The following is a 57671-nucleotide window of genomic DNA, read 5'->3' as shown; positions in this document are numbered from 1 at the left end:
AGGAATAGGAACCTATGTATTTACCTTTATTGGAATGATAGGTATATTAGCAACGATTTACAGTATGAAGAAAGGAAAAAAGAGAAATGAGAAACATGTTTAAAAAATTAGGAACATTTGCACTTACACTTATGGTAATGTTTTCTATGGTAACAAGTGTATTTGCAGCAAGCACAGGAAAAATTACGATTCACACAGGGAAACACGATGTTACTAGCGTAACATTTGATATTTATAAGATGATGAATGCGACTGTAACAGCAGATGAAAAATCAGCAGCTTATACAATTGCAGATGATTTTAAAGATTTCTTTAATGCAAATGCTACTCAAAGTACACCTGCTACTGATGATGAAGCATATAACTACATTAAAAATAATGTAAAAAGTGAAGAATTTCAAAACAAAGTAAAAGAATATGTTAAAACTAAAAGTTTAACACCAGCTGAAACTTTAACTGGTGAAGCTAGTAAGAAAGAATATACTACAAAAGATTTAGATGCAGGATATTATGTTATTATCCCAAGTAATGAAGCATTTACGCCAATGTTCACTACAGTTTCAAAAGCAAGCCAAGATGTATATTTAAAAGGAAAAGAACCTGGTGTAGATAAAACTATTGATGGAAATAATTGGACTTCTGCACAAGTCGGAGATACTATTCGATTCAAAGTTGAGTCTATGGTTCCAAACATGACAGGATTTGATAAATATACTTTTAAATTAACAGATACTATGAGTTCAGGATTAACAGTAACAAAAGAAACATTAAATGAAAAAGTTACAATCGGTAATAAACAACTTACAGACACTGAGTATACAGTAACAGTTAAAGGACAAGAAATTACTATCGAAATTAATGACTTTATTAAATATAAAGATCAAGCAAATGAAGCTATCGTATTTGAATATGATGCAGTGTTAAATGAAAACGCAGTTACTGCCGGTAAAGAAACCAATACAGCAAATGTTGAATATGGGAATGATCCTGATCATTTAACTCAGGGAACTCCAGATAAAGTAATTGTAAGAACACATAATTTGACTATTACAAAGAAAAATGGAGATGGAACTGAAACATTAGCAGGAGCAGAATTCAAATTATATAGAGGAACTGATACAAATGGTGATCCAATTGAATTTGTTGATTTAGGAAATGGTGAATATAGAGTTGCTACTGATACAGATAAAGCAGATAATCAATTAACTAAAACATCTACATTAGTATCACCAACTAACGGTAAAATTATTGTTAAGGGATTAGATGATGGAAAATATACATTAGTGGAAACAAAAGCACCAGATGGATATAACATCTTAAAAGATCCTACAACTATCACAATTGGAGCATCTTCTAATAATGATGGAACTGATGTTACAGTAACTGGTAACGATGTAACAGTAAAAAACAACAAAGGTTCTTTATTACCTGAAACTGGTGGTATGGGTACAGTGTTATTTACAGTAGTAGGTACTGCTGGAATCTTAGCAGTGTTATATTCATTTATGAAATCAAATAAAAAGAATAAATTAAATGAAAATAAATAGTTAATCTCTATGAACATAAAAAAAAGAATTTTTGATGGAATAAGAATTGTAGTATTATTGTTTTTCATTGGGGTTTTACTTTATCCAACAATTAGTGATTATTTATCAAGAATTCATAGTTCTCAAGTGATTCAGTCATATGAAAAATCAGTGATTGGTTTAGACCAAGAAACAAAAGATACAATGCTTAAAGATGCACAAACATACAATTCCTCTTTGATAGGAAAAGAGGAATTGTATGATCCATTTATGAGTATTGAAAAAGTAGATAAATATTACATGAGTTTATTAAATTCTAATGGTGATGGAGTTATGGGATATATTCAAATTCCTAGAATTGACGTTAAATTACCAATCTACCACACTACTTCAGAGAAAGTTTTACAAAAGGGTGTAGGGCATCTTCAAGGAACATCATTACCAATAGGTGGAAAGAGCACGCATGCTGCTTTGTCAGGGCATAGGGGTTTGCCTAGTTCCAATCTATTTACTGATTTAGATTTGTTAGAAATTGGAGATATTTTCTATATGGAAGTGTTAGGAAATACGAGTGCTTATAAAATTGATCAAATCAAGATAGTCTTACCAACTGAAACAAAAGATCTTGAAATTGTAGATGGTAAAGATTATGTCACATTGATTACTTGTACACCTTATTCAGTAAACACGCATCGATTGCTTGTAAGAGGAATAAGGATTGATTATCAAAAAGCAATTGAAGAACAAGCCAATGAAGTTGATAATGGAATTCATGTACCTTTTGAAATTCAAATTCTTTTAATTGGATTTACAGTTTTAATGTTAATATTTTTGTTATTGAAGGTAAGGAGGAAAAATCATGAAGTGGTTAGCAAATAAGAATCATTTAAAAATCATAATCATTTGTATGCTATTTATCTTTTTGCCTACCAAAACAGTTTTAGCGAAAGAAAATACAGGATCAATTTCTCTGTATGCTCATTATCTTGACGATGGTAAAATCGTCGAATTTGTTGATATGCCATTTCAAATTGTTAAAGTCGCAGATATTGTTAATGGACAATTTGTAAATGTGGGAGATTTTAAAGACTTCAAGAATATTTCTACAAATATGAATGCATCACAAATGAAAGAAATGAGTTATGCATTACAAGCGTATATGAAAGGTAAAAATATTTCATTTACTGATGAAAAAAATACTAACAAAAATGGAATTGTTCAATTTTTTGATCTAGATTTAGGTTTATATTTAGTATCTCAAAAAGAAAGAGATGATATTAAATATTACTCGGAACCTTTTTTAATCTCTATACCTATGATTGAAGATAGTAATGAAATATTTAATGTCTATTCTAAGCCAAAATTTATTGAAAAAGATGAAAATGAAATCCCTACCTCCCCTACTATTCCTGATAGTTCAGTAGAAACAGGGGATAACACAAATGTAATACTATGGATAGTATTGTTATTAGTTTCAGGATTAGCTTTATTAAGTGTTACAAGAAAACAAAGAAAATAACTCAATAGTTTTAATTAAGGGTAGTTGCTTTAAATAATAGCATTACCCTTTTTATATATGAAAAACTGAAATATATGGAGATATTTTATAAAGAAATTTTTTGATAATAGATGAAGTATAGAAAAATGTTTAAAGATATACCATGATTAGACATAGTATATCCCATAAATCTATTTCTAATTATTTAAGAGCTAAAATATTTTAGCCTTAAATAACGAATTCATAACTATAAGGGAGAGAAAAGTTATGAAACATAATCGTGATCCTCCTATTTCTTATTTTTATTTTTTAAATATGAGGAGGAAATAGCGATGAAAAATTATAAATATGATTACAATAAAAATAGTTTTAAAACTTATGGCAATAAGGAACATAGACAGTATTACATAAAAGTGAATAAAGAGTATGTTGAAGTAAGTGAGGAGGTGTTTAAAACTATTAGAAGTAGTTATGATCAAATTCGACATATGCATCATATGGAAGTAGCTAAATCAGTCTTGTATTTTGAAGATATTGATTTAGCTACTTTTTTTGTATATAAGAAGGAAATCGAACTCCTAGACAAAATTATTATACACGACTTGTATGTGAAAATATTACATGAAATATCAATGTTAAATGAACCAAATAAAACAATAGCAAATCTTATTTTTATTGAAAATATGTCAATAAGAAATGTTGCAAAGGTACTAGGAGTAAAAAACTCAACTATTATTTATCATAAAAAGCAAATTCAACAAATAATTCAAAAAAAGATAAAAAAGTTTCTACCACTTGATAAGTAACTTTCACATATATGGGTGAAAAGAACTTTTCGGGAGGCAATGATTATGCAAAAGAAAATTAAAATCTTGATTTATTGTAGAATAGGAGAACAATTATCGAGAAACTTATTAGATTATTTAGTAGATCAACTAAAAGTTTCTGTAATTCAAAATCATATGGATATTATTGGTGTAATAAAAAAAATCTCTACTGAAAAATGGTTAAATTCATTTGAAATGAGAAGATTGATAATTTCTCTAGTAAAAAAAGAAATCACTGTTATTTTTGTAAATTATTCTAGTAGAATTTCAATGTTTCCAGCTACTTATGATGAATTTGAAATGTATTGTCATGTTCATGATGTACTTGTTTCATTATTTATGATATGAAACCGGAAATTAGGTGTCGTAGCCCTCCCTACTCCAAATTGTTTTACCTTTTTAGTAAATGGAGGATTATCATATGGGTTATGATTATAAAAAAGAATATATACGATGGAAAGAATGGAAAGATAGAGAAGAAAAAATTTTAAGACAACATCATTTCAATGAACAAAAAATAGAAGAATTACATGAATTTGACTTAGAACAGTTTAATGCCGAGCGAAGATTTAGACGAAATCAAAATGTTACAAAAGATATTTTCTTTTATATGCAACCAGTGCATGACAAAAAAGAATCTTATTCGATAGAAGATTTATTGGATCAAATTGAAAATGAAACATTATTTGAGTATTTAAAATACACAGATTCAATTGTATTAGATATTATTATCTTAAAGCAGCATGGATATAATGTTCGGGAAATTTCTCAAATTTTAGGTCTTTCTATGAGTTCTATCTATCGAAAAATAAAAAAAATAAAAGAACTTTTAAAAATGTGAGAAAAAAAGACGTTTTCGTGGCATATATAGTGAACCCACTTAAAAAGTAGGATTCACTGATCCTTGAAAACAAAATAACAGCTATTAGATACGTTCCTAGTAAATGAGCCTTTCAGTCAATACGCCATGACCAGTGATATGCGAGCGAATAAAATTGAACTGTAAAAACATCTAGCAAATGTTCGGCAATGAAATTTATTAGGTATAATGATACTCCTGTACTGCAGTTGTGTGAGATACCACACGATGGTGAAATTCCAGTGAAAGCAATGCTACTGCTTGTCTAATAGTATCCTTAATGTTTTCAGGTATTCAGGGAAAAATGGAAAACAACGATTCATATGATAAATAACCAGATTCTATTTTGAGTCTGGTTTTACATAGGAGGTAATTTGAATGAAGATCAAAAGAGGACAAATCTATCTAGTTGATTTAAGTAATGGCTTTGGCTCTGAACAAGGTGGTGTAAGACCGGTTCTTGTTGTACAAAACAATAAAGGAAATAAATATAGTCCTACGATTATTGTTGCTTGTTTGACAAGCAAAGTGTATGAAAAGCATCACTTACCTACTCATTATAGTATTCCTACGACGGTTGGATTAAAGTATCCGTCTATTGTAATGATGGAACAGATCAAAGTCATTGATAAAAGCAGAATTATCAAATATATAGGAAGTGTAACGCCCAGATTTATGAAATTATTAGATAACCGAATTTTAATTAGTTTAGGTATGAAGCATAACTATCATAAAAACAACTAATGTCAAGTATGTAAAATCGCTATTGAATTGAAAATCGCACATTTGTTTTACTCATTTATTAAAGATAAGATGGAGAGGAGATAATAAAGATGAAACCTATTTTATATGAAAAGAAAACCTACACCGTTCAAGAAATTATGAAAATCTTAGGTGTTGGAAAAAATGCCGCTTATCAATTAGTAGCAGAAAACAAATTCAAATCCGTAAGAATTGGCTCATCTATTAGAATCTCAAAAGAGTCATTTGATAAGTGGCTCAATGAAAATCTTTAATATTAGGAGGATAATTCAATGGCGATTATTACAAAACGAAGAAAAGCATATTCTGTGGTTTATCAAAAAGTTGATGAGAATGGCGTAACAAAGCAAATATGGGAAACTTATTATGACTATTCATCAGCACTTGTTAGAAAAAGAGAAATTGAAAACGAAGGTATTCATATAAAGATGAATATCAAACCTAACACGACAATACTTAACTTTTTAGTTCAATATGCGACTAAGATTGGACGCAATCAATGGAGCAGTTCAAGGTATGAAAGCAATATGGGAGTGATCAACAATTATATATCTCAAGTTGTTGGAAGTAAGAAAATCAAAGATATAAAACCTAATTTTGCTATCAAAACAATGAATCAATTAGAGAAAACTCCTGCAATCGGAAAAAGGAATCAAATAAAAACGGAATATATCCCTAACAGTATGTTACGTTCCTGCTATATGCTATTAAAAACATCATTTGATTATCTAGTATCAGAACAGTTGATTGAAAACAATCCATTTCATGAGCAAGTTGCACCTAAATATCATAAAAATAAACCATATAAAGAATGGAATTTAGAATTTGTTCAACATTTATTTGAATCGGTTGATGATATGCGATTATTTATTTTCTTGCATATTATGTTTTCTACCGGTTTAGATATAAGAGAAATCGGTGGATTATCGTGGCATGATATTCATATTAGCGATGAGTTGATTGCTCAAGATCAATGTTACCTTTGTTCCAATAAAATATTAGACCGTTTAAATAAAAACACAGTTCAAATGATGAATCCTCAAAGAATTATCAAACAATTTGAATGTGCTGGATTTACACAAACCAATACAAGTTTAATCTTGTTTTATAAAGATGTTCCTCAAAAGACCGTACATATTCATAAACAAGTTGCGTTATTGTTAAGAATATGGAAAGAAAGACAAAAAGAATTCATGGTTGAAGAAAATCCTTATGCATTGTTAATTACACTGATTAACGGAAAACCTTGTGATGATCGTAATATGACAAAGCTGTATCACAAGACTTGTGCAGAGGCAAACCTTAAAGAACTTACACTCACAAAGTTTAAGTCTTTTTCTAAAAAGGAAAGTCAAAATCAAGGCATGAGTAATGCAGATTATTTCTATGCAACATTAAAACATGAATTATCACTTCCAAAACCAAAAATATCAACAACTCATGTCATTCAATTAAATCAAAAAAGTATCAATAGTAAGATTCAAGCAGTCTTGCCACAACAAAAAAATGAAGATATGAATTTGCTAATACAACAAATCAAGGATAATCCTGAATTAAAAATGAAATTGATTGCTAAACTCAAAGCGGAACTTTAGTGTTTCGCTTTTTGCGTTTTTAGAAAATCGCACATTCGCTTTTATTTTTAATTTTGCTTAGAATTGTCCTGTAAACAAGGAAAGGAGAGAAAATTATGGCATCAATACAAAAGAGAAATAAAAAATATGCAGTTGTTTACACTTATGAAGATAGTCAAGGTAATAGAAAACAGAAATGGGAAGCATTTGATTCTTATAATGAAGCAAGAATGAGAAAATCAGAAGTAGAAAGCCAAAAAGATAAAAACATCTTTATACCACCTAGTTCTCAGACAATGAATGAATTTTTAGATTTATTTATTGATTTATATGGTGTAAAGAAATGGTCAATGAGTACCTATGAAAAAACAGTGAGAGATTTTGACAATTATGTTCGTCCAATTTTAGGAAACATGGCACTACAAGACATCACACCTTTAGTGATTGAAAAGTATTATCGTGATTTACAAAACATGGATAGTGCAGTAAATAAAATTCATAAGACAAAACGAAAAGTTACAACAGGCACAATCAAAACTATCAATAAGCATTTAAAATGTGCTTTTGGAATGGCAGTAAAATGGGATCTAATCGCAAAAAATCCATTCTTATCCGTAGAACCGCCTAAGCATGTTTATAAGAAACGAGAAATATGGACTTCAGATATGATTATTCAAGCATTAGAGCATTGTACAGATCCTAAGCTAGCGATTGCAATTCATTTATCGTTTGCCTGTTCTTTGCGTTTAGGAGAAGTATTAGGATTAAGATGGAAAGATGTAGCCATCAGTGATAATGATATTGCCAATGACGATGCACATATCTTTGTTACTTGTGAATTAGAACAAGTATCTACAAACGCATTAAAAGTTTTAAATGATAAAGATGTTATCTTTACATTTCCACCACGTTCACCTCATAGATCATATCAAACAGCCACTGTTTTAAAGAAACCAAAGACAGAAAGCAGCATTCGTAAAATATGGCTACCAAAAACATTAGCACTTATGCTTCGTGATTGGAAAGAAGAACAAGAAAAATACAAAGAATACTTTGGTTGTGAATATACCGATTATGATCTTGTAGTTTGTTTTGAGGACGGTAGACAATGTTCACATAGTGTAATACGAAGTCAACTAAAAGAAGTTACAAAAGCAGCAGGACTTCCTAGCGTTGTATTTCACTCTTTTCGACATTCTAGTACCACTTATAAGTTAAAACTCAATCATGGTGATATAAAAGCCACACAAGGTGATACAGGTCATTCTCAAGCAGATATGATAACAGAAGTATATAGTCATATCCTAGATGAAGATCGTAAGGTAAATGCTCAAAAATTCGATGAAACATTTTATAAAAATTCAGGAGTTGGAGTTGATCAACAAACAGTAAAACCTCAAGAAGTTGATGTTGATTCGCTTGTCAATGCATTGAAGTCAAATCCAGACCTTATGTCGCAACTGATTGATGCATTGAAATAGTTTACAATTATAACAGTTTCGTCATTTAATATTTTCAATTATGTTATATACTATTTACTGAATATGTAAGTGCCCGTAGCTCAATTGGATAGAGTATTTGATTCCGATTCAAAAGGTTGCAGGTTCAAGTCCTGTCGGGTACGCCAGTAAATAAAAAAAACACTTATTTTAAAGAGATCGTTTTCTCAAATAAAATGAGTGTTTTCTTTTATGAAAAATGAGCACTTAAAATCAAATTAGCAAAACACCTATTTTCATTAGCAAAAATAAGGGCGAAAAAGTTCGACTCACATTAAAAAAGCAATCAGCGATAAAACTGATTGACTATAAAATAGATAGAGCAAAGCCTTAAAAGGTATGAGTTTATCACTTCAAAATCTATTTTTTGAAAACTCAAGAAAACGCCCTATTTATCGACAAAATTGGCGTCCTCGAATGGACTCGAACCATCACTCTACTGCTTAGGAGTAGACCCGATACGATGAAACCAGGTGCAACACAGTGCAAGAAAATCCTTGGAAATACAAGGTTTTTCACTGTTTCAAATCCTATCTGGTATCACGCTTCATAAGCATTTTCATAGGGATTTTACACCGTCCGATTGGCTCGAAATTAGCAAGGCTTTCGATTTTTGGTGGACGTTGCAAGTGCAAGCAAATTCCTCTATGTAACCTCTCGTTATACGAAATGATAGGAAATCCTATTCATTCCCGTGCAGGGGTGATGGTGTTTTGGATACCTATTTAAGTCTGTTTAATATATCATTTCAAAACGAATTTTTCAACCAGAATTATCAAGAATTTCAAAGGTTTTTTCAGACTCAATGATTCTATGTAATTTAGACCCGCCGAAGCAGGTCTTTTTTTATTTCAGCATAATCTCTCTATCCTCAGCGCCGAGCATATAAGCACCTTTGGCAAAAGCATCCCTTGCCAGAAGCTCTGCTACATCAACCCTATCGAACAGCATCCATATTTCTTTCTCTTTCGGAGTCAGTTCATGGCTATGGTCAAACAAATGCTCAAGTCCCAATCCTTCAAGCAATGCCGACTTTGCTGCTTTGTATTCCTCAGCTCTGCCAACATATTCGTCGTTCCTTTCCTTGGAAAATGCCTCGATATTGTCAGCTCTCAGATGCTCGTAATACTCGTCCATAAAGATTCTATCCATACTCGTTGACCTCCATAACAAAAAAATAAGGGCAGACCCTTTTACAGCTATTGTAGCTATGTAAAAGGATCTGCCCTTGCAGTTACTATAATGTTTTTGCCAGCGACTTCAGGAGTGCTGCCATTTCCGGATTTTGCAGAAGCTTCAGAAGAAGTTCTTTATCATCAGCGGAGCTTTCCGTTGCGGCTGGTTGAACCGGCTCAGGCGTTGCCTGTCTGCCTGAGTAGAACGCAGCTTCCATTCTTTCAGCGTTCAGTCTGCGGTCATCGTCGATGATATGGGAGTAAACATCCGCTACCATCTTGACCTGTGCATGACCGGAATCGCCTTGAACGGATTTCATATCGCCGCCGTTCAGCTTCAGCTTGTAAGTGATACTGGAATGTCGGAGACTATGGAAAACCACTTTCGGCAGTCCCTTCTCCTCAATCAGCTTATTGAAAGCACGGTTGATAACCTGCCCCTCAATCGGCTTGCCATTGGAAGAACAGAAAACCAGATTGAAGTCTACGAACTCGTCACCGAAAAGGTCTTTCAGTTCTTCGATGTCAGCCTTTCGCTGTACCAACATTTCCGCTACGGTTTTCGGTAAGAACACCTTGCGGACACTTGTTTTGGTCTTAGGAGTTTTGAGAACCAATGCGGTATGCGTACTGGCGAAGGTCGGCGGGAACTTGAACATGATGTCCTTACCGTCCAGATCTGCCATCGCTTCACGATTTACTCTCTGCAACTCCTTTTCAACGAAGATGCTTGCCTGACCAAGTTCAATACTGGTAGGGGAAATGTCAATACAGTCCCAGGTAAGCCCCAGAAGCTCGCCCATTCGCAGGGAACAGGAGAAGGCAAGGTTAATAGCCAGACGAAGAATATCATCGTCACAGGCTTCCAAAGCCTTCTGGAGCACTTCTGCTGTCCAGATGTCCCTGGTCTTGTGTTCTTCTTTCGGCAGCGTAGCGTGCTCCACAGGGTTTCTGGTCATCAATTCCCACTTGACCGCCTGATTGAAAGCATTTCGCAATGTCTTGTGAACCTCTCGGACAGTATGCGGAGTCAGATATTCTGTACGGGCTTTTACATACTTAGAAGAAACCGCTTTGACAGAAAGCAAATCTCGGTAATACTTGTCCATGATTCTCGGCGTGACATCCTCCAGCTTCATATCACCGATGAGGGGACGAATATAGTTTGCAATCAGGCTCTTTCTGCTTTCATAGGTAGACATCGCCCAGGTGTTCACACCATAGATTGACATATACTCATCCAAAAGATCATTGATGGTTTTAGCAGAAGGGGGAATAAAGGTTCCGGACTCCTGCTCATATTCAACCTGCAACTTCCTTTTCTTTGCTTCGGCATTCGTTTCAAAGGTTTCCCACTTCTGACGCTTGTTGCCGTTCTCATCGGTGTATGTATAAACCACAGAATACTTCTTTTTTCTCTTAACGATAGATGCCATGTAATCAGCTCCTTTCCTGTCTATCTTCCGCTAACTGGTAGCGGGTCTGATTGTGATACCATTTTTCAAAGCTCTCTTTGGTAGCTCGCTTATACCTGCCAACCTTGATAAGCTCAAAATCTTCATTGGCAACGATATAGTAAATGGTCTGACGATGTACCCCAAGCATTCTTGCCATTTCCGGCAGACCGTAGGTGGATGCCATAATATCTGCATCCAGTTCCTGATCCTCTACCGTGCGGTAATCGGTTTGAGAATCATACCATCTTTCAAAGCTCTCCTTTGTCACTCTGCGCTTGCCCAGGACATCGACCACATCAAAATGCCCTTTGGCAACCAGTTCGTAAGCAGTCGCTTCTTTCAGCCCAAGGCGCTGTCCAAGCTCCTCCATTGAATATGTAGTTTTCTTCAGTTCCTCGCCGGGAGGGGTTCCATCGACCTTCTGGTATTTGAACTGATTGGCATACCATTCTTCAAAGCTGTCGATCATCACCCTCATGGTGTTGCCGACAAGAATGGTTTTGAAGTAATTCTTCTTAATGAGCCAGTATGACTCCGTTTTACCAAGACCGAGCATCCTGCCCATTTCCGGAACAGACATACTCGTGCGTTTTCTCATTTCCGTCATCGTACAACCTCCTATGTAAAAAATGTAGCCATGTGTTTCTTGTCATGGCTACATTTTATCGAACTCTCAATATGTTTTGAAGTTTGTCGCCGGGTTGTACGACACCCTTGACAAATCTTACATTTGATGATCCAACCACTCATCAAAACTCTTTTTGGAGACTCTGATACTGCCACCGATGCGGACGCTATGGAAAACTTTCTTTTTCACAAGGTTGTATGCGCTGGTTCTGCTGATGCCCAGAATATCCTGAATCTCATCAACCGTATAGGTTCTCTTATCAAACTGAACTGCGTTAGTAGCCATCGCTTCTTCGGTGCGCTGATTCATGGCAGCGATTCTTTCTTCAAACATTTATGTTCACTCCTTCGCTCTCTTTGCTTTATGTTTTGGGGAACGCTTTTTCAGCTGTTCCATTGCCAGGCTGACGGATAAGGCTTTCTCAATCGCTACCATTTCACGGGGCGTTACCTTACCTAAGTAATTATCAATCCTGCTTTTATCAATGGTACGAATCTGTTCCAGCTGAACAACAGACGCTTCTTTGAATGCAGGATTGTCGTAAATAACAAAGTGCGTCGGCATATTCGCTTTCTTATGGATTCTGGTGGTGACCGTTGCCACAATCAATGTGGGAGCGTGTTTATTACCGGTAGCGTTCTGAATGACGATAACCGGACGGATGCCGCCTTGTTCTGACCCAACTACCGGGTCCAGATTGGCGCAATAAATATCACCACGGCAATATACCCAATTTTCTTTCATCATGTGCCATGACCTCCTTTCGTTGGGTATGTAATAACTGACTGCCCGAAAGGAATCAGGCAGTCAGTCCAAAAGTCTATGTGTCCCATATTTGCCACGCACCCCTGGGAAAGAGGGCTTACGCCCTCAGGGAATCACCGAACGACTGATTGCGAATCAGTTCCATAGGAATCTAACCTCTGCCGGGTTCTCCGCCAGCTCCGTAGAGAAGTATCTTTAATCCTGTTGCTTTCATGGCCGTATTGGGAGCAACCCAATATTTACAAGCCAGTATTGATCGCTGGCATCGGGAGAGAGACAACTGCTTAATTTATAGAAGAAAGTCGTTCTGTTTCTCTGTCCGATACGTCACGGCGTACTGCTGATGTGGCTGATGCTCTCGCACCGGCAACAGGAACGTATTCGATGACTGTGTATTCAGTTTTCAAGGATCAAGCAGCCGATTTTCTTTGGCTGTATCTAAATTGTACCTGTTCCTCATGTGAGTTTTTATTGCCTCGTAGGTATAGTTTTGAGGTTATTCACGTCCTAAAAATATGTAATCAAGGGTTGTTTCAAAGCACACAACCAGTTCGATTGCCAAATCAATAGAGATACCTCTGTTGCCGGTTTCAATTCGTGCAATGGTGTTTGCGGCAACACCTAACTGCTCCGCAAGCTGTTCCTGTGTAAGTCCATGTTTCTTTCTCAATGCTTTAATTCTTTTTCCGCTTTCAACCAAGTCGTAATACATTTTCGTTCCTCCGTGTTTTTGAATTTGTGAAGTTGCAAAATCAAAAACAGCGGGAGGAGATCGTGCCCGGTTCTCAATGCCCTTTGCCATCTGCCTGTCCTCCTTGCAGGCATAAAAAAAGAGCCGGAGTAAATTGCTCCAAGCTCTCGTTCATGCCTTTGTGTTAAAATGAAGGAAGATAGGCAGGTATAAAAAAAGCCCCGTACCCATTACAGGCACGAGGCGTAACTCTCTCTATTCAATTTTATGCCGCTATCTCCCAGCATAGCCATTCTAACACTGGACAAGTCGGACTTTCAGTAGGGAAACCGTCGTATTTTCATCGGATTTTAGTCGGACTAAAATCCCGTCTTAGCACTCACAATAACACAATGCTTCTTCCTCCCTGGCACTTTCCAGAAAATCTTTCAATTTAGGAATGGCTGTTCCCCAAAGTGACAGACCAAATAACAGTATCGCTTCTTTCTTTCGGTCATAGTAGGTGCTGCGTTCCATATTCAGAACTTCCAGCATTTCTGATTCCCTGTACTTGAAGCGGTTGAGATATGCCTTTGAGATAATCTCACAGTACAGAGCGCCTTTATCCGGATATTCTCTGATTTTCAACATTGCCATATCTACCAGTTCAATGATCCACTTTGTCTCGAACAAGCTGCGAATGCGTTCTTCAAATCGTTCTCTCGCTTCATCCGGAGCAAAGTTCTCCAGATAAATCAATGCACCATCTAAGCTGTCACCGTAAGTACAAATAAGGGTATCACATACATCATTCGCACGATCAATGGTAGACCAGCACACCTCTCGATATATGGATAAAATCAGCTTTGCTCTTTCATACAGAACCTTCTCGTCAATGTTCTGCATCCGGCAAAGCATTCGAATATTGCTTAATACCTGTGTATTATATCTGCTCATTCAGAATCTCCTTTCAGCCTAATCCATAAAATAAGAATTCCTTTCTAACTCCTGTCACTTGGCTAAAGGGAAACAAATACCATGGGACAAGAATGACTATAACTTCCGATATTTGATTAAAATAACAGAAGTGAAATCGGAAGTTCTTGACTTTATAAAAGTTCCGATATATAATTAAGTGGAACTAATACTTCTGCTTTGATTCTCATTATAGCATTTTCCAGAAGTTTGTCAACAAATAATCGGAAGTTACGAATAAATATTTTTTGAAAGGAAGGACAGTACCATGACATTTGGAGAAAAAATTAAAGAAGCTCGTTTGGCTATGAACCTATCTCAAACGGAGCTTGCCCAGATGACCGGCATTTCCGAAAGATCCCTTTACACCTATGAGCAGCTCGGAACACTCCCCAGAAAAAGCAACATCAGAAAACTTGCTGAAGCGCTGCATATCTCTGTGTCCTATCTTTTGGACGAATCTGAAACGGATAGCCAGAGCCATATAGATCAGGATATGTTTATTTTAGAGGCAAAGGAAAACTTCGGTTCAAAGGGAGCAAAAGAAGCTCAGGAAGTGTTGGGTCGTGTAAATTCTCTGTTTGCCGGTGGAGAATTGGACGAGGACGCAAAAGATGTATTCTTCCAGGCGATTATGTCAGTTTATATGGACTCTAAGAAAACAGCACGGGAAAAGTACACTCCGAAGAAATACAGAAAGCATAAAGATAAAGAGTAAAATCCTCAAGCACAGAATATGTTTTCTGTGTGCGATTCGGAGGTGAAGCAAATGAAAACGGCAGAGCATATCATCGAAACTGTCGATAAGCTTGTGCGAAAATATCATACCAGAGACCCTTACGAGTTGTGTCAGCTGTTAGGTATCAAAATCCATTATTACGATTTACAGAAGAAATTGAAGGGCTTCTTCTATTACCAGTCCAGACAGAAGAATATCGTGATAGATCACAATGTGAACGGTATCCTGGAACGTATCTTAGTCGCACATGAATTAGGACACGCTGTCCTGCACACGAAAATTGCCATGATGCACGGCTTTCAAGAAATGGAAGTTTTTGATGATAGATCAATCGAAGAAAATGAAGCAAACTTCTTTGCGGCGGAGCTTCTGTTAGAAGATGGGGAAGTTCTGGAATGCCTTTCGGAACACACATTTTTTGAAACGGCTAAAATGCTCTATGTACCGGCAGCATTATTAGACTACAAATTCAGCCTGCTCCACGAAAAAGGAGATCTGGTAAATTCGATGTATATTCGTAAAGCAGATTTCCTAAAAGAAGATCTTCATGCCTACGATAACGACATTGGTTATGGCGATATATGAATATCAGTTTTTTATTTTCTTACAGAAAAAGTCCACCAGTATGATGTGCAGTGCATCATAACTGGTGGACTTTTTAGTTGTCATCAGGAAATTGTTCGGATTAAGCAAAAATATCATGTCCGCCAACAGGCAGAAGCATAAGGTGCTTATTTCAGGTATTCCTCAAAGAACGCTTTCAGCTTTTCAAACGGAATGATGTTCATCTTATCGTAAAGGTCGGTGTGGTTTGCACCGGGGATAATGAGCAATTCCTTGTTGTCGCCGGTCAGCTTGCTGTACGCCGTCTCACTGAAATAGCGGGAGTGCGCTTTTTCTCCGTGTACCAGCAGCACGGCGGAGCAAATCTCGCTACTGTATTGCAAGATAGGCATATTCAGGAAGGGAAGCGAGGATGTCACATTCCAACCGCCGTTGGAGTTTAGGCTGCGGGGATGATAGCCACGTGGCGTTTTGTAGTAGGCGTAATAGTCCTTTACAAACTGCGGCGCATCCTCCGGCAGCGGATCAATTACGCCACCCGCCAGCGCATAGGCACCGTTTTTATAGTCCTCGGTGCGCTGCGTGTTCAGCGCTTTTCGCTTTTCAAAACGTGCCTGCTCAGAATCCTCACTGTCAAAGTAGCCGTTGGCATTCACACGGGTCATGTCGTACATGGTCATAGCAGCGGTCGCTTTGATGCGGGTATCAATGGCAGCAGCGTTGATTGCCATGCCGCCCCAACCGCAGATACCGATGATACCGATACGCTCGGAGTCCACATTCTCCTGTACGGAGAGGAAGTCCACTGCCGCACAGAAGTCCTCGGTGTTGATGTCCGGCGATGCGACATAGCGGGGCATACCGCCGCTCTCTCCGGTGTAAGACGGGTCGAAGGCAATCGTCAAGAAGCCAAGCTCCGCCATTTTCTGCGCATACAGACCGGAGGACTGCTCCTTTACCGCACCGAACGGACCGCTGACGGCAATAGCGGGAAGCTTGCCTACCACACTCTTTGGCGTGTACATATCCGCCGCCAGTGTGATGCCGTAGCGGTTATGGAAAGTCACTTTTTTGTGATCAACCTTGTCGCTTTTCGGGAACACCTTGTCCCATTCTTGTGTTAAACTTAATTTTTCCATGATGGTAATATCTCCTTAGTTCTCATCTAAAATTTCAATTTTATCAAGCCAGTCTGTAACTGCTGTTAATGCTTCTTTCTGCGAATTTTGTGCCACAGAACCTCTCATTTCTAATCCATCCAAAACATCTGCACCTGTGCAGATTTCAGCAATGCTGCTGTCGGTGGAAGAAAGACCACTGCCTTCGTGGGTACAGAACGGAATGATTGTCTTTCCCGAAAAATCATAACTCTCAAGGAATGTGTAGACTGCCATCGGCATGTCGCTCCACCAAATCGGGTAACCGAGAAAGACAACATCATAATCTTCCATGTTTTCCACGGTAGCTGACAGTTCAGGACGGGCATCTTCTTCCTGCTCCTGCTTTGCGGTTTCTGTACAAGCTTCGTATTCATCGGGATATGGCACAACGGTGCTGATTTCGAATAGGTCAGCATCGACCTGTTCTTCAATCATATCTGCTATTATGTGCGTGTTTCCTTTTTCAATATGCCCGACACCATAATTCTCACCAGTACGGGAAAAGTATGCTACTAAAACTTTCATATTCTCTGTATCTCCATTCTCATCTTGTTGTGTGCTGCTACTTTCTTCTGAAACGGTATACCCGGTAGTTTCTGTTGTTTCGGCATTCTGACTGCTATTGCAGGCGAATAACGCAAAACACATGAAAAGTATGAGTAACAACGATAAAGCTTTTTTCATAATCCATGTTATCCTTTCAAGGTTATTGTGGTTTCAGAGAACCATAGTAATAGCTTGCCGTTGCACCGCCATCAATCAGAAAAGTAGAGCCGGTAATGAATGCTCCCTTATCGCTCATCAAAAGTTCTGCCACATTTGCCACCTCATCGGCTGTACCGGGGCGACCGGCAGGACATTTTGCAAACATATTTTTATAAAAGTCTCCTCGAATGCCGTTAAACTCATCAATCGCAAGGGGCGTCACAATGATACCGGGGGCAATGGCATTGAGCCTCGCTCCACGCTTGCCCCATTCTACAGATTGAGCCATGACACGCTTTTCATTACAACGCTTTGCCATCTGATAAGCATGGAGCGTGTCACGAATATTTCCCGGCTGCAAGATATCCAGTGACAAAAGTTCTTCCGTTGGGGTCGTAGCAAGCTGTTCATCTTGCTGTGCGGTCAATGCAGGCATTCTCCAACCGGACTGACTGGAAATCGTCACACCAACACCACCGCTTGCAATCACTTTGCCCACTTCTTCCAACAAGACAGCCGTTCCATATAAATCGACCTTCAAAATAGCTTCAATGGGTGCTTGGCTGGGCGAAACACCTGCCGCATTTACAAGCATGGTGATCTCCCCATATTCCTGCCCTCTGGCAATCATGGACTGTATGGAAGCCCTATCGGAAAGGTCGGTTTCCACAGGAAAAGCGTCAAATCCAGCGTTGTTCAGAATAGCCGCAATGTTTTCTGCATTCTCCGTCTTTTTGTCGCCTACAATAATCTTCATTCCGGTGCCGACACGGCGGGCAATCGCCATTCCGATCTGTCCAGCACCGACTAATAGCATAACTTTTTTCATAATGTTTCTCCTTTCGTTGCTTGAATGTAGTCAGTATCATTGACTTCTTCCAGCCACTCATTAGAGGCTTCCTCTCCGGGAACTTCTACCGCCAGATGAGAGAACCAGCTATCCGGCGCTGCACCGTGCCAGTGCTTTACGCCAACAGGAATATTTACCACACTGCCGGGGCGCAGTTCCTGTGCCGGTTTGCCCCATTCCTGATAGTAACCTCGTCCGGCCACGCAAACAAGAATCTGACCGCCACCATTTCTGGCATGATGAATGTGCCAGTTGTTACGGCAGCCGGGTTCAAAGGTCACATTGTAAATGCCGACCTGTTCTTTGGAAACAGGTGCAAGGAAGCTCTTGCCGTTAAAATACTGGGCAAAACCATCGTTGGGATTTCCAATAGGGAATACCATAGAAGCAGCGTGTTTTGCCATTGCGTCATTGTCGATTCCTTCACTCCACACTTCCTTTGCCATACGGAACGCCGCCCATGCTTTCGACCAGCCTGCATAAAAAGCGGCATGGGTCAAAATCTCTGCAATTTCTTTCCGGGTAATCCCGTTTTTCTTTGCATTTTCCAGATGGAACCGGAAAGCCGAATCGGTTAGCCCTTGTGCCATCAGAGTAGTGATGGTCACAAGAGAACGGTCACGCAGAGAAAGTTGATTTTCTCTGCTCCAAATATCGCCAAATAATACATCATCGTTCAGTTCGGCAAACTTGGGAGCGAATGTTCCCAATTCATTTCTTCCTGCGGTTTGTTTTTCTGCCATAGCTCACACCTCCTTGCCCATCTGATAGGCTTGCTCCAGTACAGCATGACCTGCGATTTCTCCCACGCCGTTTACGCCGCCTGCAAACACTGTGCCAGCCAGCGCACAGCGGGGGAAGCAGTCTACCCAGCCCTGCACGGCTTTCTCTGTACCCGCAAAGGTTTCCGGTGCGTCCTCTGCCGCCGCTGCAAGCAGATAGGCTTTCGTAAAGGCGTAGTCCGTATCGAACAGTGGGTTGGCACGGTCCAGCATAGTCTTGAGCTGACCGCTGACGCAGTAATAGTAGACGGGTGTTGCGAACACCAGCACATTGGCATCATGCATTTTGGCGGCAATTTCTACGGCATCGTCTTGGATGACGCAGTGCCCCAACTTCAGGCAGGCAAGACAGCCCTTGCAGAAGCCAACCTGCTTTTCTCGCAGATACACAGTTTCTACCTGATGGCCCGCCTCCCGTGCGCCCTTGGCAAACGCTGCCGCCAGCGTTTCGGAGTTGCCGCCCTTACGGGGACTTGAGGAAATGATTAGTACCTTTTTATTCATCGTAGAACACTCCTTGCATTTTTATATTCTTTGTGTTATTCTCATAGTAGCACCTAAACCTAACTTTAGGTCAAGATATTTTTTGAAAATTTTTGGAGGGAAATTTATGTATTCAATTGGACAGGTGGCAGAGATGTTCGGATTGCCCATCTCTACGCTGCGCTATTATGATAAACAGGGACTTTTTCCGAACATGGAACGGGTATCCGGCATCCGCAAGTTTAGTGAGGCGGAGATTGAAGCGCTCCGGGTCATTGAATGTCTGAAAAAGGCTGGCATGGAGATCAAGGATATTCGGCAGTTCATGGATTGGTGCGTAGAAGGACCGGCCACCTACCCGCAGCGAAAGGCAATGTTTGAGGCGCAACGGGTGCACATGGAAGCAGAGCTTGAGCAGATGAACCGGACGCTGGATATGCTGAAATTCAAATGCTGGTACTATGAGCAGGCAATCAAAGACGGCAGTGAGGACAGACTAAAGTCACTGATTCCTGACCGCTTGCCGGAGGAAATCCGAAAAGCATATGAAAATGCGCATCGCTAAATTCAATGATTTCAACTGGCTGTACGTTCCCAGTGCTACCAAAGTCCAAAAAGAGCCCACAAGACGACACTTTCGTATCGTCCGTGGACTCTTTTAGCGTTTAGTCAAATAGATTCATCATCCGGAAGGTCAAAATCAGCATCCGTACATTTTCTGATAATGTGTTTTGTTTTGTCCATCGGCAAAGGCACATCTTCCTCCGTAAAGTATTCTTTCTTTACGACTTCGACTACTGCTTCGTGATTATCTTTGCCAGCAGGAACGATCACGAAATCGCCCACCTGAATAGAATCGTCATCCGAAATATAATAGTAGCTCTTGCACCCATCTTCAAACTCTACGCTGCAATAGATAATATCATCGTCACAGCGCCGTACCTTCCCATACACAGATGGGTTCATAATTTCACCCCACCCATAGAAAGACATAAATTCAAAGACGGACTCCATAAACTCCGCCCAATCGTCCGGAAGCCCCTTTTTATCGTAGGTTCCTTGAATGAGCTTTTCATTGCCCTTTTGAGAAATAACCTTAATGGTGTAGTCTATGGTTTCAAGCGGGTCAACCACTACATTCTCCGGGTTTCCTTCTATATGGTCAAAGATGCTTTCTACATCCATATCTTCAAGAAGGCTTTCAACCCCGCCCTCAACTTTGTATTTTCTGCTTACAGAACACCCAGAACCGATATTCTGAATGTGTTCAATACTTTCGCTCTCTCTATCCACAATTAAAGACTCTGTATAATCCCAGACAGCGTATTCTGCGTGTTCTGAAGTAGGAACTTTTGGCTTGATCTTTGTGATACGATGATAGTTTACTTCGATTCGATTCACCATATCAGGCTTATTATTCCCATCAAAGGCATACAAATCAGGCAATTTCAAGCTGTCACGCAGCAGATCTGACAGGTCAATTCCGTCCACTTCAAAAGACGAGCATAACGAACCGCTGAACTTATAGACCTTTCCTGCGGTATTGGTCAGCTCCATATTCCAGTTTCCAATATCAGTTGCAAAAACTTCATCGTACCCATTGCTGAAATACTCTGCAAACGCAGAAAAGATTTTGTCGGAAGCCGCTTTATCAATTTTCAGATTCTGACTGTGGGCTTTTTCGTATCGACCATCTCTGCGCTGTCCGAAAATATACGAAGAAAACCACACCTGTCCTTTTGAATTAAGGGTTATGTGTTGCTCAACTTCTTCATCCGGTTCCGGGCAAGGGCCATAACCAAGCCGGTTTGAAACAATGTGAATCTTTCTAAGTTCTCCTTTGAACAGGAAGGGATTCTCGCCAGAAAGCAGGGCAAGGCGGCTCAATGCCAGAATAAACCACGAACGATTTTCGGGCTTCAAGATGTCTGCGGCATCGTATGCCCAATGATTAAAATATCGCCATTGGGAATAGATTGCCGATCCAAGCAGTTTGATGTCTGTGACCTCGTCAATGATACGATTTAGCGCATCACAGCTGCTTGCTGCATTGCCATATTCTTCTGAAAAGGCATGGCCGCAATCCATCTGGAATCCCAATGCCTGACAATCATCAGCCAGGTAATGGTCAACCAGCTCTATGTAGCTGATTTTCTGATCCTTAAATTTCTCAATCCACTTTGTGGCGAATAAGTGTACTTGCTCTAAATACTCCATTGCGACCTCCTTCCGAATCGAATTAAAACTCCTCCCAAGTCCGACCGTTCAGATCATTTGCGATTACATCGGTGTTAGGCATTGTTTTATATCCGAACATATCAGCAAGATTGAAGAACTTGCTTTTTTGAATCGGGTTCTTACTGCTTTTTCTAAAGTCCATCGGGTAGAACTTTTCAACGATGAAATATCTATGGCTAATCGTCCGAAGGTTATAGCCATAATTATCTGCACGACGGATTGCCTCGTTGATGCGTTCAATCTCATCTGCGGTAGGTTCAGCTCCGCTTTCGGCACGATAAGTCATACTGCCGTTATTTTCAACTGCGATGATGGTCTTTTTCAGCTTACCAATGGCACGGATACTCTTGTCCTTATACAAGCCGATATATCCATGTTCTGAGAAGTTGCGGGATTCCTGGTCATAGAACAAATCCAAATCCATATTATCCTGAAAAGTTGTACCGGCTACGATTGCTCTCATCCATTTATAGCCATCCGGTATCAGCTTTTCATCAAAACAATACTTCTTGAAATCGTCTAAAACGGCAATGATTTCCGTATCTCTGTCGTCAACAATATCCTCCATAGCGTCCACAAGCTGCTCGAAGGTCAAATTGACGTGCTTGATCGGGTGGATAAGCCGGGTTGCATTTTCACTGTTATACTTTTTTAGTTCAACCGCCAGTTCATCAAACAGTTGCGGTTTCATCGGCTTGGGGTCAAGTGTGAGCAAAACCTTTATATCCTCAGCGCCAAACTGCTCCAGATGATTTACAAGCTGCTGTTTATAAAACTGATTGTAGAGCTTTGTTTCCACCACTATTTTGAAGCTCTTTTGGCTGATAACCGCATCCGGAACGCTATCGTCACCAACGACCTGCAAATCAAAGGTGATTTCCGGGCTTTCGTCCTCTCCAAGAATAAGACTATTCAGCATAGAAAAAAACTTATCAGCGTTATAGTTATACAAGCGAGAGAGCATCAGCATGGTGTTTGAGGTATCCACATTCTCTTTGGAGTGGTATCTCTGAAAATAATGTATCTGCATATCGCACCTCCTAAAACCCATCTACCGTTTCGTCTGCGTTACCGGGTCAGTTGATAACTCAATTCCAGCAAGGGCTTGATTTCATCTGCCGAGACTGTACCATCGAGAAGAATGCTGATCCAATTCTCTTTGTTCATGTGGTAGGCGGGGAAGAATCCCTCTTTCATACGCAGTGAACCTATCATCATCGGATCGCACTTGATGTTCAGGACATCAACCGTTTTATCTTCTTGCAATCCCAGCTTTTTTGCATTGACTTCAACCACCAACGCAAACCACTTTTTATTGTTCTTATGGCGCAAAACACAATTCCAGTCATTCCACGGGTAATCCGGTTCTGCTCCATAGATTTCTTTTGCCCATTCAAATAGTTCTTTTCGTTCCATTGTTTCCATCCCTATATGATAAGGCGATACACCATAGATTAGGCTTCCATCACGTTATCTGTCCAAAGCTCGCACTGTGTCATTACGGTCTGAACAGCATCATCCATACCCTCCGGTGGGTATTTGTGTTTCTTCAACAGTCGTTTAATGAGAGTACGCATTTTGGCACGGGCAGACTCTTTGCGCTGCCAGTCAATCGTTTTATTCTTACGAAGTGTATCTGCCAATTCTTTTGTAATCGCAATCAGTTCTTCATTTTCGTAAAAATCCTTGATTGCTTGCGGTTTCGTAAGTGCATCGTAGAATGCCAACTCATCAGCTGTAAGACCAAGCTGTTCGCCCTCTTTGTGGGCATCTGCCAGCTGTTTTGCGAGTTTCAGCATTTCTGCAATGACTTCTTCATTGGTGAGCATACCATTCAGATATGCGTTGATCGCTCGCTGCATGATCTCACTGAACTTTTCGGACTTAACCACATTCGTTCTACGGTAAATAGATACCTGTTCCGCTATCAGTTTTTTCAGCAGCTCGATTGCCAGGTTCTTCTCTTTCATTTTGCTGATTTCCTCAAGGAACTTCGGATCAAACAAAGAGAATTCCTCTTGCATATCAGAGAACAGGTTAATAACACCCTCGCTCTTGATGCTCTGCTTCAAAAGCTCATTGATACGAGCGTTCATTTCAGGCAGAGAGATCTTCTTGCCGGTTCCCGCATTGGTCAGCCGCAGCACCAGGACACGCACCGACTCAAAGAACGCCGCTTCAAAGCGATCAGCTTCACACACCAGAGAAGAACAAAGAGAAAGAGCCTGATGAAGCATGAGGGCTTCCTTGATAAAGGTGTCTTTTTCTTCTTCCTTTTCACGGGCGATGATATAGTTTACCGCACCGCTGATGGTCTTTGCTCTTTCCAGATCGGTTCCGGTAGTGAACTTGGTGTAATCAAATCCATGGAACATATCACGGCAGACACCGAGCTTTTCGATAAACTTCGGATAAGCGACTTTGGCAACATCCGTATCACCATAGTTTTTCTTATCACGGGTGGTGTAGTCATTCATTGCCTGTTTTAATGCGGTAGCAATGCCTACATAGTCAACGACCAGACCGCCTTCCTTGTCACGGAACACACGATTGACACGGGCGATTGCCTGCATCAGATTGTATCCGCTCATCGGCTTATACACATACATAGTAGCCAGGGACGGAACATCAAATCCGGTCAACCACATATCAACGACAATGGCAATCTTCATCGGACTGTTATTGTCCTTGAATTTTTTCGCCAGCTCGTCCTTGTGCCGCTTATTGCCGATAATATCATGCCATTCTTCAGGGTCGTTGTTTCCGCCGGTCATAACAATACCGACTTTTTCCGTCCAGTCAGGGCGCAACTCCAGAATCCGCTTATAGATCTTCATTGCAATCGGGCGGGAATATGCCACGATCATCGCTTTGCCTGTAAGCAGACCTTCCCGGTAATTCTCGTAATGGTCAAGAATATCACAGACCAGAGAATTGATAGTATTATCGTTGCCCAATACGGCTTCCATCTGTCCGAGAGTTTTCTTGCTCTTTTCAATAACTTCCGGATCAGCATTATGTGCCATGATTTCATACTCTGTATCAATCATGTGCAGCGTAGCTTCATCCAGATTGAGCTTAATGACACGGCTTTCGTAATAGACCGGGCGGGTTGCGCCATCTTCGACAGCCTGCGTCATATCATAAATGTCGATGTAATCACCGAACACCTCACGGGTGCTGCGGTCTTTCGAGGAAATCGGAGTTCCGGTGAAGCCAATGTATGTAGCATTCGGCAAGCTGTTTCGGATAATGCGGGCAGTACCAACAACACGCTTGGCGATTTCTTCACCGTCCTCATTCTTGGTCATCTTAATCTTTTCGGTTAAACCATACTGTCCACGGTGGGCTTCGTCTGCCATAACAATGATATTTCTGCGTTCAGAAAGGGCTTCGTGAGATTCCTCGAACTTCTGCATGGTCGTAAAGATAATACCGTTTGCCTGACGACCGGCAAGGAGGTCACGCAGATTTTCACGGCTCTGAGCGTGCATCGGGTCTTGGCGCAAGAAATCCTTGCACTTTGCAAACTGTCCGAAAAGCTGATCGTCCAGATCGTTTCTATCGGTCAGCACAACAATCGTTGGGCTATCCAATGCTTCCTGGAGCAAGTGGGCATAGAACACCATCGACAGTGACTTACCGCTGCCTTGCGTATGCCAGAACACACCACCCTTACCATCGGTAACGGTAGCTCGTTTGGTTGATTCGATTGCTTTTCTTACGGCAAAATACTGATGATAACCCGCCAGTATTTTGAAGGAGTTCACACCTTCGTTGGAAAAACAGATGAAGTTCTTTATCAGGTCAAGCAGGCGTTCCTTTTGGAACATTCCCTCAAAGAAGGTATCAAACTGTGCGTACTGCGTGTTCTCGTAGCTTCCGTCCACCGTTTTCCATTCCATGAAACGATCTTCGCCGGAAGTAATTGTACCGGCTTTGGAGGTCATTTGGTCACTCATAACGCAGATGGCGTTATAGATGAACATAGAGGGGATTTCCTTCATGTAATTGCGGAGCTGCCGATATGCAGCAGAAGCATCGGTTTCTTCTCTGGACGGAGATTTCAGTTCCACAATAACAACCGGGATACCATTCAGGAAAAGCAGAATATCCGGGCGTTTGTTGCTGTTTTCAATGAAAGTCCATTGATTTGCTACGATAAAGGAGTTGTTGTCAGGATTCTTGTAGTCAACAAGATAGACGATGGAGGAGCGTTCCTCGCCTTTCTCAAAATAGCGAACAGGAATACCGTTTTGCAGGTAGTCCATAAAGACAGCGTTTTTCTGCACCAATTCGCCGTTTTCAAAGTTCTTCAGCTTAAAAAGCGCATCACTAATAGCGTCCTCCGGCAGGGAACGGTTCAAACGATAGAGGGAAGCAACAAGTTCTTCCTCATACAGAGGATTGCGGAAATCCCTCTCTATGTCGGGGCCATACAGGTAACTGTACCCCATATTCCGGAATAATTCGATCACGGAGTTTTCATAGTCCGCTTCGGTATATAATCTTGCCATATGCTTTCGCCCCCTATATCAATGCAAGCTGTTTTCTCAGTTGCTTATCATTCTTTTCTTGTGACACTGTGTCATACGACACCTTGAGTTTACCTAATGCATCATACAGTCTGTCCCGATATTCTTCTTCTGAAAACATTTTCGATAACACTTCTGAAGTATGAGGATATTTTTCATTTTCTTCCTTCATTTTTCTAATAATAATCTCATACTGATACATTACAGCCAATGCATTTTCGTAATCTCTCAGGAAATTGCCATAAAGCGACGCAACATTGCCTTTGAAAATAAATTCAAATTCCATTGCCATATTTCTAAGTTCTTCTCGTTTTTTCAAAAGCTCCTTGTGAAATGGCTGTTCTAAGGGATGCTCGATGGCTTCTGCTTGCCCCTCCATATATGTATTGTTTGTAAGCCATACAAAAACAAGGTCATTAGCAAACTGAGGTTCTGCTTTTCTTTTCTCTGAAAGGAAAACGTAGTTTTCTTTGCAAAGGGAAATAATGCTATTTGCCATCATATATGCTTTCAATCGGCGTTCAAACAGTTGCTGTTTATTACTTAGTCGTATTTGGTGGACTGATACACCTATCGCAACGACAGCTGCAACGGATGTCATCACGGTACACCAAAAATTCCAATCTCTAAGCATAGAGGTTCCTCCCTTCTACAAATTTCAAACGAAAATTTAGAGCAGCAAGCCCGTGCCGTATTTCAGGCATGGTTCATTGATTATGAGCCGTTCGGTGGTGCGGCTCCTTCAGATTGGCGTCCATCCACATTGGGACAAATAGCAGAACTGAAAACTGATAGCTGGTCACCAGCCAAAAATCCTGATGTCATGGTTGAGCATTACAGTATCCCTGCATTTGATGAGCAACACTACCCGGTATTTGAGATCGCAGCTGGAATCAAGAGTAACAAGTACATTCTCAATTCAAATTCAGTGATGATTTCCAAACTGAATCCTGATACCAAGCGTATATGGAGACCGTTGTGTCTTTCGGCTCATTCCGTTTGCTCTACGGAATTCATTGTTTATGAGGCAAAGAAACAAGACCAGCGAGATTATATTTACTCGATTCTTGATAGCACTCCGTTCCTTAATCATCTTTGCTCTCATACAACTGGATCAACCAATAGCCGTCAACGAGCAACACCAAAAAGCACTTTAGACTTTACTTTGTGCCTGCCGCCTGATTCCATTATCGAGGATTTCTGCCAGATTGTTACTCCTATGTACGATTTAATTGCTTCCAACATTGTGGAGAATCAATCGTTAGCAAAAACAAGGGATAGCTTACTTCCTCGATTGATGTCCGGCGAGCTTGATGTCTCCAACATCCAGATCTAAGCCGCTAAATTTTCGTTTATCGCATTATTGCAATCCATTCTTGCTTGTATGTCATCTAAAATTGCAGTGATTTTCTGTTGATCTTCAATCGACGGCAATTCCAATTCCAGATTATTAATCATTTCTTTGGTAAGAGCGTTTCTTGTTGCACCACCAGCCGCTAATTGTAATAAGTATTCTTTGTTTAACTGCAAGAAATACAACAGATAGCTTGGCACAGCCTTTTGCAGATCGGCTCGTACTATGCAGACGTGCTGATTAACTCTTGCTGGTAAATACTTTTTATCTACCATACACGCTCTTGCAACAGAGTCCCCCGTAATATTGAGTAGAACATCACCTTTTTCAACAATTACATTTTTTAGTTTTTCTGCCTGCAAATCATTTATGAAAGCTAACCCATCAGCTGAGAAAGCAAAATCCAACACATTTTGGCTTCGGATTAGAGAGATGCCATCCTCACAGTATGCTTCCTTTCCACCTTTCGGCGTAGCACCGCTACCTATTTTAGTGCATATATCCTTAAATTTTACCACGATAGTTCACACTCCTAACCTATGTATTTGCGGTGAGCAATCTTTACATTGCTCTGTTTGACCATTGCATACTGCAAGGTCGTGTCTATTCGTTGATGCCCCAAGAGCCGTTGAAGCTGCTCCACGGGCATTCCTTTGTCAATCGCCATTGTAGCGAGGGTTCGTCTGAATTTGTGCGGATGTACTCTCGGAAGCGAAAGCCGCTTACCAAGTTCACGCAGCCTTGATTCCACACCGCCAATCTGCAATCTTTCATATGGCGCTTTCAGCGACACAAACAGGGCGTTGTTGCTATCCGTTCTTTGTGCAAGGTAGTTCTGAAGGTGGATTTTGGTTCTGGCATCAAAGTAGACCATTCTCTCCTTGCTGCCTTTACCAAACACCACACACTCTCGCTCCTCAAAGTTAATGTCATCTCGATTGAGAAGCACCAATTCACCAACACGCATTCCGGTTGATGCCAGCATATCAATCAAAGCCAGATCACGCAGAGAATCGCAATGGTCACGCATGGTTTCCAGTGCTTCGTCTGTATAGGTTTCTTTGATGGTCACAGCCGTTTTCACCTTATGAATCCTGCGTACTGGGCTTTTCAAGATGTAATCTTCATCTTCAAGCCAGGAAAAGAAGCTGGATAAGATTCTGCGGATGTTGTCAATCGTCACCTTACTGGATTTTCGCTCTGTCTGATAGTCGGTCAAATAGGAACGCAGATCGTTGGTTGTAATGTGCGTGATCCCTTTTCCAATTTTCTCAGACATGGTTTCGATTGTCTTTCGGTAGTAGGAAAGCGACTTTTCGGAGCATCCCTCAATTCGCTTTGCCGAAAGAAACGCAACGGTCAACCGTGTGTTTTCTGCACTTGCATCCTCAGCTGTACTATCTGTTCTCCGCTGAATCTCATATCCGGAAAGATTATGCTTCAGCACTCGTCGCAGCTGCTCTGCCTGTCCATTATCAAGATATGCCAGCATATCTCGTAGCACATCATTTACAAATTCATCATTCATAGTCTGTTCTCCTTTTGTAATTAGAGAATGACTACGGAGTGGCAATCCTCAGTATAAACTCCTGCCACTCGCAGAAGTTATGGGTTAGGTCGTAAACGAAAATTTAGCGGCTTAGATATCAAGCTCGGATATATCAAGCTCACCGGACATAAGACGAGGAAGTAAAGTGTCACGGATAGCCTGCAAACGGCATATTTCATCATAATTATTGCGGATTGCTGCATCCATAGGAGCAACTATCCTTTCAAATTCCTCGATTGTCTCATCGGAGGGGATAAGAATTGGCATATCATTCAGTGAATTGCGATTGATGGAGCCAAAAACTGTACCTTCGCCATTGAATACATCCAACTGTTTTCTGAGCGAGAACATCGTGTAAAGTACAAAAGACTGATGGTTCGTTTTAGAATGAATAGCTGCAAGCCCCCGACCGATGCAACAGTCTGTATGAGCAATATTAAGATCTCCGACCGGTGCTCGGACACTCATCAGGATGTCATTTGCACAGGCCATTCGCTTTGGCTCGGTGGTATAAAGGCGGATAGTTGGAAATCTAAAGCTGAATTCTGCACGACCTTGAAAAAAGATTGCGCCTATGCCGTCCTCATTATAGCTACTGCCGCTTGGGGATTGACCCATAGTAATATCAGCGATGTCGCTTAGAGAGCCTTCAATCCAATCCGGACACGTATTTTCGATAAACATTTGCTGATAAAGTGCTTTGGCTTGCTGCTCTAAATTTTCGTTTATGCGGACATTTACTTCTATCTTTTCATCAATATTAGATAGAATTTCTGCAATCTTTGATTGGGAGTCCATATCCGGTATATCAACTTCAATTCCAGCAAAAGTATCACGAGTAATTGTGTCGAATACAGACCCATGTGTATTCTTTTTTAATACATGAATATTATGCTTGATTAAGTAATACAAGAAATCTGCTGTCACAATTTCCTTTTTTGCTCTCAATCCATAACATGATTGATTAAACGCCATAGGGAACGGTATGGTTGCAATTTCTCCTACTGTTCCTCTGGCTGAAATAATAATATCTCCTGCTTGCAGAAGTTTGGTTGACGAATTATTCAAGCCAAGCTCTGTAATGTGCTTCTCTGTTTCATACACGAAACGAAAGTCGTTATTAAAATCTTTTACCGACAGCCAAGGAATATCTCCATCCCAATATTCTGGCTTTGTCGTTTTAGGTGTACCACCACCGATTAAATCCATGATTTCTGACAACTTATATTTCATAACCAATTGCCCCCAGCTTCTTACGGATTTCGGCTTCGAGTTGATGGGACTTGGCAAACATATCAGAAAGTTCCGAAGTCAGACGAGCCATTTTTTCTTCAAACGGTTCGCCATCTTCTTCCTGTTCTTCAATGCCAACATAGCGCCCAGGAGTCAGAATGTAGTCCTGCTTTTCGATAGTCTGCAAATCGGCTACCGCACAAAATCCCTTCACATCTTCCAAGGTTCCATTCTGGAATGCTTCAAAGGTGTCCGCCAGTTTCTGAATATCTTCATCCGTGAAGTCTCTGTGTTTGCGGTCAACCATGTAGCCCATCTTGCGGGCATCAATAAACAGCGTTTTGCCTTTCTGCTTTTTGTTCTTGCTAATGAACCAGAGTGTAACCGGAATCGTCACGCTGTAAAACAGCTGCGTAGGCAGAGCAACGATACCTTCCACCAGATCGGCATTGATGATATTCTTTCTGATCTCACCCTCACCGGAGGACTGTGTAGACAGTGCGCCATTTGCAAGCACCAGACCAATCTTGCCGTTCGGCGCAAGGTGGTGGATCATGTGCTGAATCCATGCGTAGTTGGCATTACCGGCAGGCGGCGTTCCGTACTTCCAGCGAACATCGTCCAGCAGTTTATCCTGCCCCCAGTTGGACAGATTGAAAGGCGGGTTTGCCATAATAAAATCTGCACGAAGGTTGGCATGAAGGTCATTAAAGAATGTGTCAGCCTGATACGGGCCGAAGTCCGCATCAATGCCACGAATCGCCATATTCATCTTTGCCATCTTCCAGGTATCCGCATTGGATTCCTGACCATAAACAGAAATACTCTGACGATTACCGCTGTGAGCCTGGATGAACTTCACGCTCTGCACAAACATACCGCCAGAACCGCAGCAAGGGTCATACACACGGCAGTTATTGAACGGCTTCAGGATTGCAACGATTGTCTTAACGATGCTGGACGGTGTATAGAACTCGCCGCCCTTCACACCTTCGTAGGCAGCAAACTGTGCGATGCAATACTCGTAGGTTCTGCCCAGAAGGTCTTTGCCTTCCTCTGTATCAGACATATCCATATTGGTGAACAGATCGACGACATCGCCCAGAACTCGCTTGTCCAAATCCGGACTTGCGTAATTCTTCGGAAGCACATTTTTTAGAGATTTGTTTTCTGCTTCAATCTCTCGCATTGCTTCATCGAGAACGGTGCCGATTTCCGGAGTGTGAGCCGCAGCTGCAACGGTAGACCATCTTGCTTTCTCCGGAACGAAGAAAATATTCTCGCCCAAATACTCGTCACGATCTTCTTCAAAGCCTTCGCCCTCTGCGACAAGCTCGTTATATTTTCTTTCAAATGCGCTGGAAATATAGCGAAGGAAAATCAGTCCGATGATTACCTTTCTATATTCAGCGGCAGGGATATGTCCCCATAACACGCAGGCAGCATCCCAAATTTGCTTTTCAAAGCCAATGTTGGCATTGTTCTTTTCAGCCATTGCCGATTCCTCCACTCTAACAGTTTATTGTAGTTATGCTTCTTCAGCTTATATTCTACCAAAGAGGCTATCCCATAAAACGGACATATTACTTTTCGTCCGGAACTATTTCCATAATATCGTCAAAGGTGCAGCCCAGGACAGAACAGATTTTTACGAGCGTATCCGTAGTTACATTCTCACCTCGATGCATTTTGTTGATGGTATAGTTACTCAGATTTGCCTGTTCAGCCAAATCTTTTTTCTTCATATCTCGGTCAATCAATAGCTTCCATAGTCTCTTATAGCTGACAGCCATCATTTCACCATTCCTTTCTTCCAGATATTTCGTTCAAAAAGTACCTGTACTTATAATTATAGCACGCAAATAGGTAAACTCAACAAGAAAGTGAGCTATCACTACATTTTATTTTCTTATTTCAAAGAATTATCCGATTTTTTGAAGCGGAAGGACTTTTAGAGCTTAGAGAAGCGGAATTTTGGGGTTTTACAAATTGGCAAGCAGTGTAAACCTGTACAGGTTCACTCATTTTCTCGATTTTCCCTTCGGTGCAATCTTCGCAAATTTGCTTGTTGGGGAAGCATCCCCAATCCCCTTTGATCGGTATCTACGATACCGGCTGCTCGTTCATTCTGAACGCTTTCCTGAGAAAGAAAAAAACCTGGACTGCCATTTGGCATCCAGGTTAAAATCTTAATTCCATTTGATTATTCTTTCTTCTCAATCCAGCCAATAAAGGTGCTGACCTTTTCGAGTTCTTCCTCATTCATGGTTCTTAGCTTCTCGCACAATTCACGATACGGGGTATTCGCATCGTCCAGCGGGGCGAAAAATTCTGCCGGTGTCATATCAAAATACGAGATGATATTGAACAGTTCCCTGAGAGACGGCAAGGCTGCTCCGCTGGTTATTCCACGAATGTATGAGCCACTCTTATCCAAATCCAAGCTCATTTTGTGTTCGGAAATATTCTTTGCTATTCTTAATTCTGTAATCCTGATACGAATAAATTCATCATACTGCGTGTTGGCCATTCCTGTCCCTCCTTCCTCAACTATTGTAGTATGAATCGGAAGGCGACGTTGGTAACGAGAAAATGAATTTTCTATTTATCCTTTCTTATATTGGTGATATAATTATCAATATCTTGGCTTGATTGGTGATACCTGTACTAAGCATCTCCAAAGGAGAGATTTCTATGAATTTATTCGCTGTCAGTTTCTTTGGACACAGACAAGTTGATGATCCGTTTTTGATTGAGCGACAGTTGGAATCAATCATCCGTGAGCTGCTTCTTACCAAAGAATATATCGAATTCCTTGTTGGGCGAGACGGAGAATTTGATCAGCTTGTTTCGTCAACGATTCGCAGATGCAAGCGAACCATCCGTGATGACAACAGTTCTCTCGTTCTTGTACTGCCATATATGACGGCGGAATACCGGAACAACGAGGAGTCTTTTCATGAGTATTATGATGAAATTGAAATCTGTCTCGAATCCGCAGAAAAGCACTTCAAGTCCGCCCATCAAGTCAGAAATCGATCCATGGTTGACCGGTCGGATTTAGTTATTTTCTGCATAGAACACAATTCTGGCGGAGCTTATCAGACCATGCAATATGCAAAAAAGGCAGATACAAAGATCATGAATCTGACAGATGTACCTCGTTGACTTCGCTTTATTTTTCTCGGAAAGGAAGAACATGAATAAAAAGAAACGAATAGCTATTATTTTTGCCGTCATTCTTGTTGTGGCGGTTGGAATCATAATTGCGGTGACTTCACATCAGAAAAAGGAAATGGACTTCGATGAATTTGCAGACCGTTTTGAAAAAAGCGCTGAAGAAGTTCTTGGAGAAGATGTAACGAAGGTCACCAAAACAGAACTCGCAGCAACGCTTACTTACGGAGATCAGACCGATAAAGACCGAACCATCTACTACCGCATTTTGAAAACGACATTTTATGATGGCGATCCAGCTGAGATCACCGGCCTGCACACAGAAGCTCTTGGGGTGCTTTTCCCAGTCGATAGCATGGACAGCTGCGAAGAAATGATGATTAAGGATTGGCATGGCGCCCTCTACAAAAAAGATGACAAGGCGTTCCTCTGCTGGACATATTCTCCCGAAATCACCTATGTTCTGGAATATGAGCCAAGCAAAATTGACGACTCTGAAATTATTAAAATGGCTGAAAGCGCTGAGGTCGAAAAATAAAAAAGTAGCCACGATCCGCACCCTTTGGGGGAGTGCAGACCGTGGCTTTTTGCTTTAACGGAAGTTCTTCTTTTCCTCTTTCTCTTGTTCTTTTTCCTGCTCTTTCTGTCTGTCAATATTCAGAATTGTTTCGACCGTCCGTTTGGCAATCAGCAATTCTTCTTTCTCTTTTCTGATCTGACGATACTCAACATAATCTTGTTTCTTCTGGACTGCCAGCTGATGAAACTCCTCATACAGCGATTGCATGGATGGGAGCTTTGTAATCTGCAATTCGTCAAAGGCTTGCTTCGCCGCTTTATGAATTGTGATTTCCTGACGGTGTCCTTCAAAGAATTTTTTGCTATATCCAGACTTACGGTACTCAATATAGATTTGCCTTGTGTTGCGATAATTTTTGATGTGCTGCTGCAACGCCTGAACCTCAACCATACGTTTCTCTGCGGCCTTGATAGAATCAGAAAGCGCATCGAACCGGGCAGACAAATTTTCAATATGAGCAGTCAGATCGTCGTAGTTTCCCAAGCCTTTTTCTTTCAGAAGAATGACGGTACGGGCAGCTTCTTTTCGGTTGAACTTCTTCGCCCACTTTTCATAACCAACCGTCTTGCCCTCGGCCATCTTTGCCTGAATATCAATCAGCATCTGGAACTGCTTCGGGGCAGGAGCCTTGGCAGAGCTGCCTTTTGATTTATGCAGGTTCTTACCGGAGATAACAGCTTGAATTTCCTCTTTGCTATATCCTTCGCCTAAGGAACGCAGCCGAATGAAACGCTTCTGATTCTCGCCCTTGAACGCAGGTTGCTTTCCATCCTTGAACTCAAATCCCATGTCAGCCAGAGCCTGAACAAAGCTATCAAAGCTCTTTGGTTTCTGTTTCAGCACCGCATCAATTGCATCACATAATTCGTCACGCTGGGTACGCTTCTTGGGATAAACAGTTCTTTTCTGACGCTCTCGATATGGCTTCGGTGTAATAATGGACAGCCCGTGTTCCAGGCAAACCATATCGCTGAGTCTTTGCACCGCCAGACCGGAAAGAAAGAAGTTTTTGAATTTCCGTGTGGCATCCAGCGAGGTGGAATTATAAATGATATGGTTATGAATGTGGGATTTGTCGATATGGGTCGCAACAATGAAAGCGTGTTTGCCCTTTGTCCATCGCATCGCTGTTTCATAGCCGACCTGGTTCGCTTCTTCCGGAGTGATTTCTCCCGGCTTAAAGGACTGGCGGATCTGGTATGCGATGATATTGTTCTTCTGTTGCCTGCCGGTAATGTGCTGATACTGCCGTTTGGAAAGCAGAAATTCCTCGTCTGCTGTCTTTGGATCACACTCATAGGAACTGATAAATTCGCCATCATTGGTTTTTGCGGCGTTTTGTGAGTAGTCGGTTCTGTCTGCCAAACATTGAGCGACCGTCTTTCCCTTATTCACATGGAGTGCAATCAATCTTGTTGCTGCCATTCCCATCACTTCCTTCCCAAAAAGAAAAAGCCACCCGAAGGTGACTTTCCTCTAAATAATATCTCACGACCTGATAAATGCTCCCAAACTTTTTCCAATATTCTCGGCTTTCATAACAGCCCAGACGAGCAAGAACACCGCTGCTATTGTCGCAATTCCAAGAACCACAAGGATAAGCAGGGACTGCCACAAAGCCTTTACAATGCAGTAAATCGCAGAGCCGCCAATAACCAAAAGCAATATGCCAATCACATAGGACACAATGTTTGTAAGCAGATTTCCAAGAATACAAATCACTTTTACAACGAACAGCACCGGCAGTGCCAATATCTTCAATACCAGCTTCATAGGCTCAACCCCTTTCGTCTAACTATATTTTACAAGGGTATCTGCCATGACGCAACGATGTCAACCCTTATGTAAGAAGAAAGCCTATGATCTCTTATTAAAGAGGCTGCATCATCTCAAGAATGATTCCATCCGGATCTCTGAAATAAAACGCTCTGCTTTCCCCAAATCCATCTGCCCTGAAATCGAAATACTGCGGTTCAGACAAGCACTCCACATGATTTTCAACAAGGGTTTTGTAGACCGAATCTATGTCATCCGTGTAGAAGCACACTTCTGAGATAGATGTCGTAAACAAGTCGGATTGTTCTTTATGGATTTCGCTGTCTACAAACTGAATCAGTTCGACCGGTGGTGCTTCAATAGCCTTGGAGCCATTCAAATAAGCAACCCTTGCTTTACAATTTTCCTTGCGGAACATTTTATCTGTTTCTTCGCCCTTCATAAAGATTTCGCCTTGAAACTCAAGTCCAAGAATATCTCTATAGAACGCAATAGAGCGATCCAAATCAGAAACCGTTAGTCCTACATGATAAATTCTTCCAATCATCTTTATATCCTCCTAAAAAAATCCGATTTTCTATTCTCTCACAAACAAACTTGAAGTTATCTTTTTCTTAATGGCAATGCTATTAAATTTCCCAATAATGCAATAACAGCATATCCAACTACATAAACCCATGCACTTGAGTTATAAAATATAAATATAGATGGCGCAAACATTATTGCTACAATCAAAATATACCAGAAGTTAAAACCATTCCTAATCCCATAAAAAACAGAGGTTATTAAACATATTAGAGGAATAATTACTAACATAACAATCATTGCACTTCCTGTGTCTTTTATAAACCAAGGAACGATATAAAAATCTATCAGCAACAGTAGGTAGAAAACCAGGTTCTTTTTTAATTTATCCATCATATCATCATCCTTTCAAATCCCGATTTGTTAATCTGTTTTCCAATGTATTTCTTCAATAACATTGTAGTGTATCAATGTGAATATTTCAACCAACGAAAGAACATTCCCTTATGTAAAAGCCGCAACCGCAGCTGCGACTTCCCGACAAGTTGTCGGATTATTGGATCGAGGACAGGCGAACAAGAACTTCTCTCATGTCCGTCCAGATTTCCTCCAGCCGTTTTTGCAAATCCTCAATGTCGGCATGATAGATGCTGCCTGTTTCGTTCGCTCGTTTGGCGTACTGGTTCAGGTTGTTGGAGCAGATTCGCAGGAGCGAAACCAGGGCTTTCACATCCTGCAAATCCAGTCTGATGCAATACCCATCCAGAGCCATTTTCCGCAGATAGGCTCCCATGCTGCGGATGCCAAGCTCATCCATCTTCTCATGGATTCGCTCGACTTCCTCCTTGGATGCAAGGAAATGAACATCCTGGTCTCGCTTTGCCATTACAACACCTCCTCACGGGTTTCAGAGTATTTTGCAGGCGGGATATGTTCCGCCTTGGATTTCAGATCAGCCAACACAGAAGGACGCTCTGACTCGCTTCTTTCGTCACATTTTTCCGCAGAGTCCTCCATATTCAGGGCTGCATCCAATTCTGCCAGTCGCTGACTTTTTGCTGTCAGTTCTGCTTCCTGCGGGAACGGTTTTCCAACCTCCGCCTTGGCTGCTTCCTGCTGATTGTAGAGATTATTCAGCTGTTCATTGGCTCGTTCTAAGCGCTCAGGAATGCCTGCAAGGGCATTGTCCAATCGGGTGATATTTCCTCGTGCATCCGTGCCAAGGGCTACTTTGTGGCTCACAGCGCCCTTTAGAGTCACATCAAACTCGTTCCGGAAGCTGTCAAACGAAAGCTCCATCTGAAAGCCACGGTAACTGCCAAGTGGAACCGGATCGGCGCTTTTCGTATCCTTGCAAGCCGCAAGGAGGATTTCACCGGCATCAGCCTTTTCGGTGTAGGCTTTGCCCCTAATTTCCATGCTGCAAAAACTATCGGCAATCTGCGGGTGTGCTTCCACGGTTTTAATATCAGCTTCAAAGCCATGAATATAGCCTGTCTGCTTTTCAATCTCAGCCGGGAAGTATTTCAGGAGCTTATCTTCCATGCGGTACTGCTGGCTCTGGTGGTCAGCTTTCAGCACCTTCAGCCTTGCCACATCAATGTCCAAGTCCATCTTTTCCTTGATAAGCGGATTGCCGGCACACAGTGCCTTGATCTCCGCATAGGACAGCGCCTGCTCGTCCACATCGTCACAGGAGCGAACCGGCGATTTGGAGGTCATAATCTGAGAAATAAACTTCTGCTTGTTTTCCAAGGTCTGATACAGGTAAGCATCGAAGGTTCCCTCGGTCACATACTGGTACACCTGAACCTCTTTGTTCCGGTTGCCCTGACGGATGATACGACCGTTTCTCTGTGTCATATCAGACGGACGCCAGCCCACATCCAGGTGGTGAACTGCCACCAGTTTGTCCTGGACGTTGGTTCCTGCGCCCATCTTTTGCGTACTTCCAAGTAGCACTCGCACCTGCCCGGTACGAACCTTGGCAAAGAGGTCTTTTTTCTTCGCTTCGGTATCTGCATCATGGATAAAGGCAACTTCTTCCGCTGGCACACCGTTAGCAATTAGCTTGGTTTTGACATCATCATAGACATTAAAGGTTCCGTCATTTTTCGGTGTGCTGAGGTCGCAGAACACCAACTGGGTCAATTTATCAGCCTGACCGTCCTGCCAAATGCGCAGGATATTTCCTACGCAGGCATTGAGCTTGCTGTCAGGGTCATCGGGTAACAGAGGGTTCATCAGCCGCTGATCCAATCCCAATTTTCGCCCATCGCTGGTAATTTTGAGCATATTATCGACGGACGGGTCAACGATACCGGCATGAACATCCGCCGCGCTCTCTGAAAGGGAAGCCACCATATCCTTCTGGTACGCAGAGGGCTGAACCACAACCGTTTCAAACTTTGCTTCGGGAACAGGGAGATGCAACTGGTCAGAGGTCTTGATGTCGGCAACCTCCTTGAACATATTCATCAGCTCAGGCAGGTTGAAGAACTTTGCGAATCGGGTTCTGGCACGATAACCGGTTCCTTCCGGTGCAAGCTCAATCGCTGTCGTCGTTTCTCCGAAGGTCGATGCCCAGGAATCAAAATGGGTCAGGTTCTTTTGCTGGAGCGTACTGTACTGGAGATAGCGCATGACCGTATAAAGCTCGGTCATCGAGTTACTTACGGGAGTACCGGTCGCAAAGATCACACCACGCCCGCCGGTCAGCTCATCCATATAGCGGCACTTCATAAACATATCCGAAGATTTCTGGGCTTCGGAGGTGGACAGACCTGCCACATTTCGCATTTTTGTGTAGAGGAACAAATTCTTGAACGCATGGCTCTCGTCCACAAACAGCCGGTCTACACCCAACTGCTCAAAGGTAATAACATCATCCTTCTTGTCGGCGGCAAGGAGCTTGTCCAGTCTGGCTTCCAGTGATTTTCGTGTTTTCTCCATCTGCTTGATCGTGAAGTTTTCGCCACGCTGCCATTTCAGCTCCGCAATCGCACCCTCAATCTCATCAATCTGCTCCCGCAGCTGCCGTTCCTGTCGTTCAGCAGAAAGCGGGATTTTTTCAAACTGGCTGTGACCGATGATGACTGCATCATAGTCACCCGTTGCGATACGAGCGCAGAACTTCTTGCGGTTTGCTGTTTCAAAATCCTTCTTGGTAGCAACAAGGAGCTTGGCACTCGGATAGAGGTGCAGAAACTCATTTGCCCACTGTAAAGTCAGATGATTCGGCACAACGAACAGGGATTTCTGGCTCAATCCAAGCCGCTTACTCTCCATAGCCGATGCAGCCATCTCGAAGGTCTTGCCCGCACCAACTTCGTGTGCAAGCAGCGTATTTCCACCATAAAGCACATGAGCGATAGCATTTCTCTGGTGTTCACGGAGGGTAATATCCGGGTTCATGCCGCCGAAACGGATATGAGAGCCATCATACTCACGAGGTCTGGTGGAGTTAAAAAGTTCGTTGTACTTGGTGGAAAGGGTTTCTCGTCTGTGGGGATCTCTCCAAATCCAATCTCGGAACGCATCCTTGATTGCCTGCTGTTTCTGCTGTGCCAGGGTAGTTTCTTTTTTATTGAGGACACGCTTCTGCTTACCATCTGCATCTTCAATCGTATCATAGATACGAATATCTTTCAGATTCAGCGTTTCCTCCAGAATCCGATATGCGTTGGCTCGCTCTGTACCGTAAGTGACATACGCCGCCACATCGTTGTAGTTTGGAGAACTCTTACCGTTGATGCGCCACTCTGCGGTCAGCTCGGAGAACTTGACCTCAATGGAACGGCGCAGGTAATACGGGGTTTCAAAGGTGTCCTCCATGAACTGCTGAATATAATCAGCATCAATCCATGTTGCACCCAAACGCACATCAATCTCGGACGCATCCAAGTCCTTCGGCTGTGCTTTCTGCAAGGCTTCTACATTGATGCGGAAGGAAGAATCCCTGTCTGCCGCCATCTGTGCGACACGCAGCTTGCTTCTTACATCACCGGAAAGGTAATCATCGGCAGTCTGCCATCCAACTTCCACCTCATCGGGAGCCATCGGGTCTTTGAAGATCACCCCTCGAAGCTCTGCCTGAATCGCATCGTATTCTCCGGGTGTTCCAAGCAGCTGTGCCATAAACGGCAAATCCACCTTGCCACGCTCACCGATGGAGATTGCCAGAGCTTCGGACGGCGTATCCACGCTCGTCACTCTGCGTTCCGGCTTGATGGTTCGCTTGGTGAACATATCCGCCTTGCTTTTCAGATTGCCGTCCTCATCCACATTTTCCAGAGAACACAGGAGATAGTAGGAGGAATCGTCAGCAAATGCCTGACCATTGGCTCGATTATTGATAAGCCCGTTCTTTGCGGCAAACGCATCGTAGGCATCATTCAGTTCTGCCTGTTTCTGAGTAATCATTTCATCCGGGTAATCCTCAAGCTGATATTCGATCAGCTCGTTGACGATACCACGAAGTTCCACCATGCCCATCACACGGTCTTTTGCTTTCTCATTCAGGTCTACACGGCGCATCAGGGAGTTTTCACGGAAGTACACATTGCCATCCACCACGGTATAAGAGAAATTCTTTACATCCGGGGTTGCAGGAATGGTTTCGATTTCCTTACCCTTGTCAGCTTCGGGAAGCTCCACAGCCTGATAGGTTCCTTGGATGTGGGAAACTGCTTCTTTCAGAAGTTCGGACAGTTCCATGCCCTCAATCGGACGCACCGTAATGTCCATACCGTAGGCGGTACTTTCTTCCACCGTATCGCCCAGAACCATTTCAGGATGAGCGACAAAGTAGCTGTTCATGGTGTGTCCTTCTTCGGTGCGGTCAAGGTTTACCCATTCCGGAACGATGTCAATCGGATGGTCACGCTTTTGCAGGAACAGAATGTCGGACACAACTTCCGTGCCTGCGTTTTTCTTAAAGGCATCATTTGGCAGACGGATTGCACCAAGCAGTTCCGCCCTCTGCGCCACATATCGCCTTGCGTCAGAGTTCTTGGAATCCATGGTGTAACGGCTTGTCACAAAAGCGACCACACCACCGGGACGAATCTGATCCAAAGCCTTGGCAAAGAAATAGTTGTGGATGGAGAATCCCAGCTTGTCATACGGCTTGTCGGATACTTTGTAGTTACCGAAAGGGACATTGCCCACAGCCAGATCGTAGAAGTCTCTGCGGTCTGTCGTTTCAAAACCGGCCACTTTGATTTCTGCATTGGGATAGAGCTTCTGAGCAATTCTGCCGGTGATGGAATCCAGTTCCACACCATACAAGCGACTGCTCTGCATTTCAGGTGGAAGCATACCAAAGAAGTTGCCGACACCCATAGCAGGCTCCAGAATATTTCCCGTTTCAAAGCCCATTTGTCCGACCGCATCATAGATGGAGCGAATGACCGTAGGACTGGTGTAATGTGCATTCAGGGTGGAAGCTCTTGCCGCAGCATATTCATCCTCGGAAAGCAGGTTTTTCAGTGTCTGATACTCCTGCGCCCAATTTCCCTTGTCCGGGTCAAAGACATCTGCCAGACCGCCCCAACCGACATAATTCGACAAAATCTCCTGTTCTTCGGTAGTGGCGTTCCTGTTCTCGCTTTCCAGTTTGAACAGGGTTTCAATGGCTGCGATGTTTCTTGCGAATTTCTGCTTCGGTCCACCTTCACCGATGTTGTCATCTGTGATGTGGAAGTTCACCGCAGGAACGGGGGGAATTTCTCTGGTGGTGATGGACTGCTCAAGCTGAGCGATAATGTCCATGACTTCGGCATTCTGCCATCCGTCCACCTTGGCATAGTCCTGAATAATAGTATCCCTGCCATCCACGCACTGTACGAAGTCCAGACTCCCCGGCAGATCTCTGGTATTCATTGCACCCAGGGCTTTTCTCTGCGTGTCAGGAAGTGCATAGTAGGCTCGCAGGGCATCATCAAAAGAACTGTATTCCTTGATGTCCAGCGCACCACGCTTCTGAATGTCCTCGGCAACATAAAAATGGTCGATGAAGTGTTCCGGCTCCCGCTGTTCGGGTTCCGCACTGGCTCTGACCTGTGCGTGTGCCTTTTCGTCAGGGTAGTACCCATAGATACGGATGCACTTATGCTCCTGCTGATCGTAAACGGCAGCACCATCGTACTTGAATCCGTCATCCTCCATGGTTCCGTCCACATAGCCCTGGGCAGCTTTTTCCGCTTCCTCCAAAGTGTAGTAGTCCAGCTTATCATCGAAGCCGTTTTCAAAGTGATGGTAGGCGGCAACCAGATAGCGGGGAGCCATGCGCTCCTCGTAGCTGTTAATCATCTCAGGTGTCAGCCATTCCGGTTTGTCGGGAATCATTTCATACAGCTCACGCATCTTGGCAATCTGTGCATGGGGGTTGCCTGCCCACAGATGCTTTTCGCTGTGCTGTCCTGCACCAAGGAAGTATTCGCAATCCATACGCAGACGGTCTAACAGCTGATACTCAGGGGTGTAGTCCCTCGGTTCGGCTTCGCCCAGAAATTCTTCTGTAACGGGCTTTTCTTCGGTTTGGGCATCAACCCTTACCGCATGGTTTCTCTCGTCCTGAGAGAGCATACGCTCGAAGTTTTCACGATTCTCGGCACGGAAGATCGGATAGGCAAGGGTAGGGTCACGCAGCTGAACCTCTCTGTCCGTAATCTGCTCCACACGGAAAGCTGTATCGTCCAAATATACCGTGTCACCGACCTGATAGTTCCATGTTGGTTCTTCGGAAACAGGGGCTTCCACAACTTCGTCAGGCTCGGTAGCAGGTGTTTCAGGCTGAACCGAATCTATCGCTGCTACGGACTGCCGAACTTCTTCCAGATAGTCGTTGGCAAGCCATTCATCCGTGAAATATTCCGTAACACCTTCCGGGTCTACATAGTAGTCATCGGTCTGATTATCCCAGATTGCATACTCGCCATCCTCGGTATCAATCACTGCAAAACGGTCATAAACATCTCCCAACGGATCAGTTTTAGCTTCTTCGATAGCCTGTCGTTCCGCTTCTTCCTCCGGGCTAAGGTAGCGTCCCTTTCGCATCAGACCGTCAATTCTCTGCACCACCTGCGCCCAGGACATCTGCAATTTATCGCAGCCGCTCTTGGTGTAAGCAATACCCTTGGCATCGTGATCCTGACCGCTGTGCGTTGCACCGGAGCAGGCATGGGAATGACCACCGGTTCCGTATTCATGCTTCAGGAAGTCCATCTTTTCCTTGGCAGAATGATTCTCCTGCCAGTAGTTATAAATACGGGCTTTACCACCGGAAAAGCCGCTTCCACGGGTCAAGTCTGCATTGACTTCATCATCCGTAATGAACTGGCGGACAAGGGGCATCTGCATCATATCGGTCTGATACTCACGCAAAGGCAGATTCAGCTCATACAGCTGTTTCTGGATGAGATTCAGCTTGTGATAGTGAAAACGAAGCAGATCCGGGTTATCCGCAAGGGCTTTTCTAAATTCCGAATATTGCTGCACCAAGGTTGCGTGGAAACGGGGGTCGTCCAACTTTTCAGCCAAGTCTGCGGTTTCATCAGGGAAACCACGAAACGGTTCCTGACGGAGAATTGCCAGATAGTTGCCGGCACGGGCTTCTTCACTCAAATCGTGATAAAGATGCCACAGGGATTCTGACAGCTTCTGACGCTCATATCCGGGTGCTTCTACCAGTTCCACATTGGTTGCGAACTGACCATTTTCAAGAAGTTCTCCAATACGCTCGGCAACCGTTTCCCAAGAAACGATCTGCGCTCTGGGGCTGTCAATGGCAGAGGAACCCTTGGCAAGGTGGATACCGTCCTCGGCATACCACGCACAGATATTCCCACTATCTTCTTTCAGACCATAACCGCCGTGATAGACCTGCTTTAAGGTCTGAACGATTTCTTCCAGCGGCTTCTGCTTCATATATTCCAGTGCTACGACTTTTCGGGCTTCATCGGTATTGCTGCCAAGCAGAAGGAAATGGTCGATTTCTTCCTGGGCAAAAGAAAAAGCAGAGGGCGTAAAGCTCTCTGCTCGGTCGATAAAACTGATTTGTTCATTTTCGGAGAGAAAAAGGTTCAGACTCAGCTGTTGATAAGCTCCGTCATCACGACTTCCTCCGCCTGTGCTTTCAGGCTGTTCATGTGCTGCACCCACGCCATCTGCTGCGTTTCTTTGTCCGGTGCGGGGCTGTCCTTCAGGTACTGCTCCATCAGAAACTCTACTCTGGCTTTCGCCGTTTCCTCGATCTCCCACAGGTGCGGGAACAGGCTCTCCGTCAGAATCATGTCGTTCAGGAGCATCGGATTGTTCTGCTCCAAAAATGCTCGACGCATCCTGCCGTACTTGCCCAGAGTTTTCTCTCCCTCGTTCTCCAACTGAAGGTTCGGAATCTGATAATCTCCGACCTGTCTGTAAGTCATCTCGCTCATAATCTGCACTCCTTTCGGTAGCTTTAATCTGCTCATGTTCTCCAATCGCTTTTTCGATTTCCTGAAACATCCTTGTACTGATGGCATTCACCGCAGTGCCAAGGGCATTTACCGTCTGTCTGGTGTTAAAATCAAACACCTTCTGGAAATCCTCATGCTCGAAGTAGTTATCGGGACTTTCCACGAACCGGCAATACATCGTATAGGATACGCTGTTTGCCACCGCATTTTTGAAAGCTACTTCGATGTTGAGTTCATCATACTCCTCAAGGAAGCTGTTGGCAACGATGTCGAGAAACTGCTTTTTGTAATCGTCCCAATACTCAGCCGCCAGTGCAGATGCAATATCTTCAAGCTGTGCTTCCAGCACCCCGTCAGCGGCAACACCGAAGGTACGCTCCATCGCTTCCATGATATAGGAGCGGTTTTCAGGCGTCACCTCCCACGGTTTCAGTTCCGGGGAAGAACGGCGAACGCCGGTATCCGCCACATCAAACACATAGCGCAGATACGGTTTATCCCTGTTCATCACAAACAGGGCAATACCGGTAGAACCACGCTTTACATATCTGCGGTAGTTTTCAGCGTTCCAGTCCTCATAAGGCTTGCAAAAGGTCGCATTGGGGCGCTGAGCATAGATCATCACCTGTTCCGGATAGGTGAACTCATAGTTGCGGGACATCGTTCTCAAAAACGAAGTCCAGTTATCTGTGTTCGAGGTGATTTTCCCAATCGTTTCTTTTGCTAACCCGGAATAAAATCGCTCTTTTGCGTTCATTGTATCCCTCCAATCCTATCAATCCGGATAAAGGTTCAGCTTCTCAAAGGCGGCATCGTCCATGGCTGAAACTTTACGGAGAACCGAGTCTGCCAAAGCAAAAAGCTCTGACTCGTCCTCCGAAAGCTGTTCCTTCATCAGTGTCAGTGCTTCACGTAGCCCTGACCTTGTGCCAGGGCTGTAAAGCATCATCATGTTCCGCTCATCTTGTGTGAAATCCATCATTCAATCTCCCTTTCCGGGTGGCTCTTGGGAGGTTTATGGGAAACATCCGGCACGGACTTTTCCTTTAACTGCTCCAACACCGAAGGACGTTCCTCTAATCCAGGCGCTTTTCCGTTATTGATGATACCGTCAAGCATCCCATAATCATCTTCCATTGCCATCTCTGCGTTTTTCAGGTAGTTTTCGGACTTCATAAAGTTTTCCAGCTTCTGAAACCCGACAGAATCTACATAGTGAAAGGATACCTCACCGGCTACCTTTAAGGCTACGATGTCGCTGACCGACATACTGTGACCACGGAAATCATTCGGGTGGTCAATATTGAACTTCACATACAGATCTTCCAGCTGCCGATTCACATCCTCGGACATAGAAATGGAGCCATGATAGACCACCTCGTAACGGTCAATCTCCGGCTCCATTTCTTTCTTTTGAAGGTAGCTGTAATTTGCAAACATGAGCGGGATATTATCGTCTACATCTTCCCGCAGCTGAAGAATCGCATAAGAATCCGTGGGGCTTTCCAGAAAAGCAACCATTTTGTCATCCGGGGTGGTATTTCCGTGAACATCATCCCATTTTTCGTTTTTCATATCGGTGTCCTCCTTATCGTTCAGGCTCTTTACGTTTGGGAGAGGGACTGGCAGGCGCAGTTTTCTCTGCGGCCTGTGCCAGTTTTTCCATGACCGACTCACGCTTCGGAGAGTCGATCTTATCCAGCTGACTTTTCAGCACTTTGGCAACCTCAGTCGCAGTTTCCTCACGGGCTTCTGCAATGGCTGTATTCAGAAACTCACGATACGGAGCCGTATTACCGGCAGCAAGATCTGCCTTGATTTCTTGGATATGCGCCTGCACATCATCGACCTGATCCATATATTCATAGGGGTCGAAGTTCTCTGCAAAACGGTCGAGCTTAAAAGCAAGCTCTGCGATAGGGTCATTGACCACCACCGCCTGTCTGCCGACTTCAAAAGCCTGCTCCATGACATCTTCATAGAACATCACCCGCAGCTCCCGGCGCTCCAGTCCAAAGGATTCCAGAATATCCCGGCGGACTTCGATCATGGACAGTTCATGGTTATCGACCTGACCGCCATCAATCTCGTTATAGTTTTCATCTAACAGGGTGTAGTCATAACCATCTTCGCAGGTCTGCACCGCAAGGATTCTATCCTTTCCGACCTTCCATGCGGCTTCATCGCCCATAATTTCAGGCTCCGCCATATAGCTTGCACCGTTGCGCTCCATAATCTCTGCAAACTGGCAGATATGAAACACATTGTATCCGATCTGCGTATGATACTCGTCAATGAACGTGCAGGGCTTTACAATCGTTTCATCTGGGTAGTGAATTTGCACACAGCTACCATCGGGGATATGAAACAAATCCTTATAATGGCTGTCGATAAATCGGATTTCCTTACCATTCGGGTTGTACTCATTCGTCATTTGCGCTTTCCTCCATTATCAAATTCCATGCTGAACTTCGTTTTGCCATCTTCCGATACCTCCATAAACACGGTGGCATCAAAGGTGTTGCCCGTCCTTTCGGACTTGCAATTCTTGAGATTTACCTTGCCGGAACCAAGCAGTTTCTGTGCCGTGGCAGAAGTCATGCTCTTGCCGATGCTCGCAAAGTAGCGATTGTTTTTCCAGAGGGCAAATTTGCAAGCTCTGTTGGAACAGAAAAACGCCTTGGCTTTGTCCTCTACAGCACTGCCGCAGAGCGGGCATTTGCCGATAGAATTGGCTTCTTTCGACATCAGAACCTCAGAATCACGGATCACTTCATAGTTCTGAATCAGACCGGCAATCACATCTTTGATCTCGTCCATAAAGTCCTCGCTGGCATATTCGCCTTTTTCAATGAGCAACAATTTTTCCTCCCAATCCGCCGTCATGGATGGGGACTGAATCTGTTCCGGCATGACTGTTACCAGAGCCGTACCCTTGTGAGTCGGAATCAGGTGTTTGGTTTTCTTATCGCCTTTACGCTCCAAAAAACCGATGCGAACCAGCTTCTCAATGATACCTGCACGGGTCGCAGGAGTTCCCAAACCTTTGCGCTCCACCTCATCAGGCATTTCGTCCGCACCGGCAGTTTCCATCGCAGAAAGCAGCGTATCCTCGGTAAAGTGTTTCGGGGGAGAAGTTTTTCCTTCCTTGATTTCCGTGCCGCTGACGGTCATTTCGTCACCAACGGAAACAGAAGGAAGTGTCTGCACGTTTTCGTCGGATTTTGTCGAATCATTTTTCTGAACCAGAGCTTTCCATCCATCCTGCACAACAGTTTTGCCTTTGGCTGAAAACACGGTACCGCCACAGTCCAGCTCAATAACTGTCTCTGCGTATCGGTGCGGATCGCCAATAGCTACGCACAACCGATTCGAGATCAGTTGCAAAATTGCAAGTTCTCCTTTGGGAAGTTCATTCAAATTGCATTTTTGCAATTCTCTGGTCGGAATAATGGCATGGTGGTCTGTGACCTTTTTGTTATTCACAACCTGCTCCGCATGAATAGGTATGTTATCCACACTCGGAGAGGAGAATGTGTGGAAAGCCAGTTTTACGAGGTCGGGCAGGCTGTGCGCCATATCTTCCGTCAGGAACCTGCTGTCGGTACGGGGATAAGTGACCAGTTTCTTTTCGTAGAGGTTCTGGGTGTAGTCCAAGGTCTGCTGTGCCGTGTAACCCAGCACACGGTTGGCTTCTCTCTGTAAACTGGTCAGGTCATAGAGCGCAGGCGGCTTTTCTGTTTTCTCCTTACATTCTGCTTTGGTGACGATTGCTACAGAACAACCGTTGCAGATAGTTTCAGCTTCGGACTTTTTCTTGTAGCGTTCACTTGATGCAATAAACCCGTCCAGTCCAATCTGAACCGTGTAGAACGGTTCGGGCTTGAATGCGGAAATGGCGGCTTCCCGCATGACAGCCATAGCAAGGGTAGGAGTCATAACACGACCAACATTCAGGGTCTGCCCGTAAAGGGTCGAAAAAAGTCGAGTAGCGTTAATGCCAACAATCCAGTCGGCTCGCTCTCGACACAGTGCTGCTTCATACAAAGCATCATATTCAGCTCCAGACCTGAGATTTTCAAAGCCCTCCCTGATTGCTACATCTTCCATCGAAGAAATCCAAAGCCGCTCAAACGGCTTTCTGCACCCGGCTTTATGATACACCAATCGAAAGATCAGCTCGCCCTCACGACCGGCATCTGTTGCACACACAAGACTCGCAACATCTTCTCTGGCCATAAGTTTTTTCAGAATCCCAAACTGTTTTTTCGTACCGACAGAAACCTCGTACTGCCAGTTCATCGGGAAGATAGGCAGGTCTGCATAAGCCCATTTGCTGTACTTCGCATCATAGGCTTCCGGCTGTGCAAGCTCCACCAAATGCCCTACACACCAACTGACCACATATCCGTTTCCCTCTAAGTAGCCATCCTCACGCTTGGCAGCACCTAACACTTTGGCAATGCTCTGTGCAACCGAGGGCTTTTCAGCCAAAACTAATTTCATTTGCATCTGCTCCTTTCGCAAAAAATAAGCAGCCACACACCGTAGTGCATGACTGCTATGTAAAGAACTGTATTCTGTTTTAGTTCTACAAACTGGAAGTTGTCACTCTGTCAGTCGATTCTCCTCTCCCCAAACGCAGAGCTGATCCAGCACAGTCATCAGCGATTTTCCTCGTTCCGAAAGCGTATATTCCACCTTCGGCGGGATCTGCGGATACTCGGTGCGGACGATCAATTTGTCCGCTTCCAGCTCCTTGAGATTCGTGCTGAGGGTCTTGTCGGAAATGGTTTTCAGATACCGTTTCAGCTCATTGAACCGCACCGTCTCAAACTCCATCAGGCAGTAGAGAATGACCATCTTGTGCTTGCCGGAAATCAGTGACAGCGTGTAGGCAAAGCCAGTGTCCTCAAAATTGGCGTTCTCGATATAATTCTTTATCATTTCACTTTCTCCTAAGATAGTACCTATCATAATAGTCAGTACTTGAATTTCCGTTTTACTCGGTTATAATTATAAGCAGGATGAACAGTCCTGTCAATCTGATCACAAGGAGAAGTTATCATGAGAACAAAACTGAAAATCACCGAAGGCATTTTCCCCATGCCGGTTCTGATGGTTGCGACTTATAACGAGGACGGCAGCGTGAATGTCATGAACGCCGCATGGGGTACCATGCAGGAGCGGGACACCGTTGTTCTGAACCTCACCGAGACACACAAGACCGTACAGAACATCAAGGCACGGGGAGCATTCACCGTCAGCATTGCCGATGCTGCCCACATAGTGGAAGCAGACTATTTCGGCGTAGAGTCCGGCAATAAGGTCGCCAATAAATTTGCCCGCAGCGGTCTGACCGCCAGCAAAGCAGAAACCGTAGATGCCCCTGTCATCAACGAGTTCCCGATCTGCCTGGAGTGCAGGTTCATCGAGTATCAGAACAATGAATACGGATGCGGCGTCATCGGCAAGGTGGTCAATGTCACTGCCGATGAGAGCGTTATGGTGGATGGAAAAATTGATATGTCTAAGGTCAACGCCATCGCATTTGACCCCTACACCCACGGCTATTATAAAGTCACCGAGCGTGTGGGCGAAGCATTCCGAGATGGCTTAAAGCTGAAAAAGTAAGGTGTGTAGAAAAGGAGCTTTCGCATAAGCGAAGGCTCCTTCTTAAAATATGTGGATTTCACAAATTCCGGTTTGTCACTTTGTCTATGCTACAAATTATATCACATCGGTTTTTGAAAAACTACTTCTATATGTAAAGGCAACCCGAAGGCTGCCCCAGGCATCAAGCCTATCCTGTTTACACAGGTTCATTATCATCTTCATCGACGGAGCTATCTGCATCATCGTCCTCAAACTCCGGATCGTACCCATAGTCCTCGTCATCGTCCACATAATCAGCATCCGGATCAGGCTTTGCCGCTTCCTGTTCCTTCTTCTTTTCCTGGACTTTCTTGAATACGAAGAATCCGCCGCCACAGGCGAGCACAATCAGAGTGAGAATCGCCGGAAGCATATTCGTGGATTTCGGCTTTTCCTCTGGAGTAGGTTCTGTAGTTTCAGGAACCGTTTCAACCACTTCTGGCTTTGTTTCCTCAACCGGCTTGGTGAACTCTGCTACTTCCTTCTCGTCCATCAGCTTGAGCAGGTCAGCTTCATCCACCTGATTCAGAAAATGCACGGTTTCCTCGCCCTTATCATCACGGTCAATGATGATATAGAAGTAGTTTCCGTTTTTGGTAACGGCAGTAATGAATTGCTTTCCACTTTTCGTAGGTGAACCAACATCGTCAACCAGAGTCAGATTGCCGTCAGGAGTAAGGGCAGGTTCGCTTGTGTCCGTGTTCTGCATGAACGCACTCATAAACATCATAAGCAGTGCCATATCCATTTCGCTGTTCTGCTCGGCTTTTTCAATCAGTTCCAGATAGTCGCTGTGAACATAACCGTTCTTTTCGGGCACAGTGATCTGATACCAGTCACCCTCAACACCGACTACCACAACTTCCTCGCCGGGTCGGAGCTGGTCGATGATTTCATAATTCATGCCTGCACCGGTACGCACATTCAAACGGGAACCGCTCGTTACCACCTTGCCAGTTCCCATGTTATTATCCTCGGATTCCTCTGCACCGTAAGTCCATTCCTTACCATTGAAAGAGAAAACCACCGTGCCATCCTCATTGACGGTCACGGTGTAGGGAAGTTCCTCGGAAGTCTTATCTTCGGTCTTTTCAGGGACAGTTTCCACGGTTTCTGCCTTTTCCGTAGTAGTGGTTGTTGCACTCTCATCGGAGTAGGCAAACACCGTTGTCGAAAACACACCCATGCACATCGCAAGTGCCAGCAACATGGCACTGAATCTCTTAAATCTCATTCTGCGTTTCCTCCTCATTCATAGTATTGATCGTATCAGGCTTCGGAGCCATATCCGCTGCAAACATACGGAGCAGCTCGGAAAGCTGTTCGGGATTCAGGTTCGCAGCATGAACCATTTCGTGAATTTCGGAATTTTCCTCCTCACGGTATCTGCGTTCCAGGTCTTTCACCTTAGCATCCCATTCTGCCCGCTTCTTACGGGCTTTTTCAAGGTCTGCACCTATTCTGTCTAACTTGGCACTCAATCGCCATCCCTCCTTTAGTTTCTGATTCTGCCGAAGCAGTAAAAATGCTGTTGCCAGTAATTCGATTCGATAGAAGCGTAAGAAATCGGGTTTCCGCAGTGGATCATCATACCATTGCCAACATAGATACCAACGTGTGATGCGCCGGAGGTATCATAAGTGCCTTGGAAGAAAATCAAATCTCCCGGCTTGGCAGAGCTTTTGGGGATAATATCGCATACGCCCATCAAACCGTTTGCGGTCAATCGTCCAACACTCCAACCGTTGCCGCAGTGATTGATTACATAGGAAACAAACCCGGAACAGTCAAAGGAGGTGGACGGGCTGCTGCCGCCCCACACATACGGGTATCCAAGATATTTCTCTGCTTCCCGAATCATGTTGGCAAATCTTGTGTCCGTCAGAGCTTCTCCCGGAATATCATAATCGGTGTACTCGCCGCCAGGGGTGGCGTAAATGTCATTTCCGAAAATATCCGGTCTGTTGCCCCTTGTCTGAAGCAAAATTCTATATCGCTCCATATCATCTTCCGACAATCCGGAATTTGAAATTACGCTGTTCAATCCCTTATTTCTGAGCTTCACTTTCAGAATATAATATTCGTAATCTTCTTCCTCTGTTGTTGTCTCTCCCGTTTCGGGATCAGTAGAAGATGTTGTTCGTGTACGAATCTCTACTACTTCTGTGAGGGTCAGCTCATATTGTTGCTCAAACAGCCATTGCAGGGTGGCCTGCACCTCATCTCTGGTGTAGTCCTCGAATTTTACCGTCAGATATGCCGCAAGCTCGTAAGGATTGTGGTTGATTTCATCAAGGTCATACCGGTACTCGTCATATCCGCTATGAGTACGCTCGATATTATTGATTTCATTGCGGAGCGCAGCTTCCAAAGCCTTGTAATCATTGTCCGCACCGATAATATCTTCCTCTTTTGCGGTAAAAGAAGTTCCCAGAATGATCTGTGTGCCGCCTTGGAACATAGCCGAACAAGACGAGAACATCCCTGAGAGGATCATAAAAAGCAGTCCGCCAATCAAAACAAACAGAATCGTTTTAGAGTGTGTGGTGCAGAACTCCGTTACTTTCTCTGTGATGTTCTTGGCTCCCTGAGCTGCTTTGCCCGTTGCCTTGCCTGCACCCTTGGATGCAGAAGCCGTTGTCGAAGCGGTATTCTTACCGGCTTTGGCGGCAGCATATTCTTTCTTGATTGCCCTTTTCTGTTGCCAACGGGAGAACGGGTTGGAACCGGCATCGGGGTTGTCCTTTTTGAACTTCTCATACAGGGCATTTACATTTGCTTTATCTGATTTCTCCACCAGCTTTTCTGCCTTGTCGTAGGCTTTCAGCTTGTGGCTGTAAACGGCATGATCGACGGTATAGGCAGTGGATTCAACAGCCTTGGTCGTTTCCTGCACAGCCTGAACGCCGATATTATCATCCTCATATTCTGACACCGCCTGATGTGCTTTGGATGTGAGCGTGACTGCGGCACCACGGCTTGCCATGTGCTTTGCCACAGATGGGCGCTCGATTTCCGTAAACTCTGCTTTTTCAAAACGGAGCTTTGCTTTACGGGAACCGGCTGCATCTGTTTCCAGCTTTAGCTTCGGCTTTGCCTTTTTGGAAGCCAATTTGTCTGCCGCTTTTTCAGCCTTATCAACCGCCTTATCTGCACGGTCGGCAGCTTTCTTCACATGAGAATCTGCAAGGTCATCTTCGGTAAAACGGAGTCGTGTAGGTCTTTTCGCCATACATTACGCCTCCTTTTCCTGTGCCACCTCGTTTAACTTCGTGGTCATAATGCGATACAGTTCCAGATCGGTCGGGAAACGGTCAATGAACGGCAGAATCACATTGCCATAGAACAGAAGCCCTTCGCCCTCACCGGAGTTGGTTACATAGGACAGCTGATGCGGCGAAATGTTCAGCCGCTGTGCCAGAATACTTCGGTCATCGCTTGCCTGATTCAGCATATAGATGAAATCAGAGTTTTCGAGGATGTTGGCAATCTCCGGGGAACGAAGCAGGTCTTTGACATTCTGGGTAATACCGGTCGGCAATCCGCCCCATTTACGGAATCGCTTCCAGATTTCTACGGAATAGGTTGCCGTCTGTTCTTCCTTCAGAAGCAGATGAAACTCGTCAATATAATATCTGGTCGATTTACCGGCAGAACGGTTGGCAGTTACACGCCCCCAGACCTGGTCCTGAACGATCAGCATACCGATTTTCTTCAGCTGATTGCCAAGCTCCTTAATGTCGAAGCACACCAGACGATTCTGAATATCCACATTGGTTCTGTTGTTAAACAGTTTCAGAGAACCCTTAACATAGATTTCCAAGGCGGTCGCTACATGATGAGCTTCCTTTTCGTCCTGCTTCAGAAGGGCATTATACAAATCCTCAAGGATCGGCATATTCTCAGGTGCAGGATTGTCGAAATATCTCTGATAGATCTGATGCACACAACGGTCGATAACCGTCTTTTCGATAGGCTGCAAGCCATCCTTACTGCCCATAATCAACTCACAGAGGGACAGGATAAAATCGGCTTTCAGTGCTACGGGATTGTCATCCTCAGAGTAGTTCAGGTTGATGTCCATGGGGTTGATATAGTTGGTACTGGAGGAGCTGATTTTTACCACCTGACCATTGAACTTGTGAACCAGAGCCGCATATTCCGCTTCGGGGTCGCAGATGATAATATCGTCATCCGTAACCAGGAACGCATTGGTGATTTCACGCTTTGCGGAAAAGGATTTACCGGAACCGGGAGTACCCAAAATCAGTCCGTTGGGGTTCTTGAGCTTCTTTCTGTCCACCATGATCAGGTTGTTCGACAGGGCATTCAGCCCGTAATAGAGCGTTTCCTCACCATTCTGGAACAGCTCTTGCGTGGTGAAAGGCACAAAAATAGCCGTGGAACTGGTAGTCAGACCACGACGAATCTCGATCAGATTTTGTGCCAAAGGCAGGCTGCTCATTAGCCCGGATTCCTGCTGAAAATCCAAACGACGCAGATTGCAGTTATGCTTCTGGGCGATGCTCTGCGCCTGGAACACGTTGTTCTCCAGTTCCTGCTCGGTGCGCCCGGTGTTCAGCACCAGAAATGTCACCATGAACATTCGCTCGTTCTGGCTCTGCAATTCTTTCAGAAGCGACTTCGCATCTTTGCCATAGGTAGCAAGGTCAGACGGGATAATGTCCATGTCATAGCCGGAACGCACAGCCTTTTTCTGTTCCTCGATTTTGGAACGGTCAAGCTCGGTGATGGTTCTCTTGATGGTCTTAATCGCCGCAGTCTGGTCAACCGACTGGATGTGCATGGTCACGATCTGCGTGGATTCCATATCCAGAAAATCCGCCAGCATACGGTCAGACAGGTCTGATGCCGTAATTGCCAGATAGGACATCGAGCCGAAGATGCTGCCCATCTGGAAGGTGCGATTGGTCTTAAAGGCAAATGCCGTCGGAGCAATGAAGTCCTTTACAGACAGCCCGGACTCCACAAGATACTTCCAATCGAAGAAGAACTTATCGTTATCGCCCATGTGGAACATGGAGTGCATCAGATGCAGCCGCTCTTTGCCGTTCATAGTAGTGGCAATGACACCCAAACGACGAAAGTTATTGAGCAGATCGTTTTCGATATGGTTGAGTCTCGGCTTTGCCTGTCGCATGGATTCGGCTTCAATGCCGAATGTCAGGTACTTGGTTTTGGTCAAGCCGTTGTTGCCCTGCGCCAACTGCTTTTTCAGCATCTGGCTATACTCGGCACGGACAGGATTGAAGCTGTCCTTCTTGAACGGGATACGGATACTCTTTTCAAAGCTCTCAGCATCGGTACTCAGGTTCATAAAGGAAAGCTCGAAGTGAATGGAGCTGTCAAAGAAATTCAGGAAACTGCACCACTCATCGAAGATGGCAGTCTTATCTTCCTGCTGTGCCAGCTGATAGTTGATGTCCTGAAACTGAATGGTCTTGGTGTAATAGCTGTCGGTGACACGGCAGATGCCATCCGGGAACATTCTCTGAAAGGGAATGGACTGCTGTGCAGTCTGCGGAATACCGTTGTCCTTCTTTGCCTGTTCCACAACAGCTTTAATTTCTCGCTGCTGCTTCCGATTCAGATTTGCAGGCATTTTGATGTTTCTTGCCTGCGGCTTCTTTTTGAAAAACAATTCGTTCAACCTCCTTTTCCAATTTGTACTGACGCATCAAAGCGTCATAATAGTTGTCCGTCTGATAAGGGCGAACCTTGGGACGAACGAATTTAGTCTGAATGAAGTGTTCTACAACCACCTCCAACGGCTGACCATCCTTTTCATACATTGCCAGAAAGAACAACGGCAACATGACGATCATCATGGACAGTGCTGCAAGGCTCACATTTCCGGTTGCTTTCACCAGAAAGAAAATCGGCACTCCGATGAGTGCCGCCGCACCAAAGCAAAGTAACTGCCGTTTCGTCAGATTGAAGAACACTTTTGTTTTTACCCTCGTCAGGTCACGAGGTACGGGAATATACGCTGCCAAACAATTTCCTCCTTCCCTTAGTGAGCGCTGAATACACCCTTCGCAAGCGAACCGGTCTTAAACAGGGTGAAGCACAAAAGGACGGTGTAGCCCATAACACCCCAGATAGAGCCGATGATGTCATCACTGAATGCGATAGACTGAATCAGCACCGCATAAATGCCTACGCAGATCATAATCAGGAATCCCTGAAATCCGATTGCAAACAGCGAACGCAGATAATTCTGTCCGATATTGCTTTGCTCTCTGTTTCCAAAGGTGGAAAGCGGAATCGGGGCAAGGCTGACCATCAGATAAATTTCAATCATTCGACCGTAGACGATCACAAAGATGATGATTGCCAAAGCGGACATCGTGACCTGTACGATAAAGGATTGTAGGAACAAGCCAAGCAAAGGACCCAAATCCATTGCCATCAGCGTTTCTTCCAGTGTTTCCAATGCCGAAGCATCTATGGCAGTATTTCCGGATATGATACCGGCGCTTGCGTTTATAACGTGCTGTGCCACATCGAACACAGCCATCGTGATATTGAATGTGTTTGTGATTAACATGACCGCAACAAAAGTCTTGAACACCCATTTGAAGAAGATCCAGGTTTCAAAATTTGCCAGATTGTTGTGGTCAATAATCATCTGAATTAACTCATAACAGGCAATGAAGGTCAGAATCAAGCCTGCTATTGGGATAATCACTGACTCGGAGATGTTTCGTACCATGGCAAAGACACCCGGCGAAAAATTCGCCGGGGTCATGCCAACGGAGGTTGCTATCTCGCCAACCTGGTTGTTGACGGACTCAAACATCCCCGACAGATTTCCCATAATGGCTGAAACGAGCATTTCTTTCAGCCAGTCTGTGATCTGTTGGAGTATGCTGTCCAAAGGCGATTACCTCCTTGTTTGTGATTAACCGAACAGTCCGGAGAGCAGAGGAACAAGGGTGGTGCCGATGAGGGCAACACCGCCGCCAGCCATGAGCTGTTTTATCCCCAATTAGGTGTAAAACTCTGCTCGATGGCGGGCGGCGGCGTACAAAAAATCTATATGGTATTTTTTAAGAGAACCGTCCCGGC

60 protein-coding genes, 1 tRNA gene and 1 pseudogene (1 of these 62 cut by a window edge) are annotated in these 57671 nt (G+C 43.7%); 20 read left to right on the top strand and 42 right to left on the bottom strand.

The window, feature by feature from the left end; translation table 11 throughout:
* The 12 genes from DW761_RS09715 to DW761_RS09660 all read left to right on the top strand — a co-directional run.
* Positions 1-103: the final stretch of a Cna B-type domain-containing protein gene (locus DW761_RS09715; RefSeq protein ID WP_117517885.1), read on the top strand. 7649 nt of this gene lie to the left of the window's left edge; 103 of the gene's 7752 nt are visible here — the last part of the coding sequence; its start codon lies beyond the left edge, outside the window; the stop codon is at positions 101-103.
* On the top strand, positions 96-1547 hold the full coding sequence (locus DW761_RS09710; RefSeq protein ID WP_207732765.1) for a SpaH/EbpB family LPXTG-anchored major pilin: 1452 nt from the start codon (positions 96-98) through the stop codon (positions 1545-1547). The genes DW761_RS09715 and DW761_RS09710 overlap by 8 nt, the downstream gene beginning before the upstream one ends.
* Positions 1548-1556: 9 nt before the next feature.
* Complete coding sequence (locus tag DW761_RS09705; RefSeq protein ID WP_117454726.1) at positions 1557-2405, top strand: class C sortase; 849 nt, start codon at positions 1557-1559, stop codon at positions 2403-2405.
* Positions 2386-3045: a pilin N-terminal domain-containing protein gene (locus DW761_RS09700; protein WP_117454725.1), complete on the top strand. Its 660-nt coding sequence runs from the start codon at positions 2386-2388 to the stop codon at positions 3043-3045. The genes DW761_RS09705 and DW761_RS09700 overlap by 20 nt, the downstream gene beginning before the upstream one ends.
* 311 nt (positions 3046-3356) lie before the next feature.
* Entirely contained in the window at positions 3357-3830 is a 474-nt protein-coding gene (locus DW761_RS09695; protein ID WP_117454724.1) for a hypothetical protein, read from the top strand.
* 45 nt (positions 3831-3875) lie between these two features.
* The gene (locus DW761_RS09690) at positions 3876-4199 is read left to right on the top strand and encodes a hypothetical protein (protein WP_117454723.1); all 324 of its coding nucleotides are present in this window, start codon (positions 3876-3878) and stop codon (positions 4197-4199) included.
* 73 nt (positions 4200-4272) lie between these two features.
* Positions 4273-4692, top strand: a complete 420-nt coding sequence (locus DW761_RS09685; RefSeq protein WP_158550359.1) for a helix-turn-helix domain-containing protein — start codon at positions 4273-4275, stop codon at positions 4690-4692.
* Between the two features lie 396 nt (positions 4693-5088).
* Positions 5089-5454: a type II toxin-antitoxin system PemK/MazF family toxin gene (locus tag DW761_RS09680; RefSeq protein WP_178695074.1), complete on the top strand. Its 366-nt coding sequence runs from the start codon at positions 5089-5091 to the stop codon at positions 5452-5454.
* Positions 5455-5543: 89 nt separating this feature from the next.
* Entirely contained in the window at positions 5544-5726 is a 183-nt protein-coding gene (locus DW761_RS09675) for a helix-turn-helix domain-containing protein (protein ID WP_054322354.1), read from the top strand.
* A gap of 18 nt (positions 5727-5744) precedes the next feature.
* On the top strand, positions 5745-7067 hold the full coding sequence (locus DW761_RS09670; protein WP_054322353.1) for a hypothetical protein: 1323 nt from the start codon (positions 5745-5747) through the stop codon (positions 7065-7067).
* Positions 7068-7162: 95 nt separating this feature from the next.
* Positions 7163-8527 (top strand): site-specific integrase, encoded by a 1365-nt coding sequence (locus DW761_RS09665; protein WP_117517883.1) that lies wholly within the window; start codon positions 7163-7165, stop codon positions 8525-8527.
* A 69-nt stretch (positions 8528-8596) separates the two neighbouring features.
* Positions 8597-8673 (top strand) — tRNA-Arg (locus DW761_RS09660).
* Between the two features lie 718 nt (positions 8674-9391).
* On the opposite strand, the gene DW761_RS09655 is transcribed toward DW761_RS09660, so the two are convergent.
* The 7 genes from DW761_RS09655 to DW761_RS09625 form a co-directional block, all read right to left on the bottom strand.
* The gene (locus DW761_RS09655; RefSeq protein ID WP_002304425.1) at positions 9392-9697 is read right to left on the bottom strand and encodes a hypothetical protein; all 306 of its coding nucleotides are present in this window, start codon (positions 9695-9697) and stop codon (positions 9392-9394) included.
* A gap of 85 nt (positions 9698-9782) precedes the next feature.
* Entirely contained in the window at positions 9783-11156 is a 1374-nt protein-coding gene (locus tag DW761_RS09650) for a site-specific integrase (RefSeq protein ID WP_117517881.1), read from the bottom strand.
* Between the two features lie 4 nt (positions 11157-11160).
* Entirely contained in the window at positions 11161-11784 is a 624-nt protein-coding gene (locus DW761_RS09645) for a helix-turn-helix domain-containing protein (protein ID WP_117517879.1), read from the bottom strand.
* A gap of 117 nt (positions 11785-11901) precedes the next feature.
* Positions 11902-12138 carry a helix-turn-helix domain-containing protein gene (locus DW761_RS09640; RefSeq protein ID WP_117517877.1) on the bottom strand — a complete coding sequence of 79 codons (237 nt, stop codon included), beginning with the start codon at positions 12136-12138 and terminating at the stop codon, positions 11902-11904.
* A gap of 6 nt (positions 12139-12144) precedes the next feature.
* Complete coding sequence (locus DW761_RS09635) at positions 12145-12552, bottom strand: type II toxin-antitoxin system PemK/MazF family toxin (protein ID WP_117517875.1); 408 nt, start codon at positions 12550-12552, stop codon at positions 12145-12147.
* Between the two features lie 514 nt (positions 12553-13066).
* On the bottom strand, positions 13067-13372 hold the full coding sequence (locus DW761_RS09630) for a helix-turn-helix transcriptional regulator (protein ID WP_199485625.1): 306 nt from the start codon (positions 13370-13372) through the stop codon (positions 13067-13069).
* A gap of 261 nt (positions 13373-13633) precedes the next feature.
* The gene (locus DW761_RS09625) at positions 13634-14197 is read right to left on the bottom strand and encodes a hypothetical protein (RefSeq protein ID WP_008791986.1); all 564 of its coding nucleotides are present in this window, start codon (positions 14195-14197) and stop codon (positions 13634-13636) included.
* 286 nt (positions 14198-14483) lie between these two features.
* Here DW761_RS09625 and DW761_RS09620 point away from each other — a divergent pair, with 286 nt between their 5' ends.
* Both DW761_RS09620 and DW761_RS09615 read left to right on the top strand, forming a co-directional pair.
* Positions 14484-14933 (top strand): helix-turn-helix domain-containing protein, encoded by a 450-nt coding sequence (locus DW761_RS09620; protein ID WP_002304411.1) that lies wholly within the window; start codon positions 14484-14486, stop codon positions 14931-14933.
* Positions 14934-14984: 51 nt separating this feature from the next.
* Entirely contained in the window at positions 14985-15539 is a 555-nt protein-coding gene (locus tag DW761_RS09615; RefSeq protein WP_117517873.1) for an ImmA/IrrE family metallo-endopeptidase, read from the top strand.
* 146 nt (positions 15540-15685) lie between these two features.
* Here the strand turns inward: DW761_RS09615 and DW761_RS09610 are convergent, their stop codons facing one another.
* From DW761_RS09610 to DW761_RS09590, 5 genes are read right to left on the bottom strand one after another with little or no spacing between them, the layout of a single operon-like run.
* Entirely contained in the window at positions 15686-16657 is a 972-nt protein-coding gene (locus DW761_RS09610) for an alpha/beta hydrolase (protein ID WP_117517871.1), read from the bottom strand.
* Positions 16658-16672: 15 nt separating this feature from the next.
* Entirely contained in the window at positions 16673-17362 is a 690-nt protein-coding gene (locus tag DW761_RS09605; RefSeq protein ID WP_117517869.1) for a flavodoxin, read from the bottom strand.
* Positions 17363-17384: 22 nt separating this feature from the next.
* Entirely contained in the window at positions 17385-18212 is an 828-nt protein-coding gene (locus tag DW761_RS09600; RefSeq protein WP_199485624.1) for an SDR family oxidoreductase, read from the bottom strand.
* Positions 18209-18976 (bottom strand): carboxymuconolactone decarboxylase family protein, encoded by a 768-nt coding sequence (locus DW761_RS09595; protein WP_117517865.1) that lies wholly within the window; start codon positions 18974-18976, stop codon positions 18209-18211. The genes DW761_RS09600 and DW761_RS09595 overlap by 4 nt, the downstream gene beginning before the upstream one ends.
* Positions 18977-18979: 3 nt before the next feature.
* Positions 18980-19519 carry a flavodoxin family protein gene (locus DW761_RS09590; protein ID WP_117517863.1) on the bottom strand — a complete coding sequence of 180 codons (540 nt, stop codon included), beginning with the start codon at positions 19517-19519 and terminating at the stop codon, positions 18980-18982.
* A gap of 106 nt (positions 19520-19625) precedes the next feature.
* Here DW761_RS09590 and DW761_RS09585 point away from each other — a divergent pair, with 106 nt between their 5' ends.
* Positions 19626-20063, top strand: coding sequence for a MerR family transcriptional regulator (locus DW761_RS09585; protein ID WP_117517861.1), 438 nt, complete (start codon positions 19626-19628; stop codon positions 20061-20063).
* 104 nt (positions 20064-20167) lie between these two features.
* On the opposite strand, the gene DW761_RS09580 is transcribed toward DW761_RS09585, so the two are convergent.
* From DW761_RS09580 to DW761_RS09560, 5 genes are read right to left on the bottom strand one after another with little or no spacing between them, the layout of a single operon-like run.
* Positions 20168-21715: a hypothetical protein gene (locus tag DW761_RS09580; protein ID WP_117517859.1), complete on the bottom strand. Its 1548-nt coding sequence runs from the start codon at positions 21713-21715 to the stop codon at positions 20168-20170.
* A gap of 22 nt (positions 21716-21737) precedes the next feature.
* The gene (locus DW761_RS09575; RefSeq protein ID WP_117517857.1) at positions 21738-22766 is read right to left on the bottom strand and encodes a hypothetical protein; all 1029 of its coding nucleotides are present in this window, start codon (positions 22764-22766) and stop codon (positions 21738-21740) included.
* A 38-nt stretch (positions 22767-22804) separates the two neighbouring features.
* The gene (locus DW761_RS09570; protein ID WP_117517855.1) at positions 22805-23152 is read right to left on the bottom strand and encodes an MmcQ/YjbR family DNA-binding protein; all 348 of its coding nucleotides are present in this window, start codon (positions 23150-23152) and stop codon (positions 22805-22807) included.
* Between the two features lie 38 nt (positions 23153-23190).
* Complete coding sequence (locus DW761_RS09565) at positions 23191-26253, bottom strand: type I restriction endonuclease subunit R (RefSeq protein WP_117517853.1); 3063 nt, start codon at positions 26251-26253, stop codon at positions 23191-23193.
* 13 nt (positions 26254-26266) lie between these two features.
* Entirely contained in the window at positions 26267-26905 is a 639-nt protein-coding gene (locus tag DW761_RS09560; protein ID WP_117517851.1) for a hypothetical protein, read from the bottom strand.
* A gap of 129 nt (positions 26906-27034) precedes the next feature.
* Between DW761_RS09560 and DW761_RS09555 the strand changes: the two genes are divergently transcribed.
* Positions 27035-27607: a hypothetical protein gene (locus tag DW761_RS09555; RefSeq protein WP_117517849.1), complete on the top strand. Its 573-nt coding sequence runs from the start codon at positions 27035-27037 to the stop codon at positions 27605-27607.
* Here the strand turns inward: DW761_RS09555 and DW761_RS09550 are convergent.
* The 6 genes from DW761_RS09550 to DW761_RS09525 form a co-directional block, all read right to left on the bottom strand.
* Positions 27604-28143 carry a restriction endonuclease subunit S gene (locus tag DW761_RS09550; protein WP_199485622.1) on the bottom strand — a complete coding sequence of 180 codons (540 nt, stop codon included), beginning with the start codon at positions 28141-28143 and terminating at the stop codon, positions 27604-27606. The two genes, DW761_RS09555 and DW761_RS09550, sit on opposite strands and share 4 nt — an antisense overlap.
* A gap of 14 nt (positions 28144-28157) precedes the next feature.
* Positions 28158-29153, bottom strand: a complete 996-nt coding sequence (gene xerA, locus DW761_RS09545; protein ID WP_117517845.1) for a site-specific tyrosine recombinase/integron integrase — start codon at positions 29151-29153, stop codon at positions 28158-28160.
* A gap of 111 nt (positions 29154-29264) precedes the next feature.
* Positions 29265-30407: a restriction endonuclease subunit S gene (locus tag DW761_RS09540; protein WP_117517843.1), complete on the bottom strand. Its 1143-nt coding sequence runs from the start codon at positions 30405-30407 to the stop codon at positions 29265-29267.
* Entirely contained in the window at positions 30397-31902 is a 1506-nt protein-coding gene (locus DW761_RS09535; protein WP_117517841.1) for a type I restriction-modification system subunit M, read from the bottom strand. The genes DW761_RS09540 and DW761_RS09535 overlap by 11 nt, the downstream gene beginning before the upstream one ends.
* Positions 31903-31990: 88 nt before the next feature.
* Complete coding sequence (locus DW761_RS09530) at positions 31991-32200, bottom strand: helix-turn-helix domain-containing protein (RefSeq protein WP_117417704.1); 210 nt, start codon at positions 32198-32200, stop codon at positions 31991-31993.
* A gap of 410 nt (positions 32201-32610) precedes the next feature.
* On the bottom strand, positions 32611-32937 hold the full coding sequence (locus tag DW761_RS09525) for a helix-turn-helix domain-containing protein (RefSeq protein ID WP_008982557.1): 327 nt from the start codon (positions 32935-32937) through the stop codon (positions 32611-32613).
* 164 nt (positions 32938-33101) lie between these two features.
* Between DW761_RS09525 and DW761_RS09520 the strand changes: the two genes are divergently transcribed.
* Both DW761_RS09520 and DW761_RS09515 read left to right on the top strand, forming a co-directional pair.
* Positions 33102-33575, top strand: coding sequence for a hypothetical protein (locus tag DW761_RS09520; protein ID WP_117517839.1), 474 nt, complete (start codon positions 33102-33104; stop codon positions 33573-33575).
* A 31-nt stretch (positions 33576-33606) separates the two neighbouring features.
* On the top strand, positions 33607-34122 hold the full coding sequence (locus DW761_RS09515; protein WP_117517837.1) for a DUF4367 domain-containing protein: 516 nt from the start codon (positions 33607-33609) through the stop codon (positions 34120-34122).
* A 54-nt stretch (positions 34123-34176) separates the two neighbouring features.
* Here DW761_RS09515 and DW761_RS09510 read toward each other — a convergent pair whose 3' ends face one another.
* From DW761_RS09510 to DW761_RS21415, 7 genes are all read right to left on the bottom strand, one after another.
* Positions 34177-35589 carry a relaxase/mobilization nuclease domain-containing protein gene (locus DW761_RS09510; protein ID WP_117517835.1) on the bottom strand — a complete coding sequence of 471 codons (1413 nt, stop codon included), beginning with the start codon at positions 35587-35589 and terminating at the stop codon, positions 34177-34179.
* Between the two features lie 63 nt (positions 35590-35652).
* Entirely contained in the window at positions 35653-35937 is a 285-nt protein-coding gene (locus DW761_RS09505; protein WP_117517833.1) for a hypothetical protein, read from the bottom strand.
* Between the two features lie 97 nt (positions 35938-36034).
* Positions 36035-36487, bottom strand: coding sequence for a VOC family protein (locus DW761_RS09500; RefSeq protein ID WP_117517831.1), 453 nt, complete (start codon positions 36485-36487; stop codon positions 36035-36037).
* 56 nt (positions 36488-36543) lie between these two features.
* Positions 36544-36861 carry a hypothetical protein gene (locus DW761_RS09495; RefSeq protein ID WP_117517829.1) on the bottom strand — a complete coding sequence of 106 codons (318 nt, stop codon included), beginning with the start codon at positions 36859-36861 and terminating at the stop codon, positions 36544-36546.
* Positions 36862-37018: 157 nt separating this feature from the next.
* Complete coding sequence (locus tag DW761_RS09490; RefSeq protein ID WP_009257939.1) at positions 37019-37351, bottom strand: plasmid mobilization protein; 333 nt, start codon at positions 37349-37351, stop codon at positions 37019-37021.
* Positions 37351-43053, bottom strand: coding sequence for an LPD11 domain-containing protein (locus tag DW761_RS09485; RefSeq protein ID WP_255412385.1), 5703 nt, complete (start codon positions 43051-43053; stop codon positions 37351-37353). The genes DW761_RS09490 and DW761_RS09485 overlap by 1 nt, the downstream gene beginning before the upstream one ends.
* A 1502-nt stretch (positions 43054-44555) precedes the next feature.
* Positions 44556-44894: a TnpV protein gene (locus tag DW761_RS21415; protein ID WP_233513080.1), complete on the bottom strand. Its 339-nt coding sequence runs from the start codon at positions 44892-44894 to the stop codon at positions 44556-44558.
* Positions 44895-45057: 163 nt separating this feature from the next.
* Here DW761_RS21415 and DW761_RS21410 point away from each other — a divergent pair, with 163 nt between their 5' ends.
* On the top strand, positions 45058-45651 hold the full coding sequence (locus DW761_RS21410) for a hypothetical protein (protein WP_233513075.1): 594 nt from the start codon (positions 45058-45060) through the stop codon (positions 45649-45651).
* 48 nt (positions 45652-45699) lie between these two features.
* Here the strand turns inward: DW761_RS21410 and DW761_RS09480 are convergent, their stop codons facing one another.
* The 5 genes from DW761_RS09480 to DW761_RS09460 all read right to left on the bottom strand — a co-directional run bounded on the left by DW761_RS09480 (position 45700) and on the right by DW761_RS09460 (position 49871).
* Positions 45700-45903, bottom strand: coding sequence for a transposon-transfer assisting family protein (locus DW761_RS09480; RefSeq protein WP_233513074.1), 204 nt, complete (start codon positions 45901-45903; stop codon positions 45700-45702).
* Positions 45903-46499 (bottom strand): YodL domain-containing protein, encoded by a 597-nt coding sequence (locus DW761_RS09475; protein ID WP_117517823.1) that lies wholly within the window; start codon positions 46497-46499, stop codon positions 45903-45905. Before DW761_RS09475 ends, DW761_RS09480 begins: the two co-directional genes overlap by 1 nt.
* A gap of 13 nt (positions 46500-46512) precedes the next feature.
* On the bottom strand, positions 46513-47358 hold the full coding sequence (locus DW761_RS09470) for an LPD16 domain-containing protein (protein WP_117517821.1): 846 nt from the start codon (positions 47356-47358) through the stop codon (positions 46513-46515).
* On the bottom strand, positions 47355-49430 hold the full coding sequence (locus DW761_RS09465; RefSeq protein WP_117517819.1) for a DNA topoisomerase 3: 2076 nt from the start codon (positions 49428-49430) through the stop codon (positions 47355-47357). Before DW761_RS09465 ends, DW761_RS09470 begins: the two co-directional genes overlap by 4 nt.
* Before the next feature lie 102 nt (positions 49431-49532).
* On the bottom strand, positions 49533-49871 hold the full coding sequence (locus DW761_RS09460; protein ID WP_117517817.1) for a winged helix-turn-helix transcriptional regulator: 339 nt from the start codon (positions 49869-49871) through the stop codon (positions 49533-49535).
* Positions 49872-49991: 120 nt separating this feature from the next.
* Between DW761_RS09460 and DW761_RS09455 the strand changes: the two genes are divergently transcribed.
* Positions 49992-50558 (top strand): flavin reductase family protein, encoded by a 567-nt coding sequence (locus tag DW761_RS09455; protein ID WP_117517815.1) that lies wholly within the window; start codon positions 49992-49994, stop codon positions 50556-50558.
* A 178-nt stretch (positions 50559-50736) separates the two neighbouring features.
* On the opposite strand, the gene DW761_RS09450 is transcribed toward DW761_RS09455, so the two are convergent.
* The 7 genes and pseudogenes from DW761_RS09450 to DW761_RS09420 all read right to left on the bottom strand — a co-directional run.
* A complete protein-coding gene (locus tag DW761_RS09450) occupies positions 50737-51813 on the bottom strand; it encodes a CD1107 family mobile element protein (RefSeq protein WP_117517813.1) in 1077 nt (358 codons plus the stop codon).
* Positions 51803-52060, bottom strand: a complete 258-nt coding sequence (locus tag DW761_RS09445) for a DUF4315 family protein (protein WP_002304378.1) — start codon at positions 52058-52060, stop codon at positions 51803-51805. The genes DW761_RS09450 and DW761_RS09445 overlap by 11 nt, the downstream gene beginning before the upstream one ends.
* Before the next feature lie 14 nt (positions 52061-52074).
* Positions 52075-53811, bottom strand: a complete 1737-nt coding sequence (locus DW761_RS09440; protein WP_117517811.1) for a C40 family peptidase — start codon at positions 53809-53811, stop codon at positions 52075-52077.
* Between the two features lie 3 nt (positions 53812-53814).
* Positions 53815-56202, bottom strand: a complete 2388-nt coding sequence (locus DW761_RS09435) for a VirB4-like conjugal transfer ATPase, CD1110 family (protein WP_117517809.1) — start codon at positions 56200-56202, stop codon at positions 53815-53817.
* Positions 56162-56596, bottom strand: coding sequence for a PrgI family protein (locus DW761_RS09430; protein ID WP_008791944.1), 435 nt, complete (start codon positions 56594-56596; stop codon positions 56162-56164). Before DW761_RS09430 ends, DW761_RS09435 begins: the two co-directional genes overlap by 41 nt.
* A 17-nt stretch (positions 56597-56613) precedes the next feature.
* Positions 56614-57480 carry a VirB6/TrbL-like conjugal transfer protein, CD1112 family gene (locus tag DW761_RS09425; protein WP_117517807.1) on the bottom strand — a complete coding sequence of 289 codons (867 nt, stop codon included), beginning with the start codon at positions 57478-57480 and terminating at the stop codon, positions 56614-56616.
* A gap of 24 nt (positions 57481-57504) precedes the next feature.
* Positions 57505-57588: pseudogene (locus DW761_RS09420) on the bottom strand (Maff2 family mobile element protein); the annotation flags it as partial.
* Between the last annotated feature and the right edge of the window lie 83 nt (positions 57589-57671).

The organism is Absiella sp. AM29-15, from assembly GCF_003434225.1.
Taxonomy (GTDB): Bacteria; Bacillota_I; Bacilli_A; order Erysipelotrichales; family Erysipelotrichaceae; genus Hoskinsella; species Hoskinsella hominis.
The sequence above is the reverse complement of the archived record's forward strand: the minus strand, read 5'-3'. Positions and strand labels throughout refer to the sequence as shown.

Coding starts and splice junctions, on each gene's coding strand:
- DW761_RS09435 (WP_117517809.1), bottom strand. CDS start 56,202: ATGCCTGCAAATCTGAATCGGAAGCAGCAGCGAGAAATTAAAGCTGTT.
- DW761_RS09540 (WP_117517843.1), bottom strand. CDS start 30,407: ATGAAATATAAGTTGTCAGAAATCATGGATTTAATCGGTGGTGGTACA.
- xerA (WP_117517845.1), bottom strand. CDS start 29,153: ATGAATGATGAATTTGTAAATGATGTGCTACGAGATATGCTGGCATAT.
- DW761_RS09605 (WP_117517869.1), bottom strand. CDS start 17,362: ATGAAAAAAGCTTTATCGTTGTTACTCATACTTTTCATGTGTTTTGCG.
- DW761_RS09515 (WP_117517837.1), top strand. CDS start 33,607: ATGAATAAAAAGAAACGAATAGCTATTATTTTTGCCGTCATTCTTGTT.
- DW761_RS09580 (WP_117517859.1), bottom strand. CDS start 21,715: ATGGAGTATTTAGAGCAAGTACACTTATTCGCCACAAAGTGGATTGAG.
- DW761_RS09450 (WP_117517813.1), bottom strand. CDS start 51,813: ATGAGATTTAAGAGATTCAGTGCCATGTTGCTGGCACTTGCGATGTGC.
- DW761_RS09565 (WP_117517853.1), bottom strand. CDS start 26,253: ATGGCAAGATTATATACCGAAGCGGACTATGAAAACTCCGTGATCGAA.
- DW761_RS09585 (WP_117517861.1), top strand. CDS start 19,626: ATGTATTCAATTGGACAGGTGGCAGAGATGTTCGGATTGCCCATCTCT.
- DW761_RS09670 (WP_054322353.1), top strand. CDS start 5,745: ATGGCGATTATTACAAAACGAAGAAAAGCATATTCTGTGGTTTATCAA.
- DW761_RS09650 (WP_117517881.1), bottom strand. CDS start 11,156: ATGGCATCTATCGTTAAGAGAAAAAAGAAGTATTCTGTGGTTTATACA.
- DW761_RS09500 (WP_117517831.1), bottom strand. CDS start 36,487: ATGATTGGAAGAATTTATCATGTAGGACTAACGGTTTCTGATTTGGAT.
- DW761_RS21415 (WP_233513080.1), bottom strand. CDS start 44,894: ATGACTTACAGACAGGTCGGAGATTATCAGATTCCGAACCTTCAGTTG.
- DW761_RS09595 (WP_117517865.1), bottom strand. CDS start 18,976: ATGGCAGAAAAACAAACCGCAGGAAGAAATGAATTGGGAACATTCGCT.
- DW761_RS09485 (WP_255412385.1), bottom strand. CDS start 43,053: ATGCTCTCTCAGGACGAGAGAAACCATGCGGTAAGGGTTGATGCCCAA.
- DW761_RS09640 (WP_117517877.1), bottom strand. CDS start 12,138: ATGTTTGAAGAAAGAATCGCTGCCATGAATCAGCGCACCGAAGAAGCG.
- DW761_RS09700 (WP_117454725.1), top strand. CDS start 2,386: ATGAAGTGGTTAGCAAATAAGAATCATTTAAAAATCATAATCATTTGT.
- DW761_RS09705 (WP_117454726.1), top strand. CDS start 1,557: ATGAACATAAAAAAAAGAATTTTTGATGGAATAAGAATTGTAGTATTA.
- DW761_RS09610 (WP_117517871.1), bottom strand. CDS start 16,657: ATGGAAAAATTAAGTTTAACACAAGAATGGGACAAGGTGTTCCCGAAA.
- DW761_RS09630 (WP_199485625.1), bottom strand. CDS start 13,372: ATGGCAAAGGGCATTGAGAACCGGGCACGATCTCCTCCCGCTGTTTTT.
- DW761_RS09465 (WP_117517819.1), bottom strand. CDS start 49,430: ATGAAATTAGTTTTGGCTGAAAAGCCCTCGGTTGCACAGAGCATTGCC.
- DW761_RS09470 (WP_117517821.1), bottom strand. CDS start 47,358: ATGACGAATGAGTACAACCCGAATGGTAAGGAAATCCGATTTATCGAC.
- DW761_RS09615 (WP_117517873.1), top strand. CDS start 14,985: ATGAAAACGGCAGAGCATATCATCGAAACTGTCGATAAGCTTGTGCGA.
- DW761_RS09510 (WP_117517835.1), bottom strand. CDS start 35,589: ATGGCAGCAACAAGATTGATTGCACTCCATGTGAATAAGGGAAAGACG.
- DW761_RS09575 (WP_117517857.1), bottom strand. CDS start 22,766: ATGCAGATACATTATTTTCAGAGATACCACTCCAAAGAGAATGTGGAT.
- DW761_RS09440 (WP_117517811.1), bottom strand. CDS start 53,811: ATGGCGAAAAGACCTACACGACTCCGTTTTACCGAAGATGACCTTGCA.
- DW761_RS09645 (WP_117517879.1), bottom strand. CDS start 11,784: ATGACGGAAATGAGAAAACGCACGAGTATGTCTGTTCCGGAAATGGGC.
- DW761_RS09530 (WP_117417704.1), bottom strand. CDS start 32,200: ATGGCTGTCAGCTATAAGAGACTATGGAAGCTATTGATTGACCGAGAT.
- DW761_RS09665 (WP_117517883.1), top strand. CDS start 7,163: ATGGCATCAATACAAAAGAGAAATAAAAAATATGCAGTTGTTTACACT.
- DW761_RS09520 (WP_117517839.1), top strand. CDS start 33,102: ATGAATTTATTCGCTGTCAGTTTCTTTGGACACAGACAAGTTGATGAT.
- DW761_RS09460 (WP_117517817.1), bottom strand. CDS start 49,871: ATGATAAAGAATTATATCGAGAACGCCAATTTTGAGGACACTGGCTTT.
- DW761_RS09695 (WP_117454724.1), top strand. CDS start 3,357: ATGAAAAATTATAAATATGATTACAATAAAAATAGTTTTAAAACTTAT.
- DW761_RS09685 (WP_158550359.1), top strand. CDS start 4,273: ATGGGTTATGATTATAAAAAAGAATATATACGATGGAAAGAATGGAAA.
- DW761_RS09495 (WP_117517829.1), bottom strand. CDS start 36,861: ATGATGGATAAATTAAAAAAGAACCTGGTTTTCTACCTACTGTTGCTG.
- DW761_RS09505 (WP_117517833.1), bottom strand. CDS start 35,937: ATGAAGCTGGTATTGAAGATATTGGCACTGCCGGTGCTGTTCGTTGTA.
- DW761_RS09675 (WP_054322354.1), top strand. CDS start 5,544: ATGAAACCTATTTTATATGAAAAGAAAACCTACACCGTTCAAGAAATT.
- DW761_RS09455 (WP_117517815.1), top strand. CDS start 49,992: ATGAGAACAAAACTGAAAATCACCGAAGGCATTTTCCCCATGCCGGTT.
- DW761_RS09680 (WP_178695074.1), top strand. CDS start 5,089: ATGAAGATCAAAAGAGGACAAATCTATCTAGTTGATTTAAGTAATGGC.
- DW761_RS09620 (WP_002304411.1), top strand. CDS start 14,484: ATGACATTTGGAGAAAAAATTAAAGAAGCTCGTTTGGCTATGAACCTA.
- DW761_RS09475 (WP_117517823.1), bottom strand. CDS start 46,499: ATGAAAAACGAAAAATGGGATGATGTTCACGGAAATACCACCCCGGAT.
- DW761_RS09490 (WP_009257939.1), bottom strand. CDS start 37,351: ATGGCAAAGCGAGACCAGGATGTTCATTTCCTTGCATCCAAGGAGGAA.
- DW761_RS09710 (WP_207732765.1), top strand. CDS start 96: ATGTTTAAAAAATTAGGAACATTTGCACTTACACTTATGGTAATGTTT.
- DW761_RS09525 (WP_008982557.1), bottom strand. CDS start 32,937: ATGGCCAACACGCAGTATGATGAATTTATTCGTATCAGGATTACAGAA.
- DW761_RS09690 (WP_117454723.1), top strand. CDS start 3,876: ATGCAAAAGAAAATTAAAATCTTGATTTATTGTAGAATAGGAGAACAA.
- DW761_RS09480 (WP_233513074.1), bottom strand. CDS start 45,903: ATGGATTTCACACAAGATGAGCGGAACATGATGATGCTTTACAGCCCT.
- DW761_RS09590 (WP_117517863.1), bottom strand. CDS start 19,519: ATGAATAAAAAGGTACTAATCATTTCCTCAAGTCCCCGTAAGGGCGGC.
- DW761_RS09600 (WP_199485624.1), bottom strand. CDS start 18,212: ATGAAAAAAGTTATGCTATTAGTCGGTGCTGGACAGATCGGAATGGCG.
- DW761_RS09535 (WP_117517841.1), bottom strand. CDS start 31,902: ATGGCTGAAAAGAACAATGCCAACATTGGCTTTGAAAAGCAAATTTGG.
- DW761_RS09655 (WP_002304425.1), bottom strand. CDS start 9,697: ATGGATAGAATCTTTATGGACGAGTATTACGAGCATCTGAGAGCTGAC.
- DW761_RS09635 (WP_117517875.1), bottom strand. CDS start 12,552: ATGATGAAAGAAAATTGGGTATATTGCCGTGGTGATATTTATTGCGCC.
- DW761_RS09570 (WP_117517855.1), bottom strand. CDS start 23,152: ATGGAACGAAAAGAACTATTTGAATGGGCAAAAGAAATCTATGGAGCA.
- DW761_RS09560 (WP_117517851.1), bottom strand. CDS start 26,905: ATGCTTAGAGATTGGAATTTTTGGTGTACCGTGATGACATCCGTTGCA.
- DW761_RS21410 (WP_233513075.1), top strand. CDS start 45,058: ATGCTCGAAGTAGTTATCGGGACTTTCCACGAACCGGCAATACATCGT.
- DW761_RS09625 (WP_008791986.1), bottom strand. CDS start 14,197: ATGAGCAGATATAATACACAGGTATTAAGCAATATTCGAATGCTTTGC.